The organism is Streptomyces sp. NPDC047880 (genome assembly GCF_040706515.1).
Lineage (GTDB): Bacteria > Actinomycetota > Actinomycetes > Streptomycetales > Streptomycetaceae > Streptomyces.
The window spans coordinates 1-55,138 of sequence record NZ_JBEZOK010000009.1 but is presented as its reverse complement, the minus strand read 5'-3'; the positions used below and the strand labels follow the sequence as shown (position 1 = coordinate 55,138).

Here is a 55,138-nt window from a genome sequence, read left to right as displayed (position 1 = left end):
TGGTCGACGGTGCCCCCGATGACGTCGTCGATCAGCGCCGGGTCGATCCCGGACCGCTCGAGGAGGGCGCGCAGGGTGTGCGCCAGGAGCTCCACGGGATGGACGTGTGCCAGGGCGCCGTTCGGCTTGCCCTTGCCGATCGGAGTGCGTACGGCTTCGACGATCACTGCGTCACGCATGTGCGGGCCTCCACGGCTACCAGTGAGTAGGAAATCCGAACTCACCGTAGCCCGCAGGGTTGGAAAATCCAACCCTCTTCTAGACTGATCTCATGGCCGTCCGCAAAGAACCGCGCCCCTGCTCCATCGCCGACACCCTCGCGCTCGTCGGAGAGAAGTACTCCCTGCTCGTGCTGCGGGAGGTGTGCCTGGGCAACGGGCGGTTCGACCAGCTGGTGCGCAACATCGGCGCCCCGCGCGACATCCTGGCCACGCGGCTGCGCCGGCTCGTCGACGCCGGGATCCTCGCCAGGCACCTCTACAGCGAGCGCCCGCAGCGCTTCGAGTACCGGCCGACGCCGGCGGGACTGGAGCTGGAGCCGGTGCTGATGACCCTCATGGCGTGGGGCGACCGTCACCTGCGGCCCGACGGCGAGCGCCCGATGGTCCTGGAGCACTCCTGCGGACGGCCCCTCGCCCCGGCCGTCACCTGCCGCGCCTGCGGGGACGAGGTGCGCCACGAGGACCTCACGGCCCGCCCGCAGGCCCCGGGCTGGACGGTGACCGGCCCCACCGCGGCCTGAGCGCCGCTGGTCGGGAGCGCTTCCAAACCCCTGTGTCCGGTGCTCCTTCCGGGGACGCTACGCTTCCCCCTCGGCACACAGGATCACTCGTTCATCGCAACGGCGGACCGGTGCGCCCGTCGCCCGTCCCACGATCGGCACTTGGACTCCGCTACCTCATGTCTTGGTTCGAATCACTCATCCTCGGACTCGTCCAGGGGCTGACCGAGTTCCTCCCCGTCTCCTCCAGCGCCCACCTGCGGCTGACGGCGGCCTTCGCGGGCTGGGAGGACCCGGGCGCGGCTTTCACGGCGATCACGCAGATCGGCACCGAGGCGGCCGTGCTGATCTACTTCCGCAAGGACATCGGAAGGATCATCTCGGCGTGGACGCGCTCGCTCACCAACAAAGAGCTGCGCAGCGACCCGGACGCCCGGATGGGCTGGCTGGTCATCGTCGGCTCGATCCCGATCGGTGTGCTGGGCGTGACGCTGAAGGACCAGATCGAGGGACCGTTCCGCGACCTGCGGATCACCGCGACGATGCTGATCGGCATGGGCATCGTGCTGGGCGTGGCCGACCGGCTGGCGGCCCGTGACGAGAGCGGCGGCAAGCACCGCGCCCCCAAGCAGCGCAAGGCCCTTGAGGACCTGGGCGTCCGGGACGGCCTGATCTACGGCGTCTGCCAGGCCATGGCGCTGATCCCGGGTGTCTCCCGCTCCGGTGCCACCATCAGCGGCGGCCTGTTCATGGGCTACAAGCGCGAGGCCGCGGCCCGCTACTCCTTCCTGCTCGCCGTCCCCGCCGTGCTCGCCTCCGGCGTGTTCGAGCTCAAGGACGCCACGGAGGGCGGCCACGTCTCGTGGGGTCCCACGATCTTCGCGACGGTCATCGCCTTCGGCGTCGGATACGCGGTGATCGCCTGGTTCATGAAGTTCATCTCGACCAAGAGCTTCATGCCGTTCGTCTACTACCGCATCGCGCTCGGCATCGTCATCATCGCGCTGGTCAGCATGGGTGCACTGAGCCCGCACGCGGCGGAGTCGGCGGGCTGATCCCGGGGCCTGTGACCCCGGTCTCGTGACCAACCGCATAGCCATCGGGTAGCCGTCCGGTAGCGGGCTGTCAGTGGCTGCCCCTAGGCTTGTCCGCATGTCCCCCGATTTCGTGACCCCTGGTTCCGTGCGGTCCGCTGCCGAGGTCAACGAGGAGATCCGTGCGCTGTGGCAGCGCACAGGCGGCACTCTGTCGGCCGAGGAGCGCGCGGCGTACGAGCTGCTCGTCGTCGAATGGGCCGCCGCGCTCAGAAGCGGCGTCGTCAAGGCGGCCTGAGGACTCCCCCGTCCCTTCTCCGACCCGTCACCGCACCCCCTGGGCGCGCAGCCGCGCCAGCACCTCGTCGTCGACGGCAAAGGGCCGCTCCTCCGGCAACAGCCCGGCGGCCGAATCCAGTTGGCCCGCCCGCACCAGCCCGTGGATCTCCGTGGCGAGCGGTGTGACGTCCTCGATCCCGACGATCCACTCGTCCGCGTACCGCGCGGCCGCCTCCCCCGCGAGGCCCAGCTGGAGCGACCGGTGGCGCAGCGGGTTGAGGCGCAGATCCCGTTCCGGATCCCACTGCACCCGCGCGGGCGCCTGCCTCAACCGCCGCTTCCAGGAAGTCTGGTCGCCGTGCAGGGCGGGGACGTGGTGGGACAGGCAGGCGTGGCGCAGCGCCCAGAGGAAGCCTTCGCGGTCGATCTCGATCGCGAGGACCGTCTCCTGGCCCTCCTTGGTGCCCCAGCCGCAGCGGTACATCATCCACAGGAACGAGGGCTTGATCCACGTCATGCGTTCCCGCTTCCAGGAGGCCGGGAAGCGGCCGTGGCGGGCGGCGGGGCCGCCGATCTCCGGGCGGTAGGCCTGGTAGACGGTGATCGTGGACTCCGTGTGGCGGGCCCTCACCTCGAACTTCGGTTCGTTTCGGTCGTTCACGAGGGACAGGCTGTGCCCCCGGGCCCGTCGACGGCCACCGAATATCTCTCACGCACGGCTCTTGGCCCGGCCCCCGCCATGGCCAACACTGAGCCGATGACGCAGCGCGTGGAACTCGCCACCGTGAGAGACCGGCTGGCCGTCGACGGACTGATCACCGACTACGCGGTGGCGGTGGACGACGGTGACTGGGAGGCGTACCGGGAGCTGTTCGCTCCCCGGGGGCGGGCGGACTACCGCTCGGCCGGCGGCATCGAGGGAGAGGCCCGGGCGGTCGCCGCCTGGCTGGCGGAGAGCCTGCGGCTGTTCCCGATGCGGCAGCACCTGATCGTCAACCGCCGGGTGCGCTTCGGGATCTGGGAGCAGGACACCGGCGACACCGCCGAGGTCCAGGCCGACTACGTCAACCCCATGGCCGCCGCCGGACCCGCTCCCGACTTCGTGTGCGGCGGCCGGTACGCCTTCGCGGTGCTGCGCACGGACGCCGGCTGGCGGCTGAGCGGAGTGGTCGTCCGGGAGAAGTGGCGGCGCCTTCCCGAGCCGCGGACGGCACGTGTGGTCAACTGACCCGGCGCCCGGTGTCCTAGATCGTCCACGGGGCGCACACTGGAGGCACCCGCGGGGTAGGAGGCGCCTATGAAGACGCTCGGCCACTGGCTCGCCTCCCCGTGGCGCCGCTCGGCCGCCGCGGCGGTCGCGGGTGCCCTTCCCGTCCTGGCGTTCCCCGCGCCGTCGCTGTGGTGGTGCGCCTACGTCGCCCTGGTCCCCTGGCTCCTGCTGCTGCGCACCGCGCCGACCGGGAAGCGGGCCGCCTACGACGGCTGGTGCGGTGGCTTCGGCTTCATGCTGGCCATGCACCACTGGCTGCTGCCGAGCCTGAACGTGTTCACGTTCGTCATCGCCGCCCTCCTCGGCGCCCTGTGGGCCCCGTGGGGCTGGCTGGTGCGCCGTCTGCTGGGCGGACTGCCCTCGCGACGTGACGTGTCCGTGGCGCTGCTGGTGCTGCCGTCGGGCTGGCTGGCCGTCGAGCTGATCCGCTCCTGGCAGGGGCTGGGCGGCCCCTGGGGCATGCTCGGCAGCAGCCAGTGGCAGGCCGAACCCGCGCTGCGGCTCGCCTCGATCGGCGGGGTGTGGCTGCTCAGTTACCTGCTCGTGGCCGTCAACGTGGCGGTCGCCGTCCTGGTCGCGCTGCGCAGGGCGCGGGTGCCCGCCGTGGCCGGTCTGGTCGCCACGGCCGCGGCCACCTCCGCCGCGTGGGCGTTCTCGCCCCGCCCCGCCGTCGACGGCCGGGTCAGGATCGCGGTCGTGCAGCCGGGTGTCATCGTCGGCCCCGACAGCCGGTTCGACCGCGAGGAGCAGCTCACCCGCCGCCTCGCCGGCCAGGACGTCGACCTGATCGTCTGGGGCGAGAGCAGTGTCGGCTTCGACCTCGGGGACCGGCCCGGCCTCGCCCGGCGGCTCGCGGACCTCTCCCGCGCGACGGGCGCGGACATCCTGGTCAACGTGGACGCCCGGCGCTCCGACAAGTCCGGCATCTACAAGAGTTCGGTCCTGGTCGGGCCCGACGGCCTGACCGGCGAGCGCTACGACAAGATGCGGCTCGTGCCGTTCGGCGAGTACATCCCGGCGCGCTCCCTGCTCGGCTGGGCCACCTCGGTGGGCAAGGCCGCGGGCGAGGACCGCCGGCGCGGCTCGCAGCCGATCGTGATGAACGTCGGGGAGGAGCTGCGCGTCGGCCCGCTGGTGTGCTTCGAGACCGCCTTCCCGGACATGACGCGCCACCTCACCCGGGAGGGCGTCGACGTGCTGATCGGCCAGTCGTCGACGTCCACGTTCCAGCACAGCTGGGCACCCGAGCAGCACGCGTCGCTGGCCGCGCTGCGGGCCGCCGAGACCGGCCGCCCCATAGTGCACGCGACCCTGACGGGCGTCTCCGCCGTCTACGGCCCGGACGGCCAGCGCGTCGGATCATGGCTCGGCACGGGCGCCTCCGCCGCTTGGGTCCACGACGTCCCCCTCGCCCACGGCACCACGTTCTACGTCCGCCACGGCGACTGGACGGTGCACGCGGCGATGGTGATCCTCGCCCTGTGGGCCGTCGGCGAGGGCGCGCGGACCGTGCGGATCAGGCGGTCTGCTCCTGAACCGCGCGTACCACCCGCTCGCACAGGTCATGGGTCTCCAGCGCGTCCCGGGCGCTGAGCACCTTGCCCGCCCGGACCGCGTCGAGGAAGGCGAGCACCGCCTGCTCGATCCCGCGCTGCCGGGCCACCGGCACCCAGTCGCCGCGCCGCCGCACGGTCGGCTGCCCCTTGTGGTCGACGACCTCGGCGAGGTTGACCACCTGCCGCTTGGTGTCCTGCCCGGACACCTCGAGGATCTCCTCGGCGGAACCGCTGAGCCGGTTCATCACGCCGAGCGCGGTGAAGCCGTCCCCGGCGAGCTGGAGCACCAGATGGTGCAGCAGCCCGTCCCGGACCCGGGCGCGCACCGTCACGTCGTCCACCTCGCCGGGCACCAGGAACCGCAGGGTGTCGACGACGTGGATGAAGTCGTCGAGGATCATCGAGCGGGGTTCCTCCGGCAGCCCGATGCGGTTCTTCTGCATCAGGATCAGCTCGCGCGGATGGTCCGCGCACTGCGTGTAGCCGGGGGCGAAGCGCCGGTTGAAGCCGACGGCGAGGCTCACGTCCCGCTCCTCCGCGAGTGCCACCAGCCGCGCGGAGTCGTCGAGTTCGTAGGCGAGCGGCTTGTCGACGTAGGCCGGTACGCCGGCCTCCAGCAGCCGCGTCACGATCTCCGGGTGCACGAGCGTGGGCGCGTGCACGAAGGCCGCGTCGAGGCCCGCCGCGAGCAGGGAGTCGAGGGTGGTGTGCCGCCGCTCTTGCGGGATGTGCAGGCCCTCCGCGACCCGGTCGAGCGTGGCGGGCGTACGGGTCTGCAGGTGCAGTTCGACACCGGGCTGGGAGGCGAGGACCGGGAGGTAGGCCTTCTGCGCGATGTCGCCGAGTCCGATGCAGCCGACCTTCACGGGGTGATCTCCTCTAATGGTTGCCTGCCGGGGTCTGCCCGGAAGCATACGGCCGCTGCGGGGGCGCCCAGTCGGCGATGCCGTCGAAGCTGCGCAGGAAGAGGGCGGGTCCGGCCTTCGACAGCGCGGCGACGGCCGTGTCGCGCACGGCGATGCCGACCCTGCTGCTCATGAGGCTGAGCCGGGCCGCCCGCACGGCCTGGCGTGCGATCGCGGTCGTACGCGGCAGCCGCGCGGCGGTGTAGGCGGCGAGGTCGTCGCAGTGGTGGGCGAGCACGACGGCGTCCTCGATCGCCTGGTTGCCGCCCTGGCCGAGGCTCGGGGGCATGGCGTGCGCGGCGTCTCCGAGCAGGGCGGCCCGGCCCCGGTGGTAGGCGGGCAGAGGTTCGGCGATGTGGTGGACGTCGTGCCGCAGGACGTCTTCGGGCCGGGCGGCGGCGAGCACGGCGGGGATCGGGTCGTGCCAGTCGCCGAAGCGGCGCAGCAGCTCGGACTTCTCGTCGTCGGGCGCCCGGCCTCCGGCGGGGGTCAGGGCGGCGCCGTAGGCGTAGACGCGTCCGTCCTTCAGCGGGTGGGTGCCCCAGAGGCGGCCCGGGCCCCAGGTCTCGTGCGAGGCGAAGCGGGCGCCGGGGACGGGGATCATGACCCGCCAGGTGGTGAAACCGGAGTAGACGGGCCCCGGGTGGCCGGGGAAGAGCGCTCCGCGCACGGTGGACCGGACTCCGTCCGCGCCGACCACCAGATCCGCTTCGAGTTCGCCGTCCGAGGTCGTGACGCGGGCCGCCCGGCCGGGTCCTCCGCTGTCGGCGAGAACCGCGGCGGCGTCCGTGCGGACGGCGTCCGACGGGAGGAGGGCGGCGAGACGCTCGATCAGGGTGACGCGGGGCAGCAGGACGAGCGGGCCGCCGAAGCGCTGGGCGGCGGCCTCGGCGGAGGAGCGGGAGAACCACCGCCCGCCCGGGGCGCGCAAGCCCCCGTCCCCCGACCAGGCGGCGAGGTCGCGGATCTCGTCGCCGAGGCCGATGACGTCCAGCGCGCGCAGGGAGTTGGGCGCGAGGGAGATCGCGGCCCCGACCGGCTCCAGCGAGCGGGCCCGCTCCAGCACGGTGACCCGCAGACCCCGCCGGTGCAGGGCGACCGCGGCCGTGAGGCCCGCTATCCCGCCGCCGATCACGACGGCGTGCCCGGGCTGTGCCATGGCTCCTCCTCAAGGGTGACTACACCTGTAGTGACGCCGTCGACGTTACTACAGGTGTAGTCAGGCGGGTAGCGTGAGCCCCATGTCCGTTCGCACCACCGGCCCCGCCCGCGCCGACCTCGTCGCCGACACCGCCCTCGCCCTGCTCGCCGAGCGCGGGATGCGCGGCCTCACACACCGGGCGGTCGACGAGGCGGCCGGGCTCCCCCAGGGCTCCACCTCCAACCTCGCGCGGACCCGGCAGGCCCTGCTGGAACTGGCGGTGCGGCGCCTGGCCGACCGTGAGGCGCGGGTGCTGGCCCTGCACGAGATGCCGGACCCGGCGGCCGGCACCGGCTCGCTGGTCGACGCGCTGGCGCTTGCGGCTCACCGGGCGCTGACGCACAACCGCGCGCTCACCCTCGCCCGCTACGAACTGGCCCTGGAGGCGACGCGCCGCCCCGAGCTGCGGACCTTCTTCGACGCCACCGGCGCCCGCTTCCGGGACCAGCTGACCGCCCTGGTCACCGGCATGGGCTCGACGGACCCGGCCCGGCACACCCTGTCGCTGATCGCCTGGGCGGACGGGCTGATGTTCAGCTGCGTGGCCGGGTCGTTCGGTACCCAGGTGCCGAGCCTGGAGGAGGTGCGGGCCGGCCTGCGGGAACTGCTGGAGGGGATGCTCGGGGGCTGAAAATCTTGTGGTGCGGCCCGGGCGGCTCGGAAAGGATGCGTCCATGACGAACGAACGCCGAGAACCCGCCACCACCGCCGACGAGCGCACGATGCTGGAGGGCTGGCTGGACTACCACCGCCAGACCCTTGCCTGGAAGTGCGAGGGCCTGACCGACGCCCAGCTCCGCACCGCCGCGGTGGAACCGTCCGGGCTGAGCCTGATGGGACTGGTGCGGCACATGGCGGAGGTCGAACGGGGCTGGTTCCGCAAGGTGCTCACGGCCGAGGACGCCGGCCCGATCTACTACACCGAGGAGGACCCGGACGGCGAGTTCCATCTCTCCGAGTCCGACACGTGGGAGGAGGCGTACGCCACCTGGCAGGCCGAGATCGAGGCGGCCCGGCGCAACGCGGCCCGCTTCGGCCTCGACGACATCACCGAGGGCCGGCACCGGCGCACCGGTGAGCGGTTCAACCTGCGGTGGCTCTACACCCACATGATCGAGGAGTACGCGCGGCACAACGGCCACGCCGACCTGATCCGCGAGCGCATCGACGGCACGACCGGCGACTGACCCACGGCCGCGAGGGACAGCACCGTCGTCGCACGCATCAAGCGATACGCGAGACACCGCCGTCGCACGCCTCACCGCCGCCACGCATCACCGCACGTCACCCCCGTCACACGAGAGCCATCCGTACGGGGCGGGAGATCACCCGTGCGGGGCAACTCCCGCCTGTCCGCCGCCCCACCGAGGGCCCGACGCACCAGAGTTGCGCGGGTGCATCGAACGACGACCACAGCGACGCTCCTGGTGACCGTGGCGGTCTCGGCCCTCTCCGGCTGTACGACGGTCGCGCAACCCCCCGCACCGGGGCCCGCGTCGGCGCCCTCCCGGCCGTCGGCGCCGGAACCGGATGGTGCGGCGCAGACCCCCGTCGTGCAGGCACCGGCCCGGGAGGCCCTGCTGCGCATCGAAGAGGAGCCCCGCCGGCCGGAGCCGGCCACGCCGGCGACCCGCCCGGCCGCTGCTCCGGCGGTCCCGCGGCAGCACGTGGCGCAGCAGCCCGGACACCACGAGGTCCGTCCGCGCCCGGCGCGTCCGGAACGCGCCGAGCCCGCACCGCGCGGCCCTCAGCGGTCGCACGCCGTCGTCCCCGACTGGTCGGAGTCGATGCGCAAGGACGTCGCGAAGCGCGTCCCGAAGAGCCACGCGGACGTGTGCGCGCTGGGCATGCGCTACGGGGGATGGCGGGCGGACAGCCCGGAGGCGACGGCCTGCCGCGACACGTACGGGCGTTGACCTGCCGCGTCAGGGCCGCTGCCGGGGCGGCGGCGTCCACGTCCCCGAGCCGCCCTCCCCCAGCCGGGACTCCAGCCGTGCGATGGCCGCCCACACGCCCGTGCCGTAACCGTCGTCGGCGAGGGCGAAAGCCGTTTCCCGCGCCCACCGCAAGTGCGCGCGGGCGGCGTCGTCCCGACCGAGCCGGACGTAGTCGTCGGCCAGGTTCAGGTGCAGGGAAGGGTAGAGCGCGGCCACCGCGGTGACCGCGCGGGCCTCCTGCCTGGCCTCCTCGGCGGCGGTCAGCGCCCGCAGGTCCCAGGCCAGTTCGTCCGCCGGGTCGTCCTGGGTGTCGGCGAGGTAGTGGGCGAGGGTGCAGCGGTGCAGCACGTCGCCGTGCTCGCCGATCTCCGCCCACAGGCCGAGGAGCCGGGTCCGGGCCTCCTCCCGGTCCCCCGCGTGGTGCAGCATGACCACCTGCCCGATCCGGGTCAGCACGGCGTCGGGCGCCGCCTGCTCCTGTCGCTCCGCCACGACGCCCTCCGCGCACTCGCCGGCTGTTCCCGCCGACGCTAACCGCAGGCGGGGACGATCCGGCTCAGGCGGCTCCGATCACCACCGGGCCCGTCATGGCACGGCCCACGCCACCGGCCACCGGACCGGTCACGGCTCGGCTCCCGCCACCGCACACCACCAGACCGGTCACGGCTCGGCTCCCGCCACCGCACACCACCAGACCGGTCACGGCTCGGCTCCCGCCACCGCACACCGCACCAACGGACCGGTCACGGCACGGCCCACGCGACCGGCCACCGGACACCGGACCGGTCACGGCTCGGCTCGCCCCCCCCGGACACCACCGAGCCCGCCCCCGCACGGCCCGCGGCCGACAGGCCTCAGCCCAGGTTCGGGATCGTCCAGTCGATCGGTGTGTGGCCCTGCGCCGCCACAGCCTCGTTGATCTGCGTGAAGGGGCGCGAGCCGAAGAACTTCTTCGCCGACAGCGGCGAGGGATGCGCACCCTTGACCACGACGTGCCGGGACTCGTCGATCAGCGGGAGCTTCTTCTGCGCGTAGTTGCCCCACAGCACGAAGACCGCCGGGTCGGGCCGCTCGGCCACGGCCCGGATCACCGCGTCGGTGAACTTCTCCCAGCCCCGGCCCTTGTGCGAGTTTGCCTCGCCGCCGCGGACCGTGAGGACCGCGTTGAGCAGCAGCACGCCCTGCTCGGCCCACGGCATCAGGTAGCCGTTGTCCGGGATCGGTGTGCCCAGCTCCTGGTGCATCTCCTTGTAGATGTTGCGCAGGGACGGCGGCACCCGTACCCCCGGCCGGACCGAGAAGCACAACCCGTGCCCCTGTCCCTCGCCGTGGTACGGGTCCTGACCGAGGATCAGGACCTTGACCCCCTCGTACGGCGTGGCCTCCAGCGCGGCGAAGACCTCCTCGCGCGGCGGGTAGACGGGACCCTTCGCCCGCTCCTCCTCGACGAACTCCGTCAGCTCCTTGAACCAGGGCTGCTGCAGTTCGTCGCCCAGAACCCCGCGCCAGGACTCGGGCAGCATGGCGATGTCGGTCACGTCAACGTCCTCACGATGTGCGGTCACTTCCAGGCCACAGAACCTACAGGCGACCACTGACAACGCGCCCGGGAAGGCCCGGTGCCGGACCGCCTACCAGGCGGTCTTGCGGTGCAGCTCCCACATCATCATGATCGTCGACGGGTCCATGGCCCGCTCCGCGCCCGAGACGTCCCGGCTGGCCGCCACGTACTGCCGGCCCTGCCACAGCGGCAGCAGCCGCGCGTCGTCCACGAGGATCTGCTGGGCCTCCTCGAACTCCTTCACCACGTTCGCGCGGTCGCTCTCCCGACGCGAACGGGGCAGCAGGTCGCCGGTGATCTCGGGCGCCGGGTAGGGCGTGCCGAGGGCGTTCTGGTCACCGACGAACGGCGCGATGAAGTTCTCCGCGTCCGGGAAGTCGGGGAACCAGCCACGCCCGAAGACCGGGTACTCGCCCTTCTGGTAGCCCTCGACGTACGTCTTCCAGGGCCGGCTCTTCAGGCTGATCGCGAACAGGCCGGAGGCCTCCAGCTGGCGCTTCAGCTCCTTGAACTCGCCGGCGGTCTCGGAGCCGTAGCGGTCGCTGGTGTACCAGAGGGTGAGCGGGACGCGCTGGTTGATGCCCGCCTCGGTGAGGATCTTGCGGGCCTTGGCGACGTCGGGGTCGCCGTAGTCGTCGAAGAAGCCCGTGGTGTGACCCGTGAGCCCCTTGGGGACCATGGAGTACAGCGGGTCGACGGTGTCCTTGTAGACCTTGTGGGCGATCGCCGCCCGGTCGACGACCTGCGCCACGGCCTGGCGCACGGCCTTCTTGTTCGCCCAGGAGTCCTTCGGGTTGAACACCAGGTAGTTGATGTCGGTGCCGGTGCCCTCGACGAGCTGGATCTCCTCGTCCTTGGAGGACTTGCCCTGGAGTTCGACCACGTCACCGGCCGCCAGACCGCGGTAGGTCACGTCGATGTCCTTGTCCCGCAGGGCCTTCACCATGGGGGCGGAGTCCTGGAAGTAGCGGACGGTCACCGCGTCGTTCCGGCGCTCCGCGTAGCCCTTGTAGGCGTCGTTGCGGACGAGGACGGCCTCCTTGCCCTCGGTGTACGAGTCGAGGGTGTACGGCCCCGACCCGACCACGTCGTCGCCCTTGCGCAGGCTGTCGTCCGGGTAGGCGTCCGGGGACACGATCGACATGGCGGGGGTGGCGAGCACGAACGGGAAGGTCGAGTCGGGCTTGTTGAGGTGGAAGACCACCTCGCGTTCGTTCGGCGCCTGGACCCGTTCGAGGCTGCCCAGCAGACCGGCGGGGCCACCGTTGACGTTGATCTTGCGGATCCGGTCGAAGGAGTACTTCACCGCCCGGGCGTCGAGCGCGTCCCCGTTGGAGAACGTCAGGCCCTCGCGCAGCTCACAGCGGTAGACCTGGTTCGAGGAGTCGCTGAAGCCGCACTTCTCGGCGGCGTCCGGCTGGGGCGCGCTCGAGCCCGTCGGATAGCTCAGCAGCGTCTGGTAGATGTTGCGGAACAGCTCCCAGGAGCTGTCCCACGACGCGGCAGGGTCGAGCGTGCTGGGCGAACTGGTGGTGCCCACGACAATCGGCCCTTCGTCCTCCGGGGTGTCGGACGACAGCACGCCGCATCCGGCGAGCAGGGACGATATGGACGCGATGGCCGCCACCTGCCGCAGGCACCGGTTCCGGTTGAACACGCGCACGCTCCTCGATCTGCCATACCAAGGGTCGGCAGACCATACCGCAGTGCCGCCCCCTGTGGCCCTCCCCGTCCATGACCGCTTGATCAATAAACCTTTGACGACGTTGTCATCGCACTTTGCGGAGCTTTTGCCCCCCGGAACGGGCGCCGCTCGTGCCGGCGGGCGCCCGTTCCGGTCCGTGTGCGCGGTCCTCGTCAGCCGGTTCCGGCGTTGAGGAAGATGCCGCCGTCGACGACGAGCGTCTGGCCGGTGACCCAGTCGGACTGCTCGGAGGTGAGGAACGCGGCCGCGCCCCCGATGTCGGACGGCACACCGAGCCGGCCCAGCGGGTAGGCCGACGCGGCCTCCTCCTCCCGGCCCTCGTACAGGGCCTGGGCGAACTTGGTCTTCACCACGGCCGGGGCGATCGCGTTGACCCGCACCTTGGGCGCGAACTCGTGCGCGAGCTGCACGGTCAGGTTGATCATCGCGGCCTTGCTGACGCCGTAGGCGCCGATGAACGGCGACGGCGACAGGCCCGCGACGGAGGCGATGTTGACGATCGCGCCGCCGTTGTCCTTCTGCCAGGCGTGCCAGGTCCGCTGGGCGAAGCCGAGCGCCGAGACGACATTGGTCTCGAACACCTTGCGGGCGACGTTCAGGTCCAGGTCGGCGATCGGCCCGAACACGGGGTTCGTGCCCGCGTTGTTGACCAGGTAGTCGACGCGGCCGAAGGCCTCCATCGTGCGCTCGACGGCGACGGCCTGGTGGGCCTCGTCGTGCGCCTTGCCGGCGACGTAGACCGCGCGGTCGGCACCGAGCTGCTCGACGGCCTCCTTGAGGGCGTCCTCGTTGCGGCCGGTGATGCACACGCGGTCGCCACGCGCGACCAGGGCCTCGGCGACGCCGTAGCCGATGCCGCGGCTGGCGCCCGTGACGAGGGCGACCTTGCCGGAGAGTTCCACGGAAGTCATGTTCTTCGTCCTCTAGTCGAGCGGTCCGCCGGCCACGTACAGCACCTGGCCGGAGACGAATCCGGCCGCCTCGCCGGTGAAGAAGGCGATGGCGTTGGCGATGTCCTCCGGCTCACCGACCCGGGCCACCGGGATCTGGGTGGCGGCCGCCGCCTTGAAGTCCTCGAAGCCCATGCCGACGCGCTCGGCGGTGGTCTTGGTCATCTCGGTGGCGATGAAGCCGGGGGCGACGGAGTTGGCGGTGACGCCGAACTTGCCGAGTTCCTTGGCGAGGGTCTTGGTGAAGCCCTGCAGGCCCGCCTTGGCGGCCGAGTAGTTCACCTGACCGCGGTTGCCGAGCGCGGACGACGACGACAGGTTGACGATCCGGCCGAAGCCCGCGTCCACCATGTGCTTCTGGCAGGCCTTGGACATCAGGAAGGCGCCGCGCAGGTGCACGTTCATGACGGTGTCCCAGTCGGAGACGCTCATCTTGAACAGCAGGTTGTCGCGCAGCACGCCCGCGTTGTTGACCAGGATCGTCGGGGCGCCGAGCTCCTCGGCGATGCGGGCGACGGCCGCCTCGACCTGCGCCTCGTCGGAGACGTCGCAGCCGACGGCGATGGCCTTGCCACCGGCGGCGGTGATCTTCTCGACGGTGTCCTTGCAGGCCGCCTCGTCGAGGTCGAGCACGGCGACCGCGCGGCCCTCGGCGGCCAGTCGTACGGCGGTGGCGGCACCGATGCCGCGCGCGGCACCGGTCACGACGGCAACCCGCTGCTCAGTGGTGGACATGGCTGCTACTCCTCAGGTGAGCGACCGCTTAGTACCTTCAGTGGGTGTGACGCTAGAAGCCCTGGCACGCGGTGTCAACGGCCGGGGGCGGCATGTGATCCATTACCCGGGTCCGCCCGGTCCCGCGGCGTCCCGACACCACTCGATCGGCCCACGACGGCGCGCCGCCGGACCCCGCGGTGCCTAGCGTCGAAGCGCGAGCCACCCACGGTCGGAAGGGAGGCGCTCCATGCGCCGTCGCACCGGGGCCCTGGGCGCGCTGTTCGCGGTCGCCGCGATGGTGCCCATGGCCGACCCCGCTCATGCCCGGCAGGACCTGGACTGCCGCGATTTCGCCTTCCAGGAGGACGCGCAGGCCGTTTTCGACGCGGATCGCAGCGATCCCCACAGACTCGACGAGGACGAGGGCCCGGACGACGGCATCGCGTGCGAGGCACTGGCCCACCGCGGCATCATCTCGCCCACCACTTCGGCCACCGCCTCCCCCACTTCGTCTCCCACCGATTCGCCCAGCCCGTCCGCGAGCGCGTCGGCCGTGCCGTCGGCTTCCGTCACCGCCGGCCCGTCGGCCAGCCCCTCGTCCCGGCCCTCCAGCAGCCCGTCCGGGGGCGTACGGGGCGGACTCGGCGGCGCGGTGGCCTCGGGGCCGAGCGACTGGGAGCTGGCGATCGGCCTGACCTTCGCGGCGGGTGCGGCTGTCGCGGCCGGATACGTGGTGCGGCGCCGCCGGAACTGACGGACGGGTGCTGCCGGACGGGCGGTGCCCCTCACCTCACCAGCAGGTCCAGCAACCGCTCGGTCTCCGCCGCCGGGTCCGTGGTCAGACCGGTGTGCACCGGGCCGGGCTGGACGATCGTGGAGCGGGGGGCGACCAGCCAGCGGAAGCGGCGGCCCGGGTCGTCGGACGCCGCCTGGCCGGCCGTGGATCCGCCCGCACACAGGCCCTCCACCGCACCCAGGGCGGCACGCACCCCGGCCACGTCGGCCCGGGGGTCCAGGGCCAGCAGGCGCGCCTCGTCGAGGTGGGTGCGGGCGCCGACGTAGGACTCGGCGCGGCAGTAGACCAGGACCCCGGCGTTGATGCACTCGCCGCGTTCGACGCGAGGGACGACGCGCAGGACGGCGTACTCGTAGACGTGGCGGTCCCGGGGGCCGCCCTTGATGATGTGCCGGTCGTTCACTTCAGCCCCTGGATGCGGTCGTGGATGACGGCGGCCCGTGCCAGCAGCGGGCGTGCGTAGGCCTGCCGCAGATCGTCCGGCTCGGCGAAGCCGGGCTCGTCCGTGAGCCAGGCGTCCGGGATCTGCGCGGTGACGTCGGCGAGGAGTTCCTCGGTGACCAGGGGCGCCAACACGGCGGCCGCGGAGGCGACATCGGGGGCGAAGGACACCAGCGCGTGGTCGGAGGCGTCGTACGGGCGGGCGGCGGAGGCCTCCACACCGGGCCAGTTGTGGTGCCAGATCATCGTCGCGCCGTGGTCGACGAGCCACAGCTCTCCCCGCCACCGCAGCATGTTCGGGTTGCGCCAGGACCGGTCGACGTTGTTGATCAGCGCGTCGAACCAGACCACGCGGCCGGCTTCCTCGGGGCTCACCGGGAACGCGAGCGGGTCGAAGCCGAGGGCGCCGGAGAGGAAGTCCATGCCGAGGTTGGTGCCGCCGCTGGACCGGAGCAGGCTCTGCACCTGCTCGTCCGGTTCCCCCAGCCCCAGTTCCGGGTCGAGTTCGACGGTGACCAGGCGCGGCATCCGCAGCCCGAGACGCCGGGCGAGTTCCCCGCAGACCACTTCGGCGACGAGCGTCTTGCGTCCCTGTCCCGCGCCGGTGAACTTCAGGACGTAGGTGCCGGAGTCGTCGGCCTCGACCAGGCCCGGCAGCGAACCGCCCTCGCGCAGGGGCGCGATGAAACGGGTCGCGATCACTTCCTTGAGCATCGCCCCAGGTTACTGACGTACCCGGCGACCGTGGCGGCGGCCTCGCGGGGGGGGCGGGCCGGAACCCGACAGCGAACCGACAGCTGCGCTTTACCCGTGTCCTCCCCCGAACGGGTCAGGATTTCGGCAGGGTCTGAACAGCCGGTCCGCAAGGGCCGTACCTCTCGGCAGATCACGAATTCCCCCGGAAGGAACGTCAGCATGACCAGCGAATCAGTTCAGCCGATGTCGGGACCGAGCCGCCGCACCGTCGTGGCGGCGGTCGGCGCGGCGGGGCTCACCGTGGCGCTGACGGCGTGCGGTTCGGAGGACAAGGCGTCCGACCCGTCCACCGAACAGGGTGCCGCCGGCGGCGGCGCGACGAACGAAGGGGGCGGCTCGTCCACCGGGGCGGGAGCCGGTGGTGCGGCGCTCGCGAAGACCGCAGACATCCCCGCGGGCAGCGGCAAGATCTTCAAGGACGAGAAGGTCGTGGTCTCGCAGCCGGCCGCGGGCGACTACAAGGCCTTCTCGACGATCTGCACCCACCAGAAGTGCCCGATGGTGGACCTGAAGGACGACATCATCTCCTGTGCCTGCCACGGCAGTGAGTTCTCCGTCCTCGACGGCAGCGTGAAGAAGGGCCCGGCGGTCGAACCGCTGGAGGCGAAGCAGATCAGCGTGAAGGGCGACTCCATCACACTGGCCTGACGCCCCGCTCACGCTCCAGGCAGGCCAGTACCTCGTCCGTGGTCGCGACCGTGGCGACCAACGCGAGGGTGTGGCGGATCATCGCGGGGGTGTAGTCGGCGGGCACTCCCGCGATGGCGTCCGCCGGGACCACGACGCTGTAGCCGTGGTTCACGGCGTCGAACACGGTGTTGGGCACGGCCACGTTGGCGGAGACGCCGGTGACGATCAGCGTGCGGCAGCCGAGGTTGCGCAGCAGCGGATCGACGCCGGTGCCGTGCAGGGGTGACAGCCCGTGCAGACGCCGGACGACGAGGTCCTCATCGGCGACCTCGATCGGGGCGGCCACCCGCACCGCGGGCGTGCCGGTCAGCTGCTGGACGGGCAGGCGGGCGGCGGCGCGGAAGAGGCGGGCGTTGCGGTTGGCGCCGCGGCCGTCGGGCCGGCGCTCGGCGACGGCGTGGACGACCTGGACGCCGCCGTCGTGGGCGGCAGCCACCAGCCGGGCGACGTTGGCGAGGGCGCCGCCGGCGCGTGCCTGTGCGGCGAGTTCGGGCAGGGCGCTGTCCGCTCCGACGACGCCCTCCTGGCACTCCACGGTGAGCAGCACGGTGGTGCACGGTTCGAGGAGTTCTCTGAGCGCTGCGTACGAGGGCACGGTTTTTCCCCCTGTCACCGGCGGCCGGGCGGGCGAGCGTAGCCACCATTGCGCACGGACGGAAGAGCACTCATCCTTTTCTGACGTGATGTCAGAGGATCTCCTCTGGCACGACGTGGGAGAAAGAGGGGGAGCATGACCGTCACGCAGCAGCGCAGGGGCCGGAAGATCATGATGACGCCGGGCGAGCTGGACGAGTTCCTGGCCACGCAGCGCACCTGCCGGGTCGCGACGGTGTCGGCCGACGGTGCGCCGCACGTGAGCACGCTGTGGTTCGCCTGGGACGGCACCTCGATGTGGCTGTACTCGGTCGTGCGCAGCAAGCGCTGGACCGAGCTGCGGCGCGATGCGCGGGTGGCGATCGTGGTCGACACCGGCGAGGAGTACGACGAGCTGCGCGGCGCCGAGCTGTCGGGCACCGTCGAGTTCGTGGGCGAGATACCGCGCACGGGTGAGCTGCGTGCCGAACTCGACGTGCCCGAGATGCTGTTCGCGCGGAAGAACTTCGGCCTGGAGGAGATGCCGCACGACGGCCGGCACGCCTGGATCCGTCTGACGCCGCAGAAGATCGTCTCCTGGGACTTCCGCAAGCTGTCCGGGCAGTAACCGCCGACGGGACGCTCAGCCGACGCCCTCCCCCGCCGCCCGCAGGGCCTTCACCGCCGCCCGGATGGACGGACGGCGGTCCGCGTCCGCACGCCAGACGACGTACACGTGCCGGCGGACCCGCTGCCGGAGGGGGACGGTCACGACACCGTCGGGCACGGGGTGGCGGCCGAGCAGCGGGGCGATGCACACGCCGAGGCCCGCGGCGACCAGCGCGAGCTGGGTGTGGGTCTCGGCGGCGCGGTGGCCGACGATCGGCTCGACGCCCTTGGAGCGGAGCGTGAACATCAGCCACTCGTGGCAGAACTCACCGTCGCCCCAGGTGATCCACTCGTCGTCGGCGAACTCGCCGAGGTCCACCTCGTCGCGCCCCGCGAGCCGGTGGTCCACCGGCATGGCGACCTCGGCCGGGTCGTCCAGGATCGACGCCTTGACCAGGCCCTCGGGCAGCGCCATCGGCTTGTTGTACCAGTCGAGCACCACGGCGAGGTCGAGGTCGCCGCGCACCACCCCGGCGATGCCGCGCTCCGGTTCCAGTTCGCAGGAGCGCAGCCGGAGCGCGGGGTGCTGCTCGCGCAGTGCGGCCAGCGCGTGCGGGAACAGGCCCCGCGCGGCCGTCGGGAACGCCGACAGTCTGAGTTCGCCGACGACCTGCCCGCGCTGCGCCTCCAAGTCGGACTGGGCGAGTTCCACCTGGGACAGGATGCGCGCGGCGTGCTCGGCGAGCAGCCGGCCCGCGTCGGTGAGCCGCACGCCCCGGCCGTTCTTGGCGAGGAGTTGCTGGCCGACCTCGCGCTCCAGCTTGGACAACTGCTGCGAGACGGCGGACGTCGTGATGTGCAGCCCCTCGGCCGCCCCGCTCACCGAGCCGTGCCGGGCGAGGGCGTCGAGGGTGCGCAGGCGCTCCAGGTTCAACATGTAAGCAATGCTACGCAGTATCGAGTGCGAAATCTCGATTGTGCTACGAGGTTCCCTTGCCTCATCGTGGCTGCCATGAGCACCGTCACCACCCCGGCCGGCCCCGCCGCCACCGCCTCGCCCGCTCCGCCCCGCCGCCTCCTCGACTGGCGCATCCGGTTCGCCGCCCTGTCGCTGATCTGGGGCTTCAGCTTCCTCCTCATCAAGGTGGGCACCGAGACCTACGCGCCGTTCCAGGTGACGCTCGGCCGGCTGGTGTTCGGCACGGCGGTGCTGGCCGCCGCGATGGCGGTACGACGCGAGCGGCTGCCGCGCGGGGTGCGCGTCTGGGGGCATCTGACGGTCGCCGCGTTCCTGCTCAACGCCCTGCCGTTCTCCCTGTTCGCGTACGCCGAGCTGACCATCCCGTCCACCCTGGCGGGCATCTGCAACGCGACCTCGCCGCTGTGGGGCATGGCGCTGTCGCTGGTCGCCCTGTCGGAGGACCGCCCGACCCGGGTGCGGGTCGCGGGCCTCGGGCTGGGCTTCCTCGGGGTGCTCACGGTGCTGGGCGCGTGGCAGGGCTTCCACGGCCTGGACGCCACCGGGACGGCACTGGCCCTGCTGGCCTCCCTGAGCTACCCGGTCGGCTGGATCTACGTGCGCCGCACCCTCGCCGGCACCGGCTCCTCGCACCTGTCGATGACCGGCGCGCAACTGCTGCTGGCGACGGTCCAGCTGGCCGTCGCCACCCCGCTGTTCACGACCCTGCCCACCCGCCTGTCCGTCGGCCCGCTGCTGGCGATCGCCGCCCTGGGCGCGCTGGGCACGGGCCTCGCGGTCCTCCTCCAGTACGGCCTGGTCGCAGAAGTCGGCCCGACGACCGCCCAGATGGTGACGTACTTCATCCCGGTCATCGCCACGGCCGCGGGCGTAGCGCTTCTCGATGAGGCCCTCGCCTGGTCGACACCGGTCGGGGCGGTGATCGTGCTGACGGGCGCGGCCCTCACCCAAGTCAGGCCGAAGCCCCGACAGGCGTCCCGGATGCAGCAGCCCGGCCGGGCTCAGACGTAACTGCGCGCGGGGGCGGGCCCGAGGGCCGAGGCGATCGCATCGGCCAGGGGCTCGATCTCCTCGTCGGCGAGGGTCGAGACGGTGACCCGGATGCCGGGCGGCGCGGTCAGCCGGAAGCGCGCGCCGGGGGCCACGGCCCACCCGGCGTGCAGCAGCCGGGCGACGACGCCGGTCTCGTCCGGCACGGGCACCCACACGTTCATGCCGCTGCGCCCGCACGCCGTGACGCCGCGTCGTCCGAGCGCCCCGATCAGTGCGTTACGCCGCAGTCCGTACGACGCCGCCACCGCGGCCGTGTCCACCGCGTCACCGGTCCACAGCCGCACCAGGGCCCGCTGCATCAACCGGCTCACCCATCCCGGCCCGAGCCGGTGACGTCCGCTCACCCGGTCGACGGTGACGGCGTCGCCGGTGAGCACGGCGAGCCGCAGATCGGGGCCGTAGGCCTTGGCGGCCGAGCGCACGAACGCCCAGTGCCGGGTGGTGCCGGCCAGCGGGTGCAGCGCCACGTCGACGATGCCGTGACCATGGTCGTCCTCGACCAGCAGCACCTCCGGATGCTCCCGGAGCACGGCCCGCAGGGCACGCGCGCGTGCGGCGCTCACCGCCGCGCCGGTCGGGTTCTGCGCCCGGTCCGTGACGATCAAGGCCCGCGCCCCGGCCTCCAGCGCCTGGCGCACGTCCTCCGGGCGGGGCCCCTCGTCGTCGACGCCGACCGGGACGGTCCGCAGCCCGAGCGCGGGCACCAGGTCGAGGGTGCGGCCCCAGCCGGGGTCCTCGACGCCGACGGTGTCACCGGGCTTGAGGTGGGCCGCCAGCACCCGTTCGACACCGTCCAGGGCGCCGGAGACCACGGCGAGCGGCCCGTCCGGCACCCCGTCGGCGTCGAGTCCGGCCCGGGCGATCCGGGCGAGCTCCGGATCGACGGGGGTGTCGCCGTAGAGCACGGGCGTCCGGTCGCCCTCGGTGGCGGCCGCCGCGAACGCGCCCGCGAGGCTCGGCAGCAGCGCCGGATCCGGATTGCCCTGCGCGAGGTCGCGTACCCCTTCGGGGACGTCCACCCGGAAGTGCTCCCGTCCGGTCGTCGCCGGTACGGACCGCACCCGGCTGCCACGCCGGCCCGCCGTCTCGATGACCCCGCGCTCGCGCAGCGTCCGGTACGCGGCCGCGACCGTGTTGGGATTCACCCCCAGTCGCTGCGCCAACTCCCTCATCGGAGGCAGAAGTTGACCGGGCCGCAGCTCGCCGGCCCCTACCGCACGCTCGACGCTCGCGGAAATGTCCGCTGCGCGCCGCCCCTGGATCGGATACTCTTCTAGCACAAAGCCAAGTATGCACTAGTGCAATGGAGAGCGCCATGCAGGGGACCGCGCAGACGCCGTCGCAGCCCGACACCGCCTACACGCCGACCGACCGCACGGTCCCCACCCGCTCCCCCGACCGGGCGTCCTACGACAGGGACCTGGTGCACGCGATACTCGACGAGGCCTACGTCTGCCATCTCGGCTTCGTCCGCGACGGGGCGCCCGTCGTGCTGCCCACCCTGTACGCCCGGGTCGGCGAGCGGCTGTACGTGCACGGCTCGACGGGCTCGCGTCCGCTGCGGGCGGCCGGCCAGGCCGACCCCGGCCTCCCGGTCTGCCTGACGGTCACCCATGTCGACGGTCTGGTCCTGGCCCGCTCGGCCTTCCACCACTCGATCAACTACCGCTCCGTGGTGGTGCACGGCGTCGCCCGCGACGTGACGGACCCCGAGGAGAAGCGGCAGGCCCTGGACGCACTGGTCGACCACGCCGTCCCCGGCCGCTCCGCGGACTCGCGCCCCGCCAACAAGAAGGAGCTGGCCGCCACCGCCGTGATCCGCCTGGACCTGGACGAGGTCTCCGCGAAGCTGCGCACCGGCGGCGTGAACGACGAACCGGAGGACCTCGCCCTCCCGCACTGGGCCGGCGTCGTCCCGGTCCGGCGCACTTACGGCACCCCGGCCCCCGACCCCGGCCTGGCCCCCGGCACCGAACTGCCCGGCTACCTCACGGCCCTGTGATGCTGATCCACCCCTGGGACGCACCCCGCGACGACACCGAATGGCAGCAGTGGCTGTCCGGCCACGACTTCGGCCAGCTCGCCGTCAACGGCCTGCCGGGCGAACCGCCCCATGTCCAGCCGCTGCACTTCGTCTACGACGCGGGGCGCCGCGAGGTCGTCTCCCACCTCGCCCGCCCGAACCCGCTCTGGCCTGCGCTGGAGACGGCCCCGGACGTGGTGCTGAGCGTGGTGGACGACTACGTGTTCGTACCCGGCCCCTGGCAGGCCGCCCCGGACGTCCCTCCGGAGCACGGCACCCCGACGAGCTTCTACACGGCCATCCAGCTCCGCTGCCGCGCTCACGTCGTGGACGACCCGGCGGAGAAGGCCGAGTTGCTCAACCGCCAGGTCGACCACTTCCAGCCGCGGGGCGGCTCCGCGCGGGCGGCGGTGGGCGAGGCCCCCTACGGCAGGATGCTCGCGGGCATCCGCGGCCTGCGCCTCGAAGTGACGGACGTACGGCCGAAGTTCAAGTACGCCAACCACAGGCCCGCCGAGGTCCGGGACCGGATCGCCGCGGGCCTCGCGGCCCGCGGCGGCCCGGGCGACGCCAGGGCACGCGACCACCTCCTGCGCCGACAGCAGGCGCAGGCGTAGCGGGCGAGGCCCTGTCGGCGGCACGCGCAGGCAGCGGGGCCCCGCCCGCAGCAGGCCCGGGGAGCCGGGCCCGCCTCACACGGCCGTCACCGGTTCCTCCGCGCGCCGGGCTCCCCGGGCCTCCCCCACCGCGAGGCCGGTCACCGAGCCCAGCATCAGCAGGGTCCCGGCCAGCGTCGCCGCCGTGAGGTGCTCGCCGAGCAGGACGACGGCGAGCACCGCCGCACTCACCGGTTCGAGCAGCATGATCACCGAAACGGTGGCGGACCGTACGACGGCCGCGCCCGCGAAGTAGAGGCCGTAGGCGAGGGCCGTGGGGACGGCGGCCACGTAGCCGAGCAGGAGGGCGAGCCGGCCGGGCTCCTCGGTGTGCGGCAGCAGCCCTTCCGCCAGGGCGAACGGCAACAGGCACAGGCTCGTCACGGCGAAGGCGCCCTCGGTCGTCCTGGGGGCGTCGCCCTCGCCGTCGCGGCCCCACCGGCGGATGAGCAGCGTCATGCTGCAGTATCCGGCCGCGGACAGCAGCGCGAGCAGTACCCCCACGGGGCGTACGGTCGTGCCCCCGCCGCCGAGGGCGAGAACCGCGAGCCCGGCGAGGGCACCCAGGACGGCCACGGCGCCGCCCCGCCCCAGCCGCTCGGCCAGGGTCAGCCGGGCCCCGAGCGCGATGAGGACGGGCCCGGCGCCCAGCGTGACGACGGTGGCCACGGCGAGACCGGTGGCGGAGACGGCGGCGAAGTACGCCGTCTGGAAGACCGCGAGCCCGAGCCCGGTGACGGCGGCTCGCAGCGCCCGGCGGCGGAGCGGCTCCGTGGCGGGCCCCCGGGTCCGCGACCGCAGCGGGCGGACGGCGAGCAGCAGGCCGAGACCGGCGGCGCAGCGCCAGAAGGAGAGGGCGACGGGCCCCATGTCACTGGCCCGGTAGACCAGCGAGGCGGCTGCGCCCGCGGTGCCCCAGGCGACACCCGCGACGATCAGATAGAGCAGGCCTCGCCCGGTGGGCAGGCCGGAGGCAGTGTTCGACACGTGTTCTCTCCGCAGACGCGCACGACGCGCCGCACGCGACGAGCGGCGGCCGGTGCGCGGAAGTTCGGGAAGGGTCCCGGATCAGTCGGGACGCGGGACCCGTGGACTTCGTCTGCGGGCAGCACCGTTCTGCGCGGCGGCGCATCGCCGGGCGCGGTTTCCGGAGGGCCCGCCTCAGGCGGCCGGAGGCGGAAGAACGAGTGCGTTCGAAGGCATGATCGGCACCTTAGGCGCTGGTCCCGCGCCGGGACAATTCCCTTTCGGGACCGCCGCTCGCCACCGGCTGCGCGGACCCCTTCGAGGGCGTCGAGGACTGCGCGATGAACGCGCCCACCAGCACGATCGCCCCGCCGGCGATCTGCGGCGCCGAAAGGTGCTCGCCGAGCAGGACCCAGGCCAGGACGGTGGCGATGACCGCCTCGAGACAGGCCACGACCCCGGCGACCTGCGGGGAGAGCCGGCGCACGGAGACCACGCCCGTGACATAGGCGACGACCGTGGCGACCAGGACGATCCATGCCAGCAGCACGACGGCGGCGACGGGCCTGCCGTTCATGCTCGCGGTGCCCGCCAGCACCGGCCAGTCCATCGTCCAGGGCCGGGCCACGACGGTCAGCACGGCGGCGCCGACGAGCAGCCCGTAGGCAATGACACCCAGCGGGTCGGGTGCCTCGTCCCCGGCATCGCTGCCCTGGTCGGACAGGACGAAGTAGCCGACCTGGCAGCAGGCCGCGCCGAGCGCGAGCAGCAGCCCCAGCGCGTCGAACCCGAGGCCGGACCACACCTCCACGACACAGGCGAGTCCGCCGACCGCCAGCACGACACCGACGGCTGCGGCCCGCGTCACGGGCCGCTTCTGCACGAACCGCACCCAGCCCAGCACCAGCGCGGGTGCCAGGTACTCGATGAGCAGTGCCACCCCGACGGGGATCCGGGAGAGCGCCGCGAAGTAGCAGGCCTGGACACCCGCGACGGCCAGCAGCCCGAACCCGGCGAGCAGCCCGGGGCGCCTGCGCAGCAGCGCGCGGTGCCGCACGGCGAGCGGCAGCATGACCAGGGCGGCCCCGGCCACCCGCAGCCACACCACGTGCAGCGGATCCAGACCCGCCTCGATGAGCGGCTTCGCCGCGACGCCGGATCCACCGAAGGCCACCGCGGACAGGAGGGCGAGTCCGAGCCCCACGCCCCTGCCGCGCCCGCTCACGCTGCTGTCAGAGGTACGCACCGGCACATGATGACAGGCCACGACAGGAGCGTCACCCCTTATGGCACCTGTCTCACCGCCTGGACGGGTGGACGGCCCCCGGGAGTGCGGACGCTCAGTGGGTGGCTTCGCCGCACTCCCGTGTCGTGCCCGGAGCGCTCTCGAGCCGGGCGAGCACCTGGCGCGGGTCGATTCCGGCCCGGTGGAGCACCTCGACCGCACGTGCCTGCGGGTCGACGACGATCGCCGCGAGCAGGTCCGTACCCCGGGCCGGTCCGCCACGCCCGGCGGCACGCTCGCAGGCGTCCTCCATGCAGGCGGCGGCGAGCGGGGAGAATCCCGCCGCCTCGGTCACCTCGGGGACGGCACCGGAATCCTCGACCCGGCTCTGCCAGCCCAGGCCGTACCCGATGCTGCGCTGGACCAGATATCCGAGCAGCCGCGCGATCTGCGGTCCCTCGGCGACGACGGCGCGTGCCTCGGGGTCGGATTCCAGCAGCGAGTGGAGAAGGTGGGCGGTGTCGATCTGCCGGTCCCCGTCCCGGACGGCCCGGCGGCGGGCGCCGCCGACCACCGACACCAGCTCGTCACTGAGCCTGGCATCGTTGTCCACGCGCTGGATGCCGTGCTCATGGGCCGACTGCCGGGGGATGCGGGGTTGCACAACCCCTACCCCATCAGTCCCGAGCGGCCGGGGCATCCTCGGGAGGGAGCATCTTCGCGTCCCACGGGAAGTGGAGCCGACGCTCCGGCCTCCTCCTTGCGGAGGAGACCGGAGGGTCCAGAGAGCGGCCCCACCTTCGACTGACGGTTCGTCAGTATTGAACATTGCGGCCGTCACGACTACCTTCCGCGACACCCAGCCCGCGTACGGAGAGGTGATCGCATGGCCGAGGTCAGCGCGGAGGCCCGCATCGGAGCGCCGGCCGAGAAGGTATGGGCGCGGCTCACCGACTGGTCCGCCTACGGCGAGTGGAACGCGACCCACACGAGCTTCCCGGCGGGCGGCCCGGAGCCCCTGGTGGTGGGCGCGACGTTCCAGGAGAACATGCGGCTCATGAACTTCCCGGCCGAGGTGGCCTGGACCGTCGAGGAACTGGAACCGGCACACGTGCTCGCCATCCGCGGCAAGGGCCCGATGGCGGTGACCGTCGCGACGCGCTACACCCTCACACCCGACGGTGACGCCACGACGGTCCGCATCGACGGCGAGTTCACGGGTGCGACGGTGTCCCTGATGGCGGGCAGGCTCAAGGACTCGGCCACGGCGGCCCTGCACGAGTCACTGCGCAAGCTGAACGGGCTGGTGACCTGACACCCGGCACACCGAAGCGCCCCCGGATCACTCCGGGGGCGCCTTTTCGTCCGGGACGGTTCAGTCCTCGTCGGCGAGGATCAGATACAGCTTCTTGCGAGCCTCGTTGATGACCCCGAGAGCCTTCTCCCGCTGCTCCTTGCTGCCGGTCTTCCAGACCTGCCCGAAGGCCTCCATCAGGCCGAAGCCGGCCTGGCGGATCTCACCCAGGGCTTCCCAGTCGACCCCTCGGGAGGCCTCCTCCCAGGGAGCCTCGGGCCCCTCGTCGGCGGCGGTACGGCCCGCTCCCGTGAGTGAGAAGAGCTTCTTGCCGCCCTCCGACTCACTGATGATCAGGCCCTCGTCCTCCAGCAGCTGCAGGGTGGGGTAGACCGAGCCGGGACTGGGCTTCCACGCCCCGCCACTGCGCTCGGCGATCTCCTGGATCATCTCGTAGCCGTGCATCGGCCGGTCCTTGAGCAGGGCCAGGATCGAGGCCCGCACGTCACCGCGCCGTGCCCTTCCCCTCGGCCCCCCGCGCCCTCGTCCGCCCCAGGGGCCCGGGCCGAAACCCGGACCGCCGGGTCCGCCCCAGCCGGGGCCGCCCGGGCCACCCGGCCCGAAGGGACCGAAGGCCGCACGCAGCCCTTCGAAACCGCCCCGGCCGCGGTGCGGGCCGCCGTGTCCATGTCCACGCTCGAATCCGTGGGTACGCATCGCAACCACTCTCCATTCCATCATTGATCTGTCGCGATACCTCAACGATATATCGGTAACAGTCGTAGGACAAGAAGCTCCCCGGGATTCCGGCGGGCAGAACCGGGCCAGCGGCTGCGAATTGGCCTTGGCCTGCCGCTTCGTGGGCGTCCTAACGTCAGGGCATGCGGATCCGAATCGTCGACGCCTTCACCGATCGCCCCTTCTCCGGAAACCCGGCCGGGGTCCTGCTCCTGCCCGGCGCGGACGCCTTCCCGGACGACGGCTGGCTGCAGAACGTGGCCCTGGAGGTCAACCACGCCGAGACGGCCTTCGCCCACCCGCTGCCCGAAGGCGCGGAGGCGGACTGGGCGCTGCGCTGGTTCACCCCCGCCGCCGAGGTCGCGATGTGCGGCCACGCGACCCTCGCCACCGCTCACGTCCTGCACACGACCGGCGCCCACGAGGGGCCGGTGCGGTTCGCCACCCGCAGCGGCGTCCTCGTCGCCACGCCCGCGGCGGACGGCTCGGTCACGATGGACTTCCCGACGGCCCCGCTCACCCGGGTCGGCCCGCCCGCGGGCCTCGCCGAGGCACTGGGCACGGAACCGCTCACGGTCCTCGACACCGGCCCGAACGTCGGCGACCTGCTCGTCGAGGTGTCCGACGAGAAGACGGTGCACGGCCTCGGTCCCGACCTCAAGGCCCTCGCCGCCCACTCCGAGCGCGGCGTCATCGCCACGGCCCGCGCCGAGGACCCCGCCCGGGGCTACGACTTCGTCTCGCGCTGCTTCTTCCCGAACGTGGGCATCGACGAGGACCCGGTGACCGGCAGCGCCCACACCGCGCTCACCCCGTTCTGGTCCGAGCGCCTGGGCCGCCCCGATCTCACCGGCCTCCAGGCCTCACGCCGGTCCGGCCGCGTCCGCACCGAGCTGCGCGATGACCGCACGCTGCTGACCGGCACGGCCGTCACCGTCATCGAGGGCGACCTGCTGTCCTGAGAGGAGTGCCGAGCTGAGACGAGACAAAGAAAGGGGGCATACGACGGTGTCGTACGCCCCTCCCGCTCACTGCCTCACGCCGTCGGCAGCCAGCCCACCTTGCCCGCCAGCAGCGCGTACCCGACGAACGCGCCGATGTCGAGCAGCGAGTGAGCCACCACGAGCGGACCGACGCGCCCCCAGCGGCGGTAGAGGTAGACGAAGACGACGCCCATGACCATGTTCCCGACGAAGCCGCCGATGCCCTGGTACAGGTGGTACGACCCGCGCAGAACGGAACTGCCGGCCAGCGCCGCCGTCGGCGTCCAGCCCAGCTGGCCCATGCGGCGCAGCAGGTAGCCGACGACGATCACTTCCTCCAGTACGGCGTTCTGGATCGCCGAGAGGATCAGCACCGGGTACTTCCACCACACCGCCGGCAGCGCCTCGGGAACCACGGTGAGGTTGAAGCCGAGGCCGCGGGCCACCAGGTAGAAGGCGATACCGGTACTGCCGATGACCGCGGCGATCGCCGCCCCGCGGCCGAGGTCGGGCCAGGGGCGGGTGCGGTCGAAGCCGATCGTGCGCAGACTCACGCCTTCGCGGAGCAGGAAATGCGCCACGAGGGCGACGGGAACCAGCGCCGTGGTGATCCCGAAGAGCTGCCAGGCAAGGTCCAGCCAGGGCCGGCCGGGCGCGGCCGAGGCGTTCATCGTAGCCGCCTGGTCCTTGAGCCCGCCCGGCTTGGTGACCGATCCTATGAAGCTGATCAGCGCGGACAGTGCGCTCGCGCCCAGCGACAGCGCGAGGACCAGCAGCGTCTCCGTGCGGAGCATCCGCCGTGAGAGTCCCTGCTGGGGAATGGAATCGCCCACCGGGCTCGCCTCCGCCTGCACACCCGCCTCCACTTCACCGACCTGTCGGATCAGTATGGCGGCAGCGCGACGGCACCCCGGCGGCGGTGTCAGCCCAGCGACACCGGCTCAGGCAGTCCCACCGGCCAGCTGTGCACCGGCTCTCCCTTGTGCATCAGCTCGCGGTAACGCCGGGTCGTCGCGGCCAGCGCGTCCTCCCGGGAGAGGCCCGCATCCAGGGCCTTGTGGAAGGTGGCGGCCTGCCAGCTCGCCCCGTTCACCCGGCGCCGGCAGCGTTCCTCGATCACGCCCAGGTACAGGTCGCGGTCGGCGGGTTCGACGCCCCAGGCGGCGAGTCCGGCCTCGGCGAGCGGCAGGAGTTCGTCGCGGACGAGGCTCACCGCGTCGACTTCGGTGGTGCCGCTGTACCGGCCGCGCCGGGGCCAGGTGAAGCGGGCGTCGATGCCGTCCTTGCACGCGGCGTCGAAGTTGGCGGCGGCCGACTCGAAGGGCAACCGGGACCACACCGGCCGGGACTCCTCGGCGAGCGCCCGGACGACGCCGTAGAAGAAGGCCGCGTTGGCGACGACGTCGAGGACCGTGGGGCCGGCCGGCAGGACACGGTTCTCCACCCGCAGGTGCGGGACGCCGTCGGCGATGCCGTACACCGGGCGGTTCCAGCGGTAGATCGTGCCGTTGTGCAGGACGAGTTCGGCGAGGGAGGGCGTGCCGCCCTGGTCGAGGACCTTCAGCGGGTCCTCGTCGTCGCAGATCGGCAGCAGGGCCGGGTAGTAGCGCAGGTTCTCCTCGAAGAGGTCGTACGCCGAGGTGATCCAGCGCTCCCCGAACCAGGTCCGCGGCCGGACGCCCTGAGCCTGGAGCTCGGGCGGGCGGGTGTCGGTGGACTGCTGGAACAGCGGGGGCCGCGACTCGCGCCACAGTTCGCGCCCGAAGAGGAAGGGCGAATTGGCTCCGACGGCGATCTGCGCGGCGGCGACCGCCTGGGCCGCGTTCCACACGTCGGCGAAGCGGGCCGGGGTGACCTGGAGGTGCAGTTGCACGGAGGTGCAGGCGGCCTCGGGCGCGATGGACTTCGAGGTGCAGCTCAGGTGCTCCACGCCGTCGATGTCGAGGGTGAACTCCTCGCCCCGCGCAGCCACGATCTGATCGTTGAGGAGGGTGTAGCGGTCGACGTCGGAGAGGTTCGACGACACCAGGTCGTCGCGGTCGAGAGTCGGCAGAATACCGATCATCACAATGCCGGCGTCGACCTCGCCCGCTTTTCGGTCGGCATATGCCAGTGACGTACGGAGTTCCTCCGCGAGCCGGTCGAATACCCGGCCCCCAAGGCGGTGTGGAGGGATGTTGACTTCCAGGTTGAACATGGCGAGTTCTGTTTGGAAATCGCGGCTCGCGATGCGCTCGAGGACTTGCCCGTTCAACATTTTCGGCATGCCATCGGCGCCCGCGAGATTCAATTCGATCTCCAGCCCCATGAGGTTCTTGGGCCGGTCGAACCGCTGCTCCGCCAGGAGTCGCTCCAAGCCCGTCAGACACTGGCGCAGCTTGTCGCGGTAGCGCTGGCGATCGGACAGGTCGAACCGGCCTGCCACGACCTTCTCCCCCATCGAAGCGTCCCTTCTCGGTGATGCGGGCCGGGATCCGGCTGCCTGGGTCCCGGTCAGGTGGAGGATGCCCAGCGAAAGCGATCGATAACGTCCCGGGACAACCCGGCGCCCGCTACGCTGGCCACATGTGACCGGTGGCACATTCACTCGGCATGACGCACAGGACAGGTTTCGGGCCCGGGGAACTCGTGAAAAACGCCGACGAGAATGGGCCGACCGGTTCGCGGGCATTCACCGAGGTCACCGTCGTGCACCCCCGCCTGGAATCGGGATAATTCTCACGTATCGCCGACCGAATGTACCCTTGTTCTACTCACCGGAAACGGCTAGACGAAACACAGTCTGAACCCATGTCGTATAAACTCCGCGAACAAGGCAGAAGGTTGGCGCCCACGGTCGATGGGTCCTGCCGTCGAGGCGACGCGGACCCCACCCCCCTCGCGTTTCTCCTGACCCGGCCCCTGCCTCTCTGACCCTCGTGAGCTGACAGCGCCGTCCGCCCCCGCCCTCGCGCCACCGTGCCTTTGAATGAGAGGCGACCCACCATGCCGCTGCATGTCCCCCCGGCTCCCGCGCCCGCACTCCGTTCCGTCCTCACCGCACTCTCCTCTCCCACCGCGGTCCGCGAAGCCCGAACTCCCTCCCTGCTCGGCACCCAGGGACCCGCCACACCCGAACTCCCCCTGCCCGTCCACGTCCTCGACCACGTGACGGCGGAGGGCGTGTCCGCGACCCGGCTGGCCGGGTGGCGCTTCCTGATCCGCTGCGGCGATCGCGCCGTGGCCGCGGCGGAGACCATGCTCACTCCCGACGGCTGGGCCTTCTCCCACTTCTTCGAGGGCCCGTACATCACCTCCACCGAACGCGCCCTGCGCCAGGCCGAGGCGATGCCCCAGCCGTACCAGCCCCGACTGCTGTCGGTGCCCGGCCTGTACATGCTGACGCTCTGGCTGCACGAGGACTGCACCGCGGACGGCACCGAGGGCCATCCCGCCGCCACCGACCTGCTCGTCCCGCTGGCGCCGGCACCTCCCGGCATCGCGGCCCACCGCCCGCACCGCGTCGCCGAACTCCTTCCGGTCCTGACCCACCGCGCGGCCCCCGTCAGACTCCTCGGGTCTCCCGCCTGACGCACCGCACACATCCGCAGACCCCGTCGCCGAATTCCGGCGGCGGGGTCTCGCATGTGCACCCGGCCATCGGCCAACCGCTCGCACGATCGCTTTATCGCTCAGACGATCGCTCTTACGAGCATCCAATTGCTCGTAAGAGCCGGAATGGTCGTCGCCCCGAGCGGACTAGCCCTATCCGGCCACTGCGAACCACCCAAAGGGACAGCCCAGTTGGGATGAACCGTCCGCGCGGGTGACGCGTCATGAACCTGTGAGAAGCGGTGCCGCGAAATCCCTGCGGATTGACGCCCGTGGGGCAACACTGGGTTCCGACGATTTATCACAACGGGGGGCGGCCGTGAACGACACTTCTAGCCGCGGAACAGACACGACAACCCACTCGAACAACGCAGTCTCATCGTCCGTCTCGACACAGCGAAAGATCCCACCCATGTGCCAGCACCAGACCCAGTGCCCCTCAGCAGACTCCGCCGACCGGGAATCCGCCCGCCTCGTGGCGCACCACCCGGAACAGGGATGGAGCCTGCTGTGCAACGGCGTGGTGCTCTTCGAGGACACCGGCGAACTGCTTCCGGACGGCCGGGCCATCGCCCCCCACCGCCCGGTGGCAGGCCAGGTGATGACGGCCGCCTGAGGCCGCTCGGCGGGGCACCGCCCCGCCGGATGACATGAGGGGCCGGCCGCAGGACACTCTGCGAACCGGCCCCGACGCATGTCCGACGGTCGTCACTGAACGTCACCACCCGCGACATCCCGTCGACGCCCCGCGCGCCTTCCCACGGATGCCCGTTTTCCGGAAGACTCCTGGAAGTCTCGCGGTCACCCGTCGACGGAGGTGGGGCTGGTGGGAGCAGAGGGGGCCGGCGCCGGGGGCAAGGTCACGATCTCGGAGATCGCCCGGCGGGCCGGCGTGTCCGTACCGACCGTGTCCCGGGTCGTCAACGGCCGGTCCGACGTGTCGCCGCAGACCCGGGCCCGGGTCGAGGACCTGCTGCGCCTGCACGGCTACCGCAGGCGTCCCGCCGCCCCGGGCACCCGCCCCGCCCTGCTCGACCTGGTCTTCGACGACCTCGACAGCCCCTGGGCCGTGGAGATCATCCGCGGGGTCGAGGAGGTCGCACACGCCGCCGGGGCCGGCACGGTGGTGTCGGCCGTCCACGGGCGTTGCGGCGACGCCCGCGAGTGGATGCGCAACCTCAGGTCCCGCGCCTCCGACGGCGTGATCCTCGTGACGTCCGCACTGGAACCGACGCTCCACGAGGAACTGCGCATCCTCGGCGTGCCGCTGGTGGTCGTCGATCCGGTGGGCTCCCCGGCCCTCGACGCCCCCATGATCGGCGCCGCGAACTGATCGGGCGGCATGGCGGCCACCGCACATCTGCTGTCCCTGGGCCACCGCCGCATCGGCCTGATCGCCGGACCACCCCGCCTGCTGTGCTCCCGAGCCCGCCTGGACGGATACCGCGCGGCCTGGAAGGCGCCGGCATCCCGCTCGACGCCTCTCTCGTCGTCCCCGGCGACTTCCGCCCCGAGTCCGGTTTCAGCGCCTGCCACACCCTCCTCGACCTGCCCGAGCCGCCGACCGCGCTGTGCGCGGCGAGCGACCGGATGGCCCTCGGCGCGATCGAGGCGCTGCGCCGCCGCGGTCTTCGGGTGCCACAGGACATGAGCGTGGTCGGCTTCGACGACCTGCCGGAGGTCCGCTGGTCGGCGCCGCCCCTGACGACGGTCCGCCAGCCCCTGGCGGACATGGGCCGACTGGCCGTGCGCACGGTGCTCGGCCTGACCCGCGGCGAGCAGCCGGGCTCGCCGCGCCTCGAGCTGGGCACCGAACTGGTGGTACGGGCGAGCACCGCTCCCGCGGCCTGAGGACCGGCGCCCCGCCACCCCCTGTCCGGCGGGGCGCCGCCCGCCCCCGCTACCGCCCCCCGAGCGCCTCGCGCAGCGCGAAGTACGCGGGCTTCGGCCGCAGGTCCTCGTCCCAGGGCAGAGCCGCGCCCTCGCCCGGGAAGAACGCCGGGATCCATGAGTATTTGTCGGTGTAGTCCCAGACGGTGATGCCCACGCACCGGCGGACCGCCAGGCAGGCCTCGGTCAGGTCGGCGTACCACTCGGCCTGCTGGGCCAGCTTCTCCTCGGTCGCCGGCAGCTGCATCCGTATGTCGACCTCGGTGAGGGCGGTGTCGAGGCCGAGCCGGGAGAAGCGGCGGAGGTTGTCCTCCAGCGTGGTGGGATAGCCGTACTGCAACGCCAGGTGGGCCTGGAAGCCGATGCCGTGCAGCGGAACGCCCGCCGCCTTCAGTTCCCCGGCAAGCCGGTGGTAGGCGTCACTCTTCGGTCCGATGCCCTCGATGTTGTAGTCGTTGAGGTACAGCCTGACGCGCGGATCGGCCTGGTGCGCCCAGCGCAGCGCGTCGGCGATGTAGCCGGGCCCCAGCGTCTTGTAGAAGACCGACTCCCGGTACGTACCGTCCTCGTTGAACGCCTCGTTGACGACGTCCCAGGCGAACACCTTGCCCCGGTAGTGCCGCACCTCCGTCTGGATGTGCTTCTTCAGCACGGCCCTCAGCTCGGGGGCCGTCCACTCCCTGCTCGTGATCCACTCCGGCAGCTGGCTGTGCCAGACCAGGGTGTGGCCGCGTACCTTCTGCCGGTTGGCACGGGCCAGGTCCACGATCTCGTCGCCCGCGGAGAAGTCGAACACCCCCTGCTGTGGCTCGGTCGCGTACCACTTCATGCCGTTGCCGGGCGTGATCTGGTCGAACTCGCTGCCGAGCAGGGCCTTGTACGGCCCGTCCACGAGCTCGGGGTTGTCGGTGGCGCTGCCGAAGTAGCGGCCGTGCCGCTGGGCGAGGTCGGCGAGGGTGGGCTGCTGGTGATGCGCATGGGCGGGCGTGCCGGCGCCGATGCCGGCCGCGACCAGGAGCGCGGCGACGGCGCCGGCGAGTCTGAGACGGGTGGTGCGCATGGTTCGACTCCTCACGACAGGTGGGTGGGTAGAGCCGTACGTTTCGCGGCGCGTGTCAGCCCTTGGTGGCGCCGGCGGTGAGGCCGCCCACGAGCTGGCGCTCGGCGACCGAGTAGAAGGCGAGGGCGGGGAGCATGGCCAGCACCAGATAGGCGAAGACCTTGGCGTACTCCGCGGAGTACTGCCCCTGGAACTGCTGGACGCCGATCGGCAGGGTCCACCACTGCGCGTCGGTGAACACCAGCAGCGGCAGGAAGAAGTTGTTCCAGCTGGTGACGACGGCCAGTACGGAGACGGTCCCGAGCGCGGGCCGGGCCATGGGCAGCAGCACCCGCCAGAAGAAGCCGAACGGGCTGCACCCGTCGAGCGTGGCAGCCTCCTCCAGCTCGCCGGGGATCTGCCGGAAGAAGCCCCGCAGGATGATGATCGTCATCGGCAGTCCGAAGGCGGCCTGCGGGAGGATCACGCCGAGCGGGTTGTCCAGCAGGTCCAGCGAGCGCAGCAGCAGGAACAGGGGCAGGGCCGCCACCGCGAAGGGGAACATCAGCCCCATGGTGAACAGCGTGAACAGCGCTTCCCGGCCGCGGAAGGCGAACCGCGCGAAGGAGAAGGCCGACAGCGCGGAGACGGCGACGACCAGGACGGTCGTGCCGATCGCGATCAGCGTGCTGTTGCCGATCAACCGCCAGAAGTCGCCCGAGCCGAGGATCCCGGTGTAGTTGGAGGTCACCCAGGACTCGGGCAGTCCGACCGGGTTGCGGGAGAGCTCGTCGGTGGACTTGAAACCGGAGAGCGCGGCGTAGAGCAGGGGGACGGCCATGACCGCCCCGACGACGACCAGGACGAGGTGCAGGCTCCAGGTCCTGCCCCGTGCACGGGTCTTCTGACTGGCTGTCACTTTCCGTCACCCCGCATGGTCGTGGTGGCCCCTTCCAGGTCGCGCCGGAGGACGAACCGCTGGTAGGCGAGGGCGAAGACGAGGCTGATGCCGAACATGACCACGCTGATCGCGCTGGCGTAGCCGACCTGGTAGCGCTTGAAGCCGTACTGGAACATGGTCACGGCCATGGTCTCGGAGTGGTGGTCGGGACCGCCCGCGGTGGTCACCCACACCAGGTCGAACAGCTGGATCGACCCGATGACCGCGAGGAACACGCTGATGCGCAGGGTGGGCGCGAGCAGCGGCAGCGTGACGTTGCAGAACCGCTGCCAGGCGCTCGCCCCGTCGATGAGCGCCGCCTCGGTCAGTTCCCTCGGGACGGCCTGGAGCCCGGCCAGGTACAGCATCATGTGGAAGCCGAAGTACTTCCAGGTCATGACCAGGAACACGGTCGCCATGACGGTGGAGGGGTCCGCGAACCACTCCCCGCCCAGCCCGTCGAGGCCGACCCCGCCGAGGACCTGGTCGGCGAAGCCGTCGTCCGGGGCGAAGATCATGCCGAAGAGGATCCCGGTGATGGCCTCGGACAGGACGTACGGGGCGAAGAACAGCATCCGGTACACCGCCCGGCCGCGCAGCCGCTGGTTGAGCAGGACGGCCATGGCGAGGGCGAACGGCAGTTGGATCGCGAGCGACAGCACCACCAGGACCAGACAGCGCCACAGGTCGCCGAGGAAGATGTCGTCCTGGAGGAGCCGGGTGAAGTTCTCGCCGCCGATGTAGTCGGAGGGCATGCCGAAGCCGCCCCAGCGGAAGAACGCGGCGTACAGGGCGAACAGCATCGGCAGCAGCACGAGCCCCAGGAACAGCACCAGGGCCGGGAGCTGGAAGCCGGCCGCGGTGAGCCAGTGCAGCGCGCGTCGCCGGGCGCGTCCGGTGGGCCGGGCCGCGGCCGGGGGCGGGGAACCGGCGCCGGCGCCGGTCCGCCGGTCCGGCAGGAACGTGGAGGTCATCGCCGGCTACTGCTCTTCCTTCGCGGTCCTCGTGATCGACTGGGCGACCTGCCCGGGCGACTTGGAGCCCGCGATGAGCGCGGCGACGCTGTCGTTGATCTCCTGGCCGACGGCGGGCGCGTACGCCTGGTCGAGGTAGAGCTGGAAGCCGGTGGCGGCTTTCAGCTGGGCCTGTACGGCCTTGATGTTGGGGTCGGCGATGGCGCTCTCGGCCGCCGGTACCACGGGCAGGACCCCGGTCTTCTTGACCAGTTCCAGGTCGGTGGCCTCGGACGCGAAGAACCTGAGGAAGTCGACGGCCTCCTGCGGGGCGCCCCGGCGCAGTGCGTGCCCGCCGCCTCCGCCGAACACCTCGGTGATGGCTCCCTTGCCGCCCTCGACCGCGGGAAACGGGAAGAAGCCGAGGTCCTTGCCGAGCCCCTTGCCCGCGTCGGCCTGGACCGTGGGTGCCCACTGCCCCATGAGCTCCATGGCCGCCTTGCCGTTGCCGACGGCGGCGGCCTGGCCGGTGGGCGACGAGTAGGCGGCTCCGAGGAAGCCCTTCTGGAACGGCTGGAGGGCGACGAGTTCCTTCAGGTGCTCGCCGGCCTCGACGAAGGGGGTGCCGGTGAAGTCCTTGTCGTCGTAGGCCTTCTGCAACACCTCGGCTCCGGCGGTACGCATGGCCAGGTAGGCCCAGTAGTACATGCCGGGCCACTTCTCCTTGCCGGCCAGGGCCAGCGGCGTGACCTTGGCGGCCTTCAACTTGCGTACGGCGTCGAGGAAGCCGTCCCAGGTGGTCGGCGGTTCGGCGATGCCGGCCTTCTCGAAGAGCGCCTTGTTGTACCAGAAGCCGATCATGCCGATGTCGAACGGGATGCCGTACGCCTGGTCGTCGAACAGGTACGGCTCCCTGGCGACCGGCAGCAGGGCGTCTCCCCAGGGTTTGGCCCGGTCGGTGAGGTTCTCGACGAGCCCGGCGTCGACCTGCTGCTTCAGCACGCCACCGCCCCAGGTGTGGAAGATGTCGGGCAGCTTCCCGGAGGCGGTCAGGGCCGTCATCTTCGACTTGTAGGCGTCGTTCTCCAGCTGGACGATCTTTATTTTGACCTTGGGATTCTGCGCCTCGAACTTCCGCGCGAGAGCGGCCCAGACGGTCTTGGCCGGCTCGGTGGTGGAGATGTTCCACCATTCGACCGTGGTCGTCCCGGACGACCCTCCGTCCGAGTCCCCGCCGCATGCGGTCAGTGCCGTCGTCGCCAGACCGGCCGCGGCGGAGGCCGCCAGGAAGCCGCGGCGGGACAGTGCCGGGTCGCCCATCATGCTCCTCGAAAGTTTCGATAGAGATCCAGAAAGCTTCGCTGCTGCCGCACCCTAAAGACAGCGGCCAAACGGTGGCAACCCCTTGTACAGGGGGAATCTTTCACTGAGACAAAGACAGGAAGGAGGGGCGAAACATTCGAGTCCTCAAACGAACGTTACGCGTTGGCAACGCAAGCAATCACGCAGGGTGTCCGCCCGCGGGCCGCGCATTCGTACCGCTACTCCACGGGAAGAACCGGCCCCGCACCCTCTCAGCTCGGGTTTTCGGTCCTGCGGCCGTCCGCGCCGCCAGTCTTAACGGAAGCTTGACGCGCTCAGTCCCCTCACTCGTGGGCCACGGCATCACGCTCCGCTTACGCTGATCGAGCCGTCCAGTGATGGCCGGAAACCACGCTGAATCGCACGTCTGGAGCACGTCGATGGCCACCACCGAGCACCCGGCACCGGGCCGTCCGGAGCCTTCTCCACCCAGCCGTCTGCGCGCCTGGCTGCTGGAGGGCCTGGCGGACATGGGCAAGGCCGGCGGCCACACGGGGCCCCACGCCGAACCCGCGCCCGCGCACCTGGGGCAGCGCTGGTGGCGGGTGATGTGCCTGACCGGCGTCGACTACTTCTCGACCCTCGGCTACCAGCCGGGCATCGCGGCCCTCGCCGCCGGGCTGCTGTCACCGATCGCGACCCTCGTCCTGATCGTCGTCACGCTGGCGGGCGCCCTGCCCGTCTACCGCCGCGTGGCCGAGGAGAGCCCGCACGGTGAGGGCTCGATCGCGATGCTGGAGCGGCTGCTGTCCTTCTGGCAGGGCAAGTTGTTCGTCCTGACCCTGCTGGGCTTCGCCGCCACCGACTTCCTCATCACCATCACCCTGTCGGCCGCCGACGCCTCCACCCACCTCGTGGAGAACCCGCATCTGACCGGCGTCCTGCACGACAAGCAGATGCTGATCACCCTGGTCCTGGTGGCCCTGCTGGGCGCGGTGTTCCTCAAGGGCTTCCTGGAGGCGATCGGCGTAGCCGTCGCCCTCGTAGGTGCCTACCTCGCGCTGAACGCGGTCGTGGTGGCCGTCGGCCTCTACCACGTCATCACGGCGGGTCACGTGGTCACCGACTGGTCGAGCGCCCTCACCGCTCAGCACGGCAACGTCTTCGCCATGATCGGCGTCGCCCTGCTCGTCTTCCCGAAACTGGCCCTCGGCCTCTCCGGATTCGAGACCGGCGTCGCCGTGATGCCGCACGTCCGGGGCGATGCGGACGACACCGAGGCACGGCCTGCCGGGCGCATCCGCGACACGAAGAAGCTGCTCACCACGGCCGCCCTGATCATGAGCGTCTTCCTGATCACCACCAGCTTCATCACCACCCTCCTCATCCCGGAGAAGGAGTTCGAGGCGGGCGGCCAGGCCAATGGCCGTGCGCTCGCGTACCTGGCGCACGACTACCTGGGCAACACCTTCGGCACCGTCTACGACGTCTCGACGATCGCCATCCTCTGGTTCGCCGGTGCTTCCGCGATGGCCGGGCTGCTCAACCTGATGCCGCGCTACCTGCCCCGCTACGGCATGGCCCCGCACTGGGCCCGCGCCGTGCGGCCCATGGTCATCGTCTTCACCCTGATCGCCTTCCTGGTCACCTGGATCTTCGACGCCGACGTCGACGCCCAGGGCGGCGCCTACGCCACCGGCGTACTGGTCCTCATCAGCTCCGCCGCGATCGCCGTGACCATCGCCGCCCGCAAGGCCCGGCAGCGGAACTGGACGATCGCCTTCGCGCTGATCTCCGCGGTGTTCCTCTACACGACCGTGCTCAACGTCATCGAGCGCCCGGACGGCGTGAAGATCGGCGCGTGTTTCATCGCCGGCATCATCCTGGTCTCCCTGCTGTCACGGCTGGCCCGGGCGTTCGAGCTGCGCGTGACCAGCGTGACGCTGGACGACATGGCGGAGCGTTTCGTGCGGGACACGGCCAGCCGCCGGATGCGGTTCATCGCCAACGAGCCGGACCGCCGCGACATCGCCGAGTACCGCGACAAGATCGAGCAGATCCGGCACGACAACGACGTACCCGGCCAGGAGGACTTCGTCTTCGTGGAGGTGACGGTGACCGACCCCTCCGAGTTCGAGGCGGGCCTGACCGTACGCGGCGAGGTGCTGCACGGCCGGTACCGCGTCCTGACCCTGGAGTCGTCCTCCATCCCGAACGCCCTGGCCGCGCTTCTGCTGCACGTCCGCGACTCCACCGGCTGCACCCCGCACATCTACTTCGAGTGGACCGAGGGCGGGCCCTTCGCCAACTTCCTGCGCTTCTTCCTCTTCGGGCAGGGCGAGGTCGCCCCGGTGACCCGCGAGGTCCTGCGCGAGGCGGAACCGGACCGGAAGCAGCGGCCGAGGGTGCACGTGGGGTGAGCCTGACCCGGGCCGTCGTATGCGGGCAACCGCCCTGTCGCGTTACCCCCGACGGCCGCCCCCGCATCCGCCGTCGCTCTCCCCCGCCCCTATCGTGACCGGCATGCAGTCCTACACGATCGGCCAGGCAGCACGGCTGCTCGGCGTCAGCCCGGACACCGCCCGCCGCTGGGCCGACGCGGGTCGCATCACGACCCACCGCGACGAGACCGGGCGCCGGCTCATCGCCGGACGGGACCTGGCCGCCTTCTCCGTCGAACTCGCCCGGTCCGGCGCCGCCGAGGAGGACGCCCCGTACACCTCGGCCCGCAACGCCTTCCCCGGCATCGTCACCGCGATCAAACTCGGCGACGTCGCCGCACAGGTGGAGATCCAGGCCGGACCGCACCGGCTCGTCTCACTGCTCACCCGCGAGGCGGTGGAGGAACTGGGCCTGGAGGTCGGGATGGAGGCGACGGCCCGCGTGAAGTCGACGAACGTCCACATCGACCGCGTCTGACCGGCGGCCGGCGGTACCTCCGCGCGTACACCGGCCGCACGCGCCCACCGCGGCTACCGTGCACGCATGAGCCTGAGCATCCGCAACCAGCTCCCCGGCACCGTCACCGCCCTCACCCCGGGCGAGGCCATGGCGACGGTCAGGATCCGCCTCAGCGGCGGCCAGGACCTCACCGCGGCGATCACCCGCGAGGCAGCGGAAGACCTCCGTCTCACCCCCGGCACCGCCGTGCGCGCCCTGGTGAAGTCCACGGAGATCTCCCTGGCCACCGCACCCGTCGAGGTCCTGTCGATCCGCAACCGGCTCCCCGGCAACGTCACGGACATCGCCACCGGTGACGCGATGGTGTCGGTCCACCTCACCGTGGAGGGCGGCGAACTGACCTCCGCGATCACCCGGGACGCCGCGGAGGACCTGGCCCTGTCGCCGGGGACCCCGGTCGTCGCCCTGATCAAGGCGACCGAGGTGGCACTCGCCACCGCCTGACCCGGCGGCGAACGGCGGGAGGGGCCCCGCACCGCGGAGCCCCTCCTTCCGACCGGTCGGTCGATCAGTCCTCGTACGCGTCCAGCGGCGGGCAGGAGCACACCAGGTTCCGGTCGCCGAAGGCCTGATCGATGCGGCGCACCGGCGGCCAGTACTTGTCGGCGGCCGACACCCCGGCGGGGAAGACGGCCTCCTCACGGCTGTAGGCGTGCTCCCACGGACCCGCGAGCGCGCCGGCGGTGTGCGGGGCACCGCGCAGCGGGTTGTCCTCCGCGGGCCACTCACCGGAGCCGACCTTCTCGATCTCCGCGCGGATGGCGATCATCGCCTCGCAGAACCTGTCCAGCTCGGCCAGGTCCTCCGACTCGGTCGGCTCGATCATCAGCGTCCCGGCCACCGGGAAGGACATGGTCGGCGCGTGGAAGCCGTAGTCGATCAGCCGCTTGGCCACGTCGTCGACGCTCACCCCGGTCGCCTTGGTCAGCGGCCGCAGGTCGATGATGCACTCGTGCGCGACGAGCCCGCCGGGACCGGTGTAGAGCACCGGGAAGTGCGGCTCCAGGCGCTTGGCGATGTAGTTGGCGCTGAGCACGGCCACCTGCGTGGCCCGCTTCAGCCCCTCGCCGCCCATGAGCCGGACGTACGCCCACGAGATCGGCAGGATGCCGGCCGAACCCCAGGGAGCCGCCGAGATGGGGCCGACGCCCGTCTCGGGGCCGGCCTCGGGCTGCAGCGGGTGGTTCGGCAGGTACGGCGCGAGGTGCTCGCGCACCGCCACCGGACCGACGCCCGGGCCGCCGCCGCCGTGCGGGATGCAGAAGGTCTTGTGCAGGTTGAGGTGCGAGACGTCACCGCCGAAGTGCCCCGGCTTGGCGAGCCCGACGAGCGCGTTCAGGTTGGCCCCGTCGACGTAGACCTGCCCGCCCGCCTCGTGCACCTGCGCGCAGATGTCGGCGACGTGCTCCTCGAACACACCGTGCGTGGACGGGTACGTGATCATGAGCACGGCCAGCTGGTCGCGGTACTGCTCGATCTTGGCCCGCAGGTCCTCGACGTCGATCTCGCCGTCCTCGGCGGTCTTCACGACGACGACCTTCATGCCCGCCATCACCGCACTGGCCGCGTTGGTGCCGTGCGCGGACGACGGGATCAGGCAGACGGTGCGCTGCTCGTCCCCGTTGGCCCGGTGGTACCCGCGGACGGCCAGCAGACCGGCCAGCTCGCCCTGCGACCCGGCGTTCGGCTGGAGGGACACCTTGTCGTAGCCGGTGACCTCGGCGAGCCGGTCCTCCAGCTCGTGGATGAGGGTGAGGTAGCCACCGGCCTGCTCGGCGGGCGCGAAGGGGTGCAGCTGCCCGAATTCGGGCCAGGTGACGGGCTCCATCTCGGTGGTCGCGTTGAGCTTCATGGTGCAGGAGCCCAGCGGGATCATGCCCCGGTCGAGCGCGTAGTCGCGGTCGGCCAGCTTGCGCAGGTAGCGCAGCATGGCGGTCTCGGAGCGGTGCTGGTGGAAGACGGGGTGGGTCAGGTAGTCGTCGGTGCGCAGCAGCGCACCGGGAAGACCGTCCTCGGTGGCCGCGTCGAGCGCCTCGACGACTCCCTCGACGCCGAAGGCCGCCCATACGGCGCGCAGCTGGGCGCGCGTGGTGGTCTCGTCGCAGGCGATGGAGACGTGGTCGGCGTCGACGAGGCGCAGGTTGACCCCGTTGTCCCGCGCGGCGGCCACGACCTCGCCGGCCCGGCCCTCGACGCGCACGGTCAGGGTGTCGAAGTAAGAGCCGTGCACGACCTCGACACCGCCGCCCGCGAGTCCGGCGGCGAGCACCGTGGCGTACCGGTGGGTGCGCCGCGCGATGCCCTTGAGGCCCTCGGGGCCGTGGTAGACGGCGTACATGCCGGCCATGACGGCGAGCAGCACCTGCGCGGTGCAGATGTTGCTGGTGGCCTTCTCCCGGCGGATGTGCTGCTCACGCGTCTGCAGGGCCAGTCGGTAGGCCCTGTTGCCGTCGGCGTCCACGGACACGCCGACGAGCCGCCCGGGCAGGCTGCGCGCCATCTTGTCCTGGACCGCCATGTAGCCGGCGTGCGGACCGCCGAAGCCCATGGGGACGCCGAAGCGCTGGGTCGTGCCGACGGCGATGTCCGCGCCGAGCTCCCCGGGCGACTTCAGCAGCGTCAGCGCGAGCAGGTCGGCAGCGACGGTGACGAGCGCCCCGAGCTCGTGCGCCCGGTCGATGACCGGCTTGATGTCCCGCACGGCACCGGAGGCGCCCGGGTACTGGAGCAGCACGCCGTTGATCTCGCGCTCGGCGATCTCGTCGGGGATGCCCTCGCTCAGGTCGGCGACGACGACCTCGACGCCGGTCGGCTCGGCGCGGGTCTGGATCACGGCGATGGTCTGCGGCAGCGTGTCCGCGTCGACCAGGAACAGGCCCTTCTTGTTCTTGCCCAGGCGCCGCGACAGCGCCATGGCCTCGGCGGCCGCGGTGCCCTCGTCGAGCAGGGAGGCGCCCGAGGTCGGCAGTCCGGTCAGGTCGGCGACCATGGTCTGGAAGTTGAGCAGCGCCTCCAGCCGGCCCTGCGAGATCTCCGGCTGGTACGGCGTGTAGGCCGTGTACCAGGACGGGTTCTCCATGACGTTGCGCATGATGACCGGCGGCGTGAAGGTGCCGTAGTAGCCGAGGCCGATCATGGAGCCGAGGACCTGGTTGCGGTCGGCGAGGGAACGCAGCTCGGCGATCACTTCGGCTTCACTGCGGGCTCCGGGCAGATCCAGCGCCTCGGCGCTCTTGATCACGGCCGGGACCGCGGCGGCGGTCAGCTCGTCCAGCGAGCCGTAGCCGACGTGCGCGAGCATCTTGGCGCAGGCCTCGTGGTCGGGGCCGATGTGGCGCTGCTCGAAGGGGACTGCCTCTTCGAGCTCGGAGAGCGGAATGCGGTGGGCGGTCATTACGGAGGCCTCCTGGTCGACACGACCTTCGAGGGGCACCACGGCACGGGTACCCGGACGGCCTCCCCCTCTGTCATCTCAACCTGAGAGCTTCACCGGATCGCCCGAAGGCCTCCGGCTTTCACCGTCGGTGAGAGCGGAAGCCGTCGACACCCGCCCTGCTTTCCAGAGTGACCTCGTCCGTGCGGTACGTGAGCCTGAGAGATTCCGGGGAGGATTTGCTCCTTCGGCGCCTCCGATGGTGTCTGGAGGACTCTCCCGCACGGGGTCAACAGCCGATGCCAGCGTACCAGCGAGGTCAACGCACGAACCTTCGAGTGGCCGCATACCCACTTGTACCGTTTTGTAGTGTCTACGTATGAGTTGCGACCATGTGGAGGGCCCGTGCGAACCGATATCGATCCGCGCAACCTGATCGGCCGCAAGGCCTTCGACCGCAACGGGACCAGGATCGGCACCATCGACGAGGTCTACCTCGACGACGCCACCGGCGAGCCGGAGTGGGCGGCCATACGGACCGGCCTGTTCAGCAGGGACGCCTTCGTCCCCCTGGAGCCCAGCGAACTGATCGAGGGTGCCCTGCACGTGCCCTTCGAGAGAGCCCTGATCAAGGACGCCCCCGACTTCGGAGTGGGCCGCCACCTCTCTCCCGAGCAGGAACTGCAGCTCTACCACCACTACGGACTCGACGTCGCCGCTCCGCCCCCGCTCCCGGACCACGACTTCGGCAAGCTCGCGGGCACCGACGAAACAGCCTGAGGTCCCGCCTCAGCGGCCTGCCCTCCCTCCCCCCGTAACACCAGAGGCAGCGGATCCGCCGCTTCCAGATCCGGATCGTCGACCCGGAAGGTCCGCACCCGCCCCGGCTCGGAGGCGGGCGTCTCGAACCGTACGGTGACCCGCCCCAGGCCGCTGCCCTGCACCCACCCGTGCCCGAACTCGGCGTGCCGCACGTCGTGCCCGGCGGGCCAGCGCCGTTCGGCGAGCGAGGGCTGCTCCTCGGCCGGCGCCACGGGATGCTCCTCGACCGAACTCTCCTCGACCGCCCGCTCCCCCGCCGCCTGGGCGAACAGGTCTTCCTGCGTGTAGTCGGCGAGCCCGCTCACACCCACCCCGAGCAGCCGCACCCCGCCGGTCGTGTCGACGGAGTCCAGCAACCGGGCCGCCGCCTCCCGGACGACTGCGGGGTCGTCCGTGGGGCCGCGCAGCGTCTCGGAGCGGGTGAGCGTCGAGAAGTCGTAGCGGCGCACCTTCAGGACGATCGTCCGCCCGGAGAGCCCGGCGCCGCGCAGCCGCCGCACGCACCGCTCGGCCAACCGCTGCACCTCCAGCCCGACCCGCGTCCGGTCGTGGATGTCCACGTCGTAGGTGTCCTCGACCGACACCGACTTCGCCTCGCGCTCGGCCACCACGGGCCGGTCGTCCCGTGCCAGGGCCATCGCGTAGAGACCGTGCCCGTGCGCCTTGCCCAGCAGCCGGACCAGTTCGTCCTCGCCCGCCTCGACGATCTCCTCCACCGTGGTGATCCCGGCCCGCCTCAGATGGTCGCCCGTCGCCGGCCCCACCCCCGGCAGGATCCGCACCGGCATCGGCCCGAGCATCGCCCGCTCGGTCCCCGGCTCGATGACCACCAGCCCGTCGGGCTTGGCCTCCTCCGAGGCGATCTTGGCGAGCATCTTGGAGGCGGCGAGCCCCACCGACCCGGTGAGCCCCGTGACGGCCCGGATGTCCGCGCGCAGCTTGGCCCCGGCCAGCCGCGCCGACGCCTCGTCCCAGGCCACTCCCCCGGCCTCCAGGTCCACGAACGCCTCGTCCAGGCTCAGCGGCTCCACCAGCGGCGACAACGCCCGCAGCAGCTCCATCACCCGCTCGCTGATCGATCGGTAGAGATTGAAGCGCGGCACGAGATACGCGGCGTTCGGCGCGAGCCGCCGGGCCTGCCCCATGGGCATCGCCGAGTGCACCCCGAAGACCCGCGCCTCGTAGGACGCCGTCGCCACGACCCCGCGCGGCCCGAGCCCGCCCACGACCACGGCCTTCCCGCGCAGACTCGGCTTGGACGCCTGCTCCACCGAGGCGTAGAAGGCATCCATGTCGAGATGCAGGATCGTGGGCGCGGTTCTCACACCTTTGATGCTGCCCTACGCCACTGACAACGCCCTGCTCGACCACCCGCGACGGCCCATGCGGAGCCGCTCAGCGCCTGGCGACGCCAGGTCGCGATGGAAACGCTCACGACCGGGCAGCGCGCCTCACCAGCACCACGCACGGCTCGGGGCCGCCCTTCAGAAGCGATCACGCGCACCCGGCAGTGCCCCTCAGGAACATCGGTGCGGAAACGCCCTGCCTCGTGTGACCGCGTGCTTCCCCGCGACCGGGCGGCTCAGACGGCCCGGTTCCGCCGACGTGCCAGCTCGTCCGCCGGGTTGGGCCCGATCAGCGTCTCACCGGTGTCGATCCGCTCGCCGTGCAGCTGGGACAGCGCGCTCTCGACGTCCCGCCACACCACCCCGACGGCGATACCGAAGACCCCCTGGCCCCCCTGCAGCAGGGCGTGGACCTCGTCGGGCGAGGTGCACTCGTAGACCGTCGCGCCGTCACTCATCAACGTCATGCGCTCGAGGTCGCTGAAACCGCGTTCCCTGAGGTGCTGGACGGCGGTGCGGATGTTCTGCAGCGACACCCCGGTGTCGAGGAACCGCTTGACGATCTTCAGGACGACCACGTCCCGGAAGCTGTACAGCCGCTGCGTCCCGGACCCGTAGGCGGGGCGCACACTCGGCTCCACGAGCCCGGTGCGGGCCCAGTAGTCCAGCTGCCGGTAGGTGATACCGGCGGCCGCACAGGCCGTGGGGCCGCGATAGCCGATCTGCTCGGACGCCATGGACGTCGCCTCTCCGCTGCTCGGCACCGCTGTCGGTCGCTGCGGAGCGTGGTCCGTCGCACCACCGGGCTGAGGGCGTCCCCCGCCCGGGAAAGGCCGGGAGCCGGGGGGAGGGTACGGACCGCTCACCCTGAGACTGCGCTCGGGGCCGCCCCCAGCCGTACCGTCGCCGCTGCTTCTCACGCCGACCTCCGTCCTTGACCTGCCTTCTCGACGGTAGGCAGTCACCAGGGGTGCGTCAACGATCGCCACACTCGCCACGCCGAGTGATAATCACCCTGAGAGTGGTTTCCCGTGCCCCGTCGCGGGGAAAGGCTAGCCGAATGTGCCCGAACGGGCCTTGTGACGCTCTCATGAGCCCCCGGCACATGCGGGCATTTCACCCGTCACATACGGCGGGCGGCCCCGTCACGGACCACATCGTCCGTCGGGCCGCCCGTGCGTCCATCAAGCCGCAGCCGCTCCGCAGGAGCTCACTGGCTGCTGCTGCCGAAGTCCTCCGGGGAGATCTGGTCGAGGAACTCGCGGAACTTCTCCACCTCGTCCTCCTGCTCGTCCGGGATCGCGATTCCGGCGTCGTCGAGCACCGTGTCACTGCCGTAGATCGGCGTCCCGGTGCGCAGCGCGAGCGCTATGGCGTCGGACGGGCGGGCGCTCACCTCGACGCCACTGGCGAAGACCAGCTCCGCGTAGAAGACGCCCTCACGCAGGTCCGTGATGCGCACTTCCGTGAGCTCCTGGCCGACGGCCTCCAGCACGTCCTTGAACAGGTCGTGTGTCAGCGGCCGCGCGGGGGCCATGCCCTGCTGGGCGAAAGCGATCGCCGTCGCCTCCCCCGGTCCGATCCAGATGGGGAGGTAACGGTCGCCTCCCACTTCACGCAGCAGCACGATCGGTTGGTTGGAGGGCATTTCGACCCGGACACCTACGACATCGAGCTCGTTCACACAGCAACCCTAGGCCGTGCCCGGGATGTTTGGGTAGTCGGGCCGGGATCGGGCACCTGATCCGGCCTCGCCGGCACCCGGCTGCCTCAGGGGAGCCGCACCCCGAGCGCCGTCTGCACCAGCGCAGCATGCAGCTTCACCGTGAGCCCCGCCAGTTCCCTGGTGCGGTCCTCGGCGTGAGCCCGGGTCTGCGGGTTCCGGTGCCGCCTCAACGGCGCCACCACCTGGTCCACGAGCCCGGCCTCCCGGTCGGCGGAGGCCTTCAAGGCCCGCAGGTGCCGCGGCTCGATCCCGAACCGCCCGAGCTCCACGACGAGCAGCGCGATGGCGACCGACCCGGCGTCGTAGACCCCGTCCTCCAATGGGGTGAGGAGCCCGTAGGACTCCCACTCCTCCAGCTCCTGCCCCTCCACACCGACGGCGGCGAGCAACTCGTCGCGCCCGATCCTGGCCGCCGTGGGCGGCTCGGGCGGCCGGGAGGCGGCTTCGCCGTCCCGCTGACGGCCCACGGCCGGCAGCTCCACCGCCTCACCACGCCCCATGGCCTCCAGGTGCTCCCGGATCACCTTCAGGGGCAGGTAGTGGTCCCGCTGCATCCTCAGGACGTGTCCGAGGCGCTCGACGTCATGGGCGCTGAACTTGCGGTACCCCGACGGGGTCCGCCGCGGCTCGATGAGCCCTTCCGACTCCAGGAAGCGGATCTTGGAGATGGTCACTTCGGGGAACTCGCCACGCAGCGCGCTCAGCACAGCGCCGATGCTCATCAGCCCACTGTCCGTGGCGGCGGCGCCGTGCCCGGCACCGCCGCTCGGTGTATGAAGCATGGACCTTCCCTGACGGATGGACCTCGCTGGGTCTGCCCGGACGGAGCCCGGTCAGTAGCCCCGCTGGCTGGCGTAGAAGACCAGCCGGTACTTGCCGATCTGCACTTCGTCGCCGTTGTTCAGGGCGACCTGGTCGATCCGCTCCCGGTTGACGTACGTGCCGTTCAGGCTGCCCACGTCGGCCACCGTGAACGACCCGTCCTGACCGCGGCGGAACTCCACGTGCCGCCGGGAGACCGTCACGTCGTCCAGGAAGATGTCGCTCTGCGGATGCCGGCCGGCCGTGGTCAGGTCGCCGTCCAGCAGGAAGCGGCTGCCCGAGTTCGGTCCGCGGCGCACGACGAGGAGCGCGGAGCCCAACGGCAGAGCGTCGACGGCGGCCTGCGCCTCGGGCGACAGGGTCGGCATCTGCGTCTGGCCCGTGGCCTCGCTGTCGTAGGCCTCAAGGCCGGAGATGGAGATCGTGGACGTCGTCTCGGACGGACGCTCCGGTGCAGCCCCCGCACGCAGCGGCGCGCCGCAGTTGGAGCAGAACCGGCTGTTCTCAGCGTTGCGGTTACCGCACCTCGTACACACCAGGGCCGACATCGGATCCTCCTGCCGCGGCTGCCCCCCGGGGGCGTTGGACGCGTACGGGTCGGAGAACCCTCCACCCGCACCTGAGGTTGACGGTTGCCCGAAACTTATGCCGCCGGGCTGTGCAGGGTCAACCGACGGCGCGCCCTGACCACCGGAAACGTCACCGCCCGGGCCCCCGACCTGGTCCCGGAACAGCGGCCGCTGGCCCTCCGCGTCAGGCTGTGCGCGATGACGAGCGGTCGCGTTGTCGCTGCCCTCTCGCGCGCTCTTGCCGAACAACTTCGCAAACAACTTCACGGGCGATTCCCCTTGACCGAAACAGACCCGCCCGTGGGGCAGGACGAACCCTGACTGAACACTCTGGCCGACCCGGACATCCTGACAACGTCCGTCTGCACCAGACAGTTTCCACCACGCACCGCCCATTCGGTGCGCCGACCCCCCGCAACCTCATGCCCTCGCCGAACGCCGCCCATGCACCCCCGGTTCACTGGGAGGACGACCGAGCGTAGTCAGGCCGCTTCGCCGCTCGCAAGGCGTCCACGACGATGTCGGTCGACCGCTCGATCGTGACGGCGGCCTGTTCCTTCTCGAGAGTCTGCACCACGCCTCCGGGGATGTTGAGCGCCGGCTCGAGGTCCTGCGGCTTGCCGATGACCTTGAAACGATAGGGAGCGTTGATCTTGTTCCCGTCGACGCCCACACCCTTGCCCGGGTCCGTGAGATACGTGCCCGCGACGACCCGGACGCCGTTCACCTGGATCGCCTCGGCACCCGCCGCGCGCAGCTCCTGGATCGCGTCGAGCAGCATGTCCGCCTCGACCGTTCCCTTCGTGTCCTCGATCGTCATGGTGATGCCGGGCCCCCGCGCGGCCACCGTGCCCGCCAGGACGCCGAGTTGCCTCTCCTTCTCGACCGTCTGCTTCCGGGCCTCCTCAGCCTGGTCCGAGCTGTTCTCCAACTCGTCGCGCTGCTTCTCGAGACCCCGCTTCTCGTCCTCAAGACGTTGAGTACGGTCATCCAGTTCATCGAGGATGCGAACAAGATCTTCTTGACGGGCGCCACGCAGGGCACTGTCACTGTCGCTGTTCGAGGCCACCTGTACGGCCAGCCCGAACCCGAGACCGAACAACAGCACGGCGACGATGAGTTGGGCCCGGGTGACGCGCGGCGGCCACACGCCCTGCGCCAGCCGCTGCCGCCCGGTCAGCCGGGACTCGGCATCCGGCTGTGGTTCCGGTCCCCGCTCGGGCTCGGGCTTCGCCCGGTCCTCACCCGCCGCGGCCGGGGCAGGCACCGGCCTCGCCGGGACCTCACCTGCCGCCGGCGTGGCCGGCTGCGCTTCCTGGGGCAGCGCCTTGCGCAGCCTGTTCCCGGTCTCGCCGCCGCCCTCGCGCGTGTCGCCCTGCTCCTCGGCCGCCTTGGCGGGCTTCTCGTCGTGATCGCTCATCGGCCTCACGCCCGGAACACGTGCCGGCGGATCGCCGCGGCGTTGGAGAAGATCCGGATGCCGAGGACGACCACCACACCGGTGGACAGCTGGGCGCCCACGCCCAGTTTGTCGCCCAGGAACACGATCAGAGCGGCCACGACCACGTTCGACAGGAACGACACCACGAAGACCTTGTCGTCGAAGATCCCGTCGAGCATGGCCCGCAGACCGCCGAAGACGGCGTCGAGCGCCGCCACGACAGCGATCGGCAGATAAGGCTCGACCACCGCCGGAACCTCAGGCCGGACCAACAGGCCGGCCACGACTCCCACGACGAGGCCCAGTACGGCGATCACGATGTGCCCTTCTCGCTCTTCTCAATGCTCGGCTGTGCTGTACGTACGGTCACACTCGGTGCGGCAGGCAGCCGGAGGTCGTCCTCCACGGAGATGCCTGTCCTGATGCCGTAGCTCTCCTGCAGCGCGTTCAGATACAACCCGTCCGCACTGTCCTGGAACCGAGTGCTCAGCCGCTGCCCGTCCCCCACCGCCAGCACCGTGTACGGCGGCACCAGCGGCTTGTTGTCGACCAGTATGGCGTCCCCCGCGGCCCTGATCGCGGACAGCGCCGTCAGCCGCTGCCCGTTGATCGAGACGGCCTCGGCGCCCGACTCCCACAGTCCGTTGACCACGCGCTGCATGTCCCGGTCACGCACCCGGCCGGTGTCGGAGAATCCGGAGGTCTCACGCGGGTCGCCGTCGCCACCGGAGGCGGCTTCCTTGGCGTCGTTCACCACGAGCCTCACCCCGGGGCCGTGCACCGCGACCGCGCCCGACAGGATGCCCACGAGATCGGAAGCGCTGCCGCCGCTGTGCTTCAGCGCCTCGCGCTGCCGTGCGCTCACGTCCGCGCGCAGCTCGTCGACGGAGTCCTCCAGCTTGTCCGCCGCCTCGGTCTCCCGGTCGATGCGGTCGACCAGCTCTTCCCGCTCCTTGGCGACGACCGGAGCGGCGACCCGCGCCTGCGCCGCCCCGACGGTCACGACCAGAGCCGCGAGCACCAGACCGGCGGCGAGACCCAGCTTCGCCCTGAGCGTCCTCGGCATACCGCTGTCACCCGCGGCCTTCTTGCGCTCGGCGGCCTCGGCATAGCCGTCGTCGAGACTGTGGTCCATGACGTTGGTGAGCAACGACATGGACGCATCCGGGCGCCGGGGCCGCGCGGGTGTGCTCCGAATGGGGGGTTGCTGCGGCATGCCGCACATCGTCGCACGTCGCGAGCACTACCTCCGAACGGGCCCACCGGCGTGCCGGACAGGCCCCGTTGGGGACACTTGTCCGGCACGCACGCGTGCAGCCCGTTTACCGGCCGGCGCTGTCCACGACCGCCGACCATTCGTCGAGCAGGGCCTGCGCGGAGGCGTCGTCCGGCCCCTCGGCCCACAGGTGGGTGACGGCCTCGGCCGGGTCGGGCAGCACCATCACCCAGCGGCCGTCGGTCTCCACCACACGCACCCCGTCCGTGGTGTCCACGAAGCGGTCTCCGGCCGCTTCGACGACCCTGCGCATCACAAGACCCTTCACGGCCCACGGGGTCGCCAGATCCCGCTTCAGGACGTGCGCCCGCGGGATCCGCGCGTCGATCTGGCTGAGCGTGAGCTGCGTCCGCGCCACGAGCCCGATGAGCCGTACGAAGGCCGCGGTGGCGTCGTACACGCTGCTGAACTCGGGGACGATGAAGCCGCCCTTGCCGTCGCCGCCGAAGATCGTCCCTTCCTCACCGCCCACACGCGTGAGGTCGTCGGGCGAGGTGGTCGTCCACTCGACCTGCGTCCCGTGGTACGCCGCCACCTGCTCGGCGATACGGGTGGTGGTGACCGGCAGCGCGACCCGGCCGCTGCGCCGCTCGGCTGCGACGAGGTCCAGCATCACGAGCAGCGCCCGGTCGTCCTCGATGATCCGCCCCTTCTCGTCGACAAGCGAGAGGCGCTCACCGACGGGGTCGAACCGCACGCCGAACGCCGCCCCGGAGGACGCCACGATCTCCCCGAGCCGCACCATCCCGGACCGCCGCATGTCGGCGGTCTCGGTCGGCCTGGACTCGTCCAGGCCCGGGTTGATCGTCAGCGAGTCGACCCCGAGCTTGCCGAGCAGGCTCGGCAGGACGAGGCCGGCGCTTCCGTTGGACGCGTCCACGACGACCTTCAGCCCGGAGTCCGCGATCCCGGTCGTGTCGACGTCCCGCAGCAGCGAACCGGTGTACGAGTCGAAGACGCTGGCCGGGAAGTGGAGATCGCCGATCTCCCCGGGGAAGGCACGGCGGTACTCCTGCCGTGCGAACACCCGGTCCAGCTTCCGCTGGCTGCCCTGGGACAGGTCGGCACCCTGCCCGTCGAAGAACATGATGTCGACGGAGTCCGGCACCCCGGGGGTGGTACGGATCATGATGCCGCCCGCGCTGCCCCGTGCGGTCTGCTGCCGGGCCACCGGCAGCGGCACGTTCTCCAGGTCGCGTACGTCGATCGCACTGGCCTGCAGCGCCGAGATCACCGCCCGCTTCAGCGCACGGGCACCACGCGAGTGGTCGCGAGCCGTGGTGACGGTCGACCCCTTCTTCAGCGTCGTCGCGTACGCGCCGGCGAGCCGCACAGCGAGTTCCGGCGTGATCTCGACGTTCAGGATCCCGGACACGCCGCGGGCACCGAACAGATGCGCCTGGCCCCTGGACTCCCAGATCACCGAGGTGTTGACGAAGGCGCCGGCCTCAATGGTCTTGAACGGATAGACCCGCACATTGCCCTGGACGATCGATTCTTCACCGATCAGGCACTCATCACCGATGACCGCCCCGTCCTCGATCCGCGCCGCACGCATGATGTCGGTGTTCTTGCCGACCACGCAGCCGCGGAGATTGCTGTGCGGCCCCACGTAGACGTTGTCGTGGACGACGGCCTTGTGCAGGAACGCGCCACTCTTGACGACCACATTGGAGCCGACGACGGTGTGCTCACGGATTTCGGCACCGGCCTCGACCTTGGCGTAGTCACCGATATAGACAGGTCCGCGAAGCACGGCGTCGGGATGGACCTCCGCACCCTCCGCGACCCACACGCCCGGGGAGATCTCGAACCCGTCGACGTCGACGTCGACCTTGCCCTCAAGGACATCGGCCTGCGCCTTGACATAGCTCTCGTGGGTGCCGACGTCCTCCCAGTAGCCCTCGGCGATGTAGCCGTAGATGGGCTTGCCTTCCTTCATCAGCTGCGGGAAGACGTCACCGGACCAGTCGACGGGCACATCGGGCTCGACGTAGTCGAAAACCTCGGGCTCCATCACGTAGATGCCGGTGTTCACCGTGTCGGAGAAGACCTGGCCCCAGGTGGGCTTCTCGAGGAAGCGCTCCACCTTGCCTTCCTCGTCGACGATGGTGATCCCGAATTCCAGTGGATTGGGCACACGCGTCAGACAGACGGTGACGAGCGCGCCCTTCTCCTTGTGGAAATTGATGAGCTCGGTCAGGTCGAAATCAGTCAGGGCGTCGCCAGAGATGACGAGGAAGGCGTCGTCCTTCAGCGCCTCCTCAGCGTTCTTGACGCTCCCTGCGGTACCGAGTGGCTTCTCCTCATTGGCATAGGTGAGCTCCATACCGAGCTCTTCGCCGTCACCGAAGTAGTTCTTGACGAGGGATGCCAGGAACTGGACAGTCACGACTGTTTCGTTGAGCCCATGCCTTTTGAGCAGCCGAAGAACATGCTCCATGATCGGCCGGTTGGCGACCGGCAGGAGCGGCTTGGGCATGCTTGAGGTCATGGGGCGAAGGCGTGTGCCCTCGCCTCCGGCCATCACGACGGCCTTCATGTCGGAAGCGTCCTCCTCGAAGAGACGGTCTAGCCGACTTCCCCCGCCAGGATTGTCCCGCACTTATCCAGTACAGGCCATCGCTCCGCTACGGCAGCAGGACCATCCGAGAGTTCAATCGGCCAGGGCGTCCGCACGGACCAGGCGGCGGACTTGTACCACGTAGAGGACTCCTGCCCACCAGTACAGCGTTGTACCCCACCCGGCGAACGCCCATCCGAAAATGGCAGCCAGTGACGAGATCCATCCGCTTCCGTCGCTGAGGAGAAGCAGGGGGAAGGCGTACATCAGGTTGAACGTGGCGGCCTTGCCCAGGAAGTTCACCTGGGGCGGCGGATAGCCGTGGCGACGGAGGATGCCCACCATCACGAGCAGAACCAGCTCCCGCGCCAAAAGAGCGGCGGTCAGCCATAGAGGCAGAATCTCACGCCAGGTGAGGCCGACCAGGGTCGAGAGAATGTAGAGCCGATCGGCCGCGGGGTCGAGGAGCCGGCCGAGGCTGCTGATCTGGTTCCAGCGGCGCGCGAGCTTGCCGTCCAGGTAGTCGCTGATGCCGCTCAGAGCGAGTACCAGAAGGGCCCAGCCGTCACTCTGGGGCCCACCGAACTCAGGCCGCAGAATCAGCCACAGGAAGACGGGCACGCCGACGAGGCGCGCCATGCTGAGGATGTTCGGGATGGTGAGTACACGGTCCGTCTGGACGCGAGTCTCCTGAACCTCCACCCGGGGGCCTCCTGTGGGAAACGTGCCAACGATGCTCCCTGACCCTACCTCAACGCAAAAAAGCTCTGGCTCTTGGGCTGTATGCCCAAGAGCCAGAGCTCTAATAGGAGTTCGGCGGCGTCCTACTCTCCCACAGGGTCCCCCCTGCAGTACCATCGGCGCTGTAAGGCTTAGCTTCCGGGTTCGGAATGTAACCGGGCGTTT

At 71.1% G+C, this 55,138-nt stretch carries 57 protein-coding genes, 1 rRNA gene, 1 pseudogene and 1 riboswitch (1 of these 60 cut by a window edge); of the genes and pseudogenes, 23 read left to right on the top strand and 36 right to left on the bottom strand.

The features are described from left to right. On the bottom strand, positions 1-179 hold the 5' end (the start) of the coding sequence (locus AB0937_RS16120) for a thiolase family protein (protein ID WP_366712272.1). It extends 991 nt beyond the left edge of the window; the window shows 179 of its 1,170 coding nt (coding positions 1-179); the start codon lies at positions 177-179; its stop codon lies beyond the left edge, outside the window. A gap of 92 nt (positions 180-271) precedes the next feature. Between AB0937_RS16120 and AB0937_RS16115 the strand changes: the two genes are divergently transcribed. From AB0937_RS16115 to AB0937_RS16105, 3 genes are all read left to right on the top strand, one after another. Then, positions 272-742, top strand: a complete 471-nt coding sequence (locus AB0937_RS16115; protein ID WP_366712270.1) for a helix-turn-helix domain-containing protein — start codon at positions 272-274, stop codon at positions 740-742. Between the two features lie 158 nt (positions 743-900). After that, on the top strand, positions 901-1,776 hold the full coding sequence (locus tag AB0937_RS16110; protein WP_366712268.1) for an undecaprenyl-diphosphate phosphatase: 876 nt from the start codon (positions 901-903) through the stop codon (positions 1,774-1,776). A 97-nt stretch (positions 1,777-1,873) separates the two neighbouring features. After that, complete coding sequence (locus AB0937_RS16105) at positions 1,874-2,053, top strand: hypothetical protein (RefSeq protein ID WP_366712266.1); 180 nt, start codon at positions 1,874-1,876, stop codon at positions 2,051-2,053. Positions 2,054-2,080: 27 nt separating this feature from the next. Here AB0937_RS16105 and AB0937_RS16100 read toward each other — a convergent pair whose 3' ends face one another. Continuing rightward, positions 2,081-2,695, bottom strand: coding sequence for a DUF4291 domain-containing protein (locus AB0937_RS16100; RefSeq protein ID WP_366712265.1), 615 nt, complete (start codon positions 2,693-2,695; stop codon positions 2,081-2,083). Between the two features lie 96 nt (positions 2,696-2,791). Between AB0937_RS16100 and AB0937_RS16095 the strand changes: the two genes are divergently transcribed. Both AB0937_RS16095 and lnt read left to right on the top strand, forming a co-directional pair. Beyond that, a complete protein-coding gene (locus tag AB0937_RS16095; protein WP_366712264.1) occupies positions 2,792-3,262 on the top strand; it encodes a nuclear transport factor 2 family protein in 471 nt (156 codons plus the stop codon). A 69-nt stretch (positions 3,263-3,331) separates the two neighbouring features. Further along, positions 3,332-4,897: an apolipoprotein N-acyltransferase gene (gene lnt, locus AB0937_RS16090; RefSeq protein WP_366712263.1), complete on the top strand. Its 1,566-nt coding sequence runs from the start codon at positions 3,332-3,334 to the stop codon at positions 4,895-4,897. Here lnt and AB0937_RS16085 read toward each other — a convergent pair. Next, positions 4,821-5,726 (bottom strand): Gfo/Idh/MocA family oxidoreductase, encoded by a 906-nt coding sequence (locus AB0937_RS16085; RefSeq protein ID WP_366712262.1) that lies wholly within the window; start codon positions 5,724-5,726, stop codon positions 4,821-4,823. The two genes, lnt and AB0937_RS16085, sit on opposite strands and share 77 nt — an antisense overlap. Positions 5,727-5,739: 13 nt before the next feature. Further along, a complete protein-coding gene (locus AB0937_RS16080) occupies positions 5,740-6,924 on the bottom strand; it encodes an FAD-dependent oxidoreductase (RefSeq protein WP_366712261.1) in 1,185 nt (394 codons plus the stop codon). Between the two features lie 82 nt (positions 6,925-7,006). Between AB0937_RS16080 and AB0937_RS16075 the strand changes: the two genes are divergently transcribed. The 3 genes from AB0937_RS16075 to AB0937_RS16065 all read left to right on the top strand — a co-directional run bounded on the left by AB0937_RS16075 (position 7,007) and on the right by AB0937_RS16065 (position 8,882). Then, positions 7,007-7,597, top strand: coding sequence for a TetR/AcrR family transcriptional regulator (locus AB0937_RS16075; protein WP_366712260.1), 591 nt, complete (start codon positions 7,007-7,009; stop codon positions 7,595-7,597). Between the two features lie 43 nt (positions 7,598-7,640). Next, entirely contained in the window at positions 7,641-8,153 is a 513-nt protein-coding gene (locus tag AB0937_RS16070; RefSeq protein ID WP_366712259.1) for a DinB family protein, read from the top strand. A 207-nt stretch (positions 8,154-8,360) separates the two neighbouring features. Continuing rightward, on the top strand, positions 8,361-8,882 hold the full coding sequence (locus tag AB0937_RS16065; RefSeq protein ID WP_366712257.1) for a hypothetical protein: 522 nt from the start codon (positions 8,361-8,363) through the stop codon (positions 8,880-8,882). A 9-nt stretch (positions 8,883-8,891) separates the two neighbouring features. Here the strand turns inward: AB0937_RS16065 and AB0937_RS16060 are convergent, their stop codons facing one another. From AB0937_RS16060 to fabG, 5 genes are all read right to left on the bottom strand, one after another. Continuing rightward, positions 8,892-9,395 carry a hypothetical protein gene (locus AB0937_RS16060; RefSeq protein ID WP_366712256.1) on the bottom strand — a complete coding sequence of 168 codons (504 nt, stop codon included), beginning with the start codon at positions 9,393-9,395 and terminating at the stop codon, positions 8,892-8,894. 362 nt (positions 9,396-9,757) lie between these two features. After that, complete coding sequence (locus AB0937_RS16055; RefSeq protein WP_366712255.1) at positions 9,758-10,441, bottom strand: uracil-DNA glycosylase; 684 nt, start codon at positions 10,439-10,441, stop codon at positions 9,758-9,760. A 93-nt stretch (positions 10,442-10,534) separates the two neighbouring features. After that, on the bottom strand, positions 10,535-12,121 hold the full coding sequence (locus tag AB0937_RS16050; protein WP_366712253.1) for an ABC transporter substrate-binding protein: 1,587 nt from the start codon (positions 12,119-12,121) through the stop codon (positions 10,535-10,537). 200 nt (positions 12,122-12,321) lie between these two features. Continuing rightward, on the bottom strand, positions 12,322-13,080 hold the full coding sequence (locus tag AB0937_RS16045; RefSeq protein WP_366712252.1) for an SDR family oxidoreductase: 759 nt from the start codon (positions 13,078-13,080) through the stop codon (positions 12,322-12,324). Between the two features lie 12 nt (positions 13,081-13,092). After that, a complete protein-coding gene (fabG, locus tag AB0937_RS16040) occupies positions 13,093-13,854 on the bottom strand; it encodes a 3-oxoacyl-ACP reductase FabG (protein ID WP_234848719.1) in 762 nt (253 codons plus the stop codon). A 229-nt stretch (positions 13,855-14,083) separates the two neighbouring features. On the opposite strand from fabG, the gene AB0937_RS16035 reads away from it, so the two are divergent. Further along, positions 14,084-14,590: an excalibur calcium-binding protein gene (locus tag AB0937_RS16035; RefSeq protein ID WP_366712250.1), complete on the top strand. Its 507-nt coding sequence runs from the start codon at positions 14,084-14,086 to the stop codon at positions 14,588-14,590. 31 nt (positions 14,591-14,621) lie between these two features. Here AB0937_RS16035 and AB0937_RS16030 read toward each other — a convergent pair whose 3' ends face one another. Both AB0937_RS16030 and AB0937_RS16025 read right to left on the bottom strand, forming a co-directional pair. Beyond that, complete coding sequence (locus AB0937_RS16030) at positions 14,622-15,035, bottom strand: DUF3037 domain-containing protein (protein WP_366712248.1); 414 nt, start codon at positions 15,033-15,035, stop codon at positions 14,622-14,624. Beyond that, entirely contained in the window at positions 15,032-15,787 is a 756-nt protein-coding gene (locus AB0937_RS16025) for a HipA family kinase (RefSeq protein ID WP_366712246.1), read from the bottom strand. The genes AB0937_RS16030 and AB0937_RS16025 overlap by 4 nt, the downstream gene beginning before the upstream one ends. A 201-nt stretch (positions 15,788-15,988) precedes the next feature. Between AB0937_RS16025 and AB0937_RS16020 the strand changes: the two genes are divergently transcribed. Next, positions 15,989-16,477, top strand: a complete 489-nt coding sequence (locus AB0937_RS16020; protein WP_366712245.1) for a Rieske (2Fe-2S) protein — start codon at positions 15,989-15,991, stop codon at positions 16,475-16,477. Here AB0937_RS16020 and AB0937_RS16015 read toward each other — a convergent pair. After that, positions 16,464-17,114, bottom strand: a complete 651-nt coding sequence (locus AB0937_RS16015) for a cysteine hydrolase (RefSeq protein WP_366712244.1) — start codon at positions 17,112-17,114, stop codon at positions 16,464-16,466. The genes AB0937_RS16020 and AB0937_RS16015 overlap by 14 nt on opposite strands. A 135-nt stretch (positions 17,115-17,249) precedes the next feature. On the opposite strand from AB0937_RS16015, the gene AB0937_RS16010 reads away from it, so the two are divergent. After that, positions 17,250-17,720, top strand: a complete 471-nt coding sequence (locus AB0937_RS16010) for a pyridoxamine 5'-phosphate oxidase family protein (RefSeq protein ID WP_366712242.1) — start codon at positions 17,250-17,252, stop codon at positions 17,718-17,720. A gap of 15 nt (positions 17,721-17,735) precedes the next feature. On the opposite strand, the gene AB0937_RS16005 is transcribed toward AB0937_RS16010, so the two are convergent. Then, positions 17,736-18,638, bottom strand: a complete 903-nt coding sequence (locus AB0937_RS16005; protein WP_366712241.1) for a LysR family transcriptional regulator — start codon at positions 18,636-18,638, stop codon at positions 17,736-17,738. Positions 18,639-18,713: 75 nt separating this feature from the next. Between AB0937_RS16005 and AB0937_RS16000 the strand changes: the two genes are divergently transcribed. Beyond that, entirely contained in the window at positions 18,714-19,691 is a 978-nt protein-coding gene (locus AB0937_RS16000) for a DMT family transporter (RefSeq protein WP_366712239.1), read from the top strand. Here AB0937_RS16000 and AB0937_RS15995 read toward each other — a convergent pair. Then, complete coding sequence (locus AB0937_RS15995; RefSeq protein WP_366712238.1) at positions 19,682-21,013, bottom strand: aminotransferase class I/II-fold pyridoxal phosphate-dependent enzyme; 1,332 nt, start codon at positions 21,011-21,013, stop codon at positions 19,682-19,684. The two genes, AB0937_RS16000 and AB0937_RS15995, sit on opposite strands and share 10 nt — an antisense overlap. 35 nt (positions 21,014-21,048) lie before the next feature. Between AB0937_RS15995 and AB0937_RS15990 the strand changes: the two genes are divergently transcribed. Together AB0937_RS15990 and AB0937_RS15985 are read left to right on the top strand one after the other, a co-directional pair. Further along, positions 21,049-21,735: a pyridoxamine 5'-phosphate oxidase family protein gene (locus AB0937_RS15990; protein WP_366712237.1), complete on the top strand. Its 687-nt coding sequence runs from the start codon at positions 21,049-21,051 to the stop codon at positions 21,733-21,735. After that, positions 21,735-22,373, top strand: coding sequence for an FMN-binding negative transcriptional regulator (locus AB0937_RS15985; protein WP_366712236.1), 639 nt, complete (start codon positions 21,735-21,737; stop codon positions 22,371-22,373). Before AB0937_RS15990 ends, AB0937_RS15985 begins: the two co-directional genes overlap by 1 nt. Positions 22,374-22,448: 75 nt before the next feature. Here AB0937_RS15985 and AB0937_RS15980 read toward each other — a convergent pair whose 3' ends face one another. From AB0937_RS15980 to AB0937_RS15970, 3 genes are all read right to left on the bottom strand, one after another. Beyond that, on the bottom strand, positions 22,449-23,399 hold the full coding sequence (locus AB0937_RS15980) for an EamA family transporter (RefSeq protein WP_366712235.1): 951 nt from the start codon (positions 23,397-23,399) through the stop codon (positions 22,449-22,451). Positions 23,400-23,625: 226 nt separating this feature from the next. Beyond that, positions 23,626-24,630, bottom strand: a complete 1,005-nt coding sequence (locus AB0937_RS15975; RefSeq protein ID WP_366712537.1) for an EamA family transporter — start codon at positions 24,628-24,630, stop codon at positions 23,626-23,628. A gap of 88 nt (positions 24,631-24,718) precedes the next feature. Further along, on the bottom strand, positions 24,719-25,267 hold the full coding sequence (locus AB0937_RS15970; RefSeq protein ID WP_366712233.1) for a Clp protease N-terminal domain-containing protein: 549 nt from the start codon (positions 25,265-25,267) through the stop codon (positions 24,719-24,721). 222 nt (positions 25,268-25,489) lie between these two features. Here AB0937_RS15970 and AB0937_RS15965 point away from each other — a divergent pair, with 222 nt between their 5' ends. Continuing rightward, positions 25,490-25,918 (top strand): SRPBCC family protein, encoded by a 429-nt coding sequence (locus tag AB0937_RS15965; RefSeq protein WP_366712231.1) that lies wholly within the window; start codon positions 25,490-25,492, stop codon positions 25,916-25,918. 60 nt (positions 25,919-25,978) lie between these two features. On the opposite strand, the gene AB0937_RS15960 is transcribed toward AB0937_RS15965, so the two are convergent. Further along, the gene (locus AB0937_RS15960; RefSeq protein WP_366712229.1) at positions 25,979-26,614 is read right to left on the bottom strand and encodes a PadR family transcriptional regulator; all 636 of its coding nucleotides are present in this window, start codon (positions 26,612-26,614) and stop codon (positions 25,979-25,981) included. Between the two features lie 164 nt (positions 26,615-26,778). Here AB0937_RS15960 and AB0937_RS15955 point away from each other — a divergent pair, with 164 nt between their 5' ends. After that, the gene (locus AB0937_RS15955) at positions 26,779-27,597 is read left to right on the top strand and encodes a PhzF family phenazine biosynthesis protein (protein ID WP_366712227.1); all 819 of its coding nucleotides are present in this window, start codon (positions 26,779-26,781) and stop codon (positions 27,595-27,597) included. A 74-nt stretch (positions 27,598-27,671) separates the two neighbouring features. On the opposite strand, the gene AB0937_RS15950 is transcribed toward AB0937_RS15955, so the two are convergent. Then, on the bottom strand, positions 27,672-28,472 hold the full coding sequence (locus AB0937_RS15950) for a type II CAAX endopeptidase family protein (RefSeq protein WP_366712225.1): 801 nt from the start codon (positions 28,470-28,472) through the stop codon (positions 27,672-27,674). A 68-nt stretch (positions 28,473-28,540) separates the two neighbouring features. Further along, positions 28,541-30,058 (bottom strand): glutamate-cysteine ligase family protein, encoded by a 1,518-nt coding sequence (locus AB0937_RS15945; protein WP_366712223.1) that lies wholly within the window; start codon positions 30,056-30,058, stop codon positions 28,541-28,543. Between the two features lie 545 nt (positions 30,059-30,603). Between AB0937_RS15945 and AB0937_RS15940 the strand changes: the two genes are divergently transcribed. From AB0937_RS15940 to AB0937_RS15930, 3 genes and pseudogenes are all read left to right on the top strand, one after another. Then, a complete protein-coding gene (locus tag AB0937_RS15940; RefSeq protein WP_366712222.1) occupies positions 30,604-31,188 on the top strand; it encodes a hypothetical protein in 585 nt (194 codons plus the stop codon). 433 nt (positions 31,189-31,621) lie between these two features. Further along, positions 31,622-31,825, top strand: coding sequence for a DUF5999 family protein (locus AB0937_RS15935; protein WP_366712221.1), 204 nt, complete (start codon positions 31,622-31,624; stop codon positions 31,823-31,825). Between the two features lie 201 nt (positions 31,826-32,026). Beyond that, positions 32,027-33,060, top strand: a pseudogene (locus tag AB0937_RS15930) (LacI family DNA-binding transcriptional regulator). Between the two features lie 49 nt (positions 33,061-33,109). Here AB0937_RS15930 and AB0937_RS15925 read toward each other — a convergent pair. The 4 genes from AB0937_RS15925 to AB0937_RS15910 form a co-directional block, all read right to left on the bottom strand. Beyond that, positions 33,110-34,159, bottom strand: a complete 1,050-nt coding sequence (locus AB0937_RS15925) for an endo-1,4-beta-xylanase (RefSeq protein ID WP_366712219.1) — start codon at positions 34,157-34,159, stop codon at positions 33,110-33,112. A 55-nt stretch (positions 34,160-34,214) separates the two neighbouring features. Beyond that, entirely contained in the window at positions 34,215-34,979 is a 765-nt protein-coding gene (locus AB0937_RS15920) for a carbohydrate ABC transporter permease (protein WP_234849794.1), read from the bottom strand. Between the two features lie 74 nt (positions 34,980-35,053). Further along, complete coding sequence (locus AB0937_RS15915) at positions 35,054-36,052, bottom strand: sugar ABC transporter permease (RefSeq protein WP_366712218.1); 999 nt, start codon at positions 36,050-36,052, stop codon at positions 35,054-35,056. Between the two features lie 6 nt (positions 36,053-36,058). Further along, positions 36,059-37,351 (bottom strand): extracellular solute-binding protein, encoded by a 1,293-nt coding sequence (locus AB0937_RS15910; RefSeq protein ID WP_366712536.1) that lies wholly within the window; start codon positions 37,349-37,351, stop codon positions 36,059-36,061. 422 nt (positions 37,352-37,773) lie between these two features. Here AB0937_RS15910 and AB0937_RS15905 point away from each other — a divergent pair, with 422 nt between their 5' ends. The 3 genes from AB0937_RS15905 (at position 37,774) to AB0937_RS15895 (ending at position 40,738) form a co-directional block, all read left to right on the top strand. Further along, positions 37,774-39,753, top strand: a complete 1,980-nt coding sequence (locus AB0937_RS15905; protein ID WP_366712216.1) for an amino acid transporter — start codon at positions 37,774-37,776, stop codon at positions 39,751-39,753. A 103-nt stretch (positions 39,754-39,856) separates the two neighbouring features. After that, positions 39,857-40,252: a helix-turn-helix transcriptional regulator gene (locus AB0937_RS15900; RefSeq protein WP_366712214.1), complete on the top strand. Its 396-nt coding sequence runs from the start codon at positions 39,857-39,859 to the stop codon at positions 40,250-40,252. Between the two features lie 66 nt (positions 40,253-40,318). Then, on the top strand, positions 40,319-40,738 hold the full coding sequence (locus tag AB0937_RS15895; RefSeq protein ID WP_366712212.1) for a TOBE domain-containing protein: 420 nt from the start codon (positions 40,319-40,321) through the stop codon (positions 40,736-40,738). A gap of 64 nt (positions 40,739-40,802) precedes the next feature. Here the strand turns inward: AB0937_RS15895 and gcvP are convergent, their stop codons facing one another. Next, positions 40,803-43,688, bottom strand: a complete 2,886-nt coding sequence (gene gcvP, locus AB0937_RS15890) for an aminomethyl-transferring glycine dehydrogenase (RefSeq protein WP_366712210.1) — start codon at positions 43,686-43,688, stop codon at positions 40,803-40,805. Positions 43,689-43,863: 175 nt separating this feature from the next. Next, a riboswitch (glycine riboswitch) is annotated at positions 43,864-43,959 on the bottom strand. A gap of 113 nt (positions 43,960-44,072) precedes the next feature. On the opposite strand from gcvP, the gene AB0937_RS15885 reads away from it, so the two are divergent. Next, positions 44,073-44,447, top strand: coding sequence for a PRC-barrel domain-containing protein (locus tag AB0937_RS15885; protein ID WP_031104789.1), 375 nt, complete (start codon positions 44,073-44,075; stop codon positions 44,445-44,447). On the opposite strand, the gene AB0937_RS15880 is transcribed toward AB0937_RS15885, so the two are convergent. The 11 genes from AB0937_RS15880 to rrf form a co-directional block, all read right to left on the bottom strand. Next, a complete protein-coding gene (locus AB0937_RS15880) occupies positions 44,366-45,814 on the bottom strand; it encodes a DNA polymerase IV (protein WP_366712208.1) in 1,449 nt (482 codons plus the stop codon). The two genes, AB0937_RS15885 and AB0937_RS15880, sit on opposite strands and share 82 nt — an antisense overlap. A gap of 257 nt (positions 45,815-46,071) precedes the next feature. Beyond that, complete coding sequence (locus AB0937_RS15875; protein ID WP_366712206.1) at positions 46,072-46,755, bottom strand: MerR family transcriptional regulator; 684 nt, start codon at positions 46,753-46,755, stop codon at positions 46,072-46,074. 290 nt (positions 46,756-47,045) lie between these two features. Continuing rightward, positions 47,046-47,519 carry a bifunctional nuclease family protein gene (locus AB0937_RS15870; RefSeq protein ID WP_003988851.1) on the bottom strand — a complete coding sequence of 158 codons (474 nt, stop codon included), beginning with the start codon at positions 47,517-47,519 and terminating at the stop codon, positions 47,046-47,048. 86 nt (positions 47,520-47,605) lie between these two features. Next, positions 47,606-48,343 (bottom strand): MerR family transcriptional regulator, encoded by a 738-nt coding sequence (locus AB0937_RS15865; RefSeq protein WP_366712203.1) that lies wholly within the window; start codon positions 48,341-48,343, stop codon positions 47,606-47,608. A 51-nt stretch (positions 48,344-48,394) separates the two neighbouring features. Continuing rightward, on the bottom strand, positions 48,395-49,348 hold the full coding sequence (locus tag AB0937_RS15860) for an FHA domain-containing protein (RefSeq protein WP_366712201.1): 954 nt from the start codon (positions 49,346-49,348) through the stop codon (positions 48,395-48,397). Between the two features lie 61 nt (positions 49,349-49,409). Further along, complete coding sequence (locus AB0937_RS15855; protein ID WP_366712199.1) at positions 49,410-50,372, bottom strand: DUF881 domain-containing protein; 963 nt, start codon at positions 50,370-50,372, stop codon at positions 49,410-49,412. A 5-nt stretch (positions 50,373-50,377) separates the two neighbouring features. Then, complete coding sequence (locus AB0937_RS15850; RefSeq protein ID WP_003988855.1) at positions 50,378-50,710, bottom strand: small basic family protein; 333 nt, start codon at positions 50,708-50,710, stop codon at positions 50,378-50,380. After that, positions 50,707-51,618, bottom strand: coding sequence for a DUF881 domain-containing protein (locus tag AB0937_RS15845; protein WP_366712198.1), 912 nt, complete (start codon positions 51,616-51,618; stop codon positions 50,707-50,709). Before AB0937_RS15845 ends, AB0937_RS15850 begins: the two co-directional genes overlap by 4 nt. 97 nt (positions 51,619-51,715) lie before the next feature. Continuing rightward, positions 51,716-54,211: a mannose-1-phosphate guanyltransferase gene (locus tag AB0937_RS15840; RefSeq protein ID WP_366712196.1), complete on the bottom strand. Its 2,496-nt coding sequence runs from the start codon at positions 54,209-54,211 to the stop codon at positions 51,716-51,718. Between the two features lie 114 nt (positions 54,212-54,325). Further along, the gene (locus AB0937_RS15835; protein ID WP_361113472.1) at positions 54,326-54,934 is read right to left on the bottom strand and encodes a CDP-alcohol phosphatidyltransferase family protein; all 609 of its coding nucleotides are present in this window, start codon (positions 54,932-54,934) and stop codon (positions 54,326-54,328) included. A 109-nt stretch (positions 54,935-55,043) separates the two neighbouring features. Next, positions 55,044-55,138: ribosomal RNA gene (rrf, locus tag AB0937_RS15830) — 5S ribosomal RNA — on the bottom strand; the annotation flags it as partial.

What these genes read in the sequence shown, in the direction of transcription:
- AB0937_RS15865 (WP_366712203.1), bottom strand. Translation starts at nt 48,343, where the DNA reads ATGCTTCATACACCGAGCGGCGGTGCCGGGCACGGCGCCGCCGCCACG.
- AB0937_RS15945 (WP_366712223.1), bottom strand. Translation starts at nt 30,058, where the DNA reads ATGGGGGAGAAGGTCGTGGCAGGCCGGTTCGACCTGTCCGATCGCCAG.
- AB0937_RS15845 (WP_366712198.1), bottom strand. Translation starts at nt 51,618, where the DNA reads ATGTGCGGCATGCCGCAGCAACCCCCCATTCGGAGCACACCCGCGCGG.
- AB0937_RS16005 (WP_366712241.1), bottom strand. Translation starts at nt 18,638, where the DNA reads ATGTTGAACCTGGAGCGCCTGCGCACCCTCGACGCCCTCGCCCGGCAC.
- AB0937_RS15940 (WP_366712222.1), top strand. Translation starts at nt 30,604, where the DNA reads ATGCCGCTGCATGTCCCCCCGGCTCCCGCGCCCGCACTCCGTTCCGTC.
- AB0937_RS16025 (WP_366712246.1), bottom strand. Translation starts at nt 15,787, where the DNA reads ATGCTCAAGGAAGTGATCGCGACCCGTTTCATCGCGCCCCTGCGCGAG.
- AB0937_RS15860 (WP_366712201.1), bottom strand. Translation starts at nt 49,348, where the DNA reads ATGGGCGGTGCGTGGTGGAAACTGTCTGGTGCAGACGGACGTTGTCAG.
- gcvP (WP_366712210.1), bottom strand. Translation starts at nt 43,688, where the DNA reads ATGACCGCCCACCGCATTCCGCTCTCCGAGCTCGAAGAGGCAGTCCCC.
- AB0937_RS15990 (WP_366712237.1), top strand. Translation starts at nt 21,049, where the DNA reads ATGCAGGGGACCGCGCAGACGCCGTCGCAGCCCGACACCGCCTACACG.
- AB0937_RS16110 (WP_366712268.1), top strand. Translation starts at nt 901, where the DNA reads ATGTCTTGGTTCGAATCACTCATCCTCGGACTCGTCCAGGGGCTGACC.
- AB0937_RS16000 (WP_366712239.1), top strand. Translation starts at nt 18,714, where the DNA reads ATGAGCACCGTCACCACCCCGGCCGGCCCCGCCGCCACCGCCTCGCCC.
- AB0937_RS16020 (WP_366712245.1), top strand. Translation starts at nt 15,989, where the DNA reads ATGACCAGCGAATCAGTTCAGCCGATGTCGGGACCGAGCCGCCGCACC.
- AB0937_RS15925 (WP_366712219.1), bottom strand. Translation starts at nt 34,159, where the DNA reads ATGCGCACCACCCGTCTCAGACTCGCCGGCGCCGTCGCCGCGCTCCTG.
- AB0937_RS16075 (WP_366712260.1), top strand. Translation starts at nt 7,007, where the DNA reads ATGTCCGTTCGCACCACCGGCCCCGCCCGCGCCGACCTCGTCGCCGAC.
- AB0937_RS16045 (WP_366712252.1), bottom strand. Translation starts at nt 13,080, where the DNA reads ATGACTTCCGTGGAACTCTCCGGCAAGGTCGCCCTCGTCACGGGCGCC.
- AB0937_RS16070 (WP_366712259.1), top strand. Translation starts at nt 7,641, where the DNA reads ATGACGAACGAACGCCGAGAACCCGCCACCACCGCCGACGAGCGCACG.
- AB0937_RS15895 (WP_366712212.1), top strand. Translation starts at nt 40,319, where the DNA reads ATGAGCCTGAGCATCCGCAACCAGCTCCCCGGCACCGTCACCGCCCTC.
- AB0937_RS16115 (WP_366712270.1), top strand. Translation starts at nt 272, where the DNA reads ATGGCCGTCCGCAAAGAACCGCGCCCCTGCTCCATCGCCGACACCCTC.
- AB0937_RS15900 (WP_366712214.1), top strand. Translation starts at nt 39,857, where the DNA reads ATGCAGTCCTACACGATCGGCCAGGCAGCACGGCTGCTCGGCGTCAGC.
- AB0937_RS15965 (WP_366712231.1), top strand. Translation starts at nt 25,490, where the DNA reads ATGGCCGAGGTCAGCGCGGAGGCCCGCATCGGAGCGCCGGCCGAGAAG.
- AB0937_RS15920 (WP_234849794.1), bottom strand. Translation starts at nt 34,979, where the DNA reads ATGGCCGTCCCCCTGCTCTACGCCGCGCTCTCCGGTTTCAAGTCCACC.
- AB0937_RS15855 (WP_366712199.1), bottom strand. Translation starts at nt 50,372, where the DNA reads ATGAGCGATCACGACGAGAAGCCCGCCAAGGCGGCCGAGGAGCAGGGC.
- AB0937_RS16035 (WP_366712250.1), top strand. Translation starts at nt 14,084, where the DNA reads ATGCGCCGTCGCACCGGGGCCCTGGGCGCGCTGTTCGCGGTCGCCGCG.
- AB0937_RS15955 (WP_366712227.1), top strand. Translation starts at nt 26,779, where the DNA reads ATGCGGATCCGAATCGTCGACGCCTTCACCGATCGCCCCTTCTCCGGA.
- AB0937_RS15985 (WP_366712236.1), top strand. Translation starts at nt 21,735, where the DNA reads ATGCTGATCCACCCCTGGGACGCACCCCGCGACGACACCGAATGGCAG.
- AB0937_RS16080 (WP_366712261.1), bottom strand. Translation starts at nt 6,924, where the DNA reads ATGGCACAGCCCGGGCACGCCGTCGTGATCGGCGGCGGGATAGCGGGC.
- fabG (WP_234848719.1), bottom strand. Translation starts at nt 13,854, where the DNA reads ATGTCCACCACTGAGCAGCGGGTTGCCGTCGTGACCGGTGCCGCGCGC.
- AB0937_RS15840 (WP_366712196.1), bottom strand. Translation starts at nt 54,211, where the DNA reads ATGAAGGCCGTCGTGATGGCCGGAGGCGAGGGCACACGCCTTCGCCCC.
- AB0937_RS15910 (WP_366712536.1), bottom strand. Translation starts at nt 37,351, where the DNA reads ATGGGCGACCCGGCACTGTCCCGCCGCGGCTTCCTGGCGGCCTCCGCC.
- AB0937_RS15935 (WP_366712221.1), top strand. Translation starts at nt 31,622, where the DNA reads ATGTGCCAGCACCAGACCCAGTGCCCCTCAGCAGACTCCGCCGACCGG.
- AB0937_RS15960 (WP_366712229.1), bottom strand. Translation starts at nt 26,614, where the DNA reads ATGCGTACCCACGGATTCGAGCGTGGACATGGACACGGCGGCCCGCAC.
- AB0937_RS15915 (WP_366712218.1), bottom strand. Translation starts at nt 36,052, where the DNA reads ATGACCTCCACGTTCCTGCCGGACCGGCGGACCGGCGCCGGCGCCGGT.
- AB0937_RS16105 (WP_366712266.1), top strand. Translation starts at nt 1,874, where the DNA reads ATGTCCCCCGATTTCGTGACCCCTGGTTCCGTGCGGTCCGCTGCCGAG.
- AB0937_RS15905 (WP_366712216.1), top strand. Translation starts at nt 37,774, where the DNA reads ATGGCCACCACCGAGCACCCGGCACCGGGCCGTCCGGAGCCTTCTCCA.
- AB0937_RS16010 (WP_366712242.1), top strand. Translation starts at nt 17,250, where the DNA reads ATGACCGTCACGCAGCAGCGCAGGGGCCGGAAGATCATGATGACGCCG.
- lnt (WP_366712263.1), top strand. Translation starts at nt 3,332, where the DNA reads ATGAAGACGCTCGGCCACTGGCTCGCCTCCCCGTGGCGCCGCTCGGCC.
- AB0937_RS16095 (WP_366712264.1), top strand. Translation starts at nt 2,792, where the DNA reads ATGACGCAGCGCGTGGAACTCGCCACCGTGAGAGACCGGCTGGCCGTC.